This is a genomic window from Erwinia papayae, from assembly GCF_058241465.1.
Window position 1 is genome coordinate 1 of sequence record NZ_JBZCHT010000011.1, and the last position, 42514, is coordinate 42514.

General features: G+C 49.1%; 53 protein-coding genes. 14 read left to right on the forward strand and 39 right to left on the reverse strand.

Annotation, left to right across the window (positions count from 1 at the left end):
- Positions 1–113 precede the first annotated feature (113 nt).
- From AC3RPL_RS15735 to AC3RPL_RS15745, 3 genes are all read left to right on the forward strand, one after another.
- Positions 114–758 (forward strand): tyrosine-type recombinase/integrase, encoded by a 645-nt coding sequence (locus AC3RPL_RS15735; RefSeq protein WP_490740777.1) that lies wholly within the window; start codon positions 114–116, stop codon positions 756–758.
- 340 nt (positions 759–1098) lie between these two features.
- Positions 1099–1755 (forward strand): nucleotide-binding protein, encoded by a 657-nt coding sequence (locus AC3RPL_RS15740; protein WP_490740778.1) that lies wholly within the window; start codon positions 1099–1101, stop codon positions 1753–1755.
- Positions 1752–2015, forward strand: a complete 264-nt coding sequence (locus tag AC3RPL_RS15745) for a CopG family transcriptional regulator (protein ID WP_134898219.1) — start codon at positions 1752–1754, stop codon at positions 2013–2015. The genes AC3RPL_RS15740 and AC3RPL_RS15745 overlap by 4 nt, the downstream gene beginning before the upstream one ends.
- A 57-nt stretch (positions 2016–2072) precedes the next feature.
- Here AC3RPL_RS15745 and AC3RPL_RS15750 read toward each other — a convergent pair whose 3' ends face one another.
- The 19 genes from AC3RPL_RS15750 to AC3RPL_RS15840 all read right to left on the reverse strand — a co-directional run bounded on the left by AC3RPL_RS15750 (position 2073) and on the right by AC3RPL_RS15840 (position 19066).
- Entirely contained in the window at positions 2073–2273 is a 201-nt protein-coding gene (locus AC3RPL_RS15750) for a hypothetical protein (RefSeq protein ID WP_070133596.1), read from the reverse strand.
- A gap of 27 nt (positions 2274–2300) precedes the next feature.
- Positions 2301–2606: a CcdB family protein gene (locus tag AC3RPL_RS15755; protein ID WP_490740779.1), complete on the reverse strand. Its 306-nt coding sequence runs from the start codon at positions 2604–2606 to the stop codon at positions 2301–2303.
- A 1-nt stretch (position 2607) separates the two neighbouring features.
- Positions 2608–2826: a type II toxin-antitoxin system antitoxin CcdA gene (gene ccdA, locus AC3RPL_RS15760; RefSeq protein WP_490740780.1), complete on the reverse strand. Its 219-nt coding sequence runs from the start codon at positions 2824–2826 to the stop codon at positions 2608–2610.
- Positions 2827–3585: 759 nt separating this feature from the next.
- Complete coding sequence (repA, locus tag AC3RPL_RS15765; protein WP_490740781.1) at positions 3586–4485, reverse strand: plasmid replication initiator RepA; 900 nt, start codon at positions 4483–4485, stop codon at positions 3586–3588.
- A 293-nt stretch (positions 4486–4778) separates the two neighbouring features.
- Positions 4779–5024: a RepB family protein gene (locus AC3RPL_RS15770; RefSeq protein WP_367168669.1), complete on the reverse strand. Its 246-nt coding sequence runs from the start codon at positions 5022–5024 to the stop codon at positions 4779–4781.
- Positions 5025–5110: 86 nt separating this feature from the next.
- A complete protein-coding gene (locus AC3RPL_RS15775; RefSeq protein ID WP_490740782.1) occupies positions 5111–5452 on the reverse strand; it encodes a helix-turn-helix domain-containing protein in 342 nt (113 codons plus the stop codon).
- A gap of 323 nt (positions 5453–5775) precedes the next feature.
- Positions 5776–6354, reverse strand: a complete 579-nt coding sequence (locus tag AC3RPL_RS15780; RefSeq protein ID WP_490740783.1) for a hypothetical protein — start codon at positions 6352–6354, stop codon at positions 5776–5778.
- 9 nt (positions 6355–6363) lie between these two features.
- Complete coding sequence (locus AC3RPL_RS15785; RefSeq protein WP_490740784.1) at positions 6364–8544, reverse strand: DotA/TraY family protein; 2181 nt, start codon at positions 8542–8544, stop codon at positions 6364–6366.
- A complete protein-coding gene (locus AC3RPL_RS15790; RefSeq protein WP_490740785.1) occupies positions 8541–8783 on the reverse strand; it encodes a hypothetical protein in 243 nt (80 codons plus the stop codon). Before AC3RPL_RS15790 ends, AC3RPL_RS15785 begins: the two co-directional genes overlap by 4 nt.
- 119 nt (positions 8784–8902) lie before the next feature.
- Entirely contained in the window at positions 8903–9484 is a 582-nt protein-coding gene (locus AC3RPL_RS15795; protein ID WP_490740786.1) for a hypothetical protein, read from the reverse strand.
- A gap of 59 nt (positions 9485–9543) precedes the next feature.
- Positions 9544–10755 carry a conjugal transfer protein TraW gene (gene traW, locus AC3RPL_RS15800; protein WP_490740787.1) on the reverse strand — a complete coding sequence of 404 codons (1212 nt, stop codon included), beginning with the start codon at positions 10753–10755 and terminating at the stop codon, positions 9544–9546.
- On the reverse strand, positions 10755–13994 hold the full coding sequence (locus AC3RPL_RS15805) for a conjugal transfer protein (protein WP_490740788.1): 3240 nt from the start codon (positions 13992–13994) through the stop codon (positions 10755–10757). Before AC3RPL_RS15805 ends, traW begins: the two co-directional genes overlap by 1 nt.
- Positions 13991–14458 carry a hypothetical protein gene (locus AC3RPL_RS15810; RefSeq protein ID WP_490740789.1) on the reverse strand — a complete coding sequence of 156 codons (468 nt, stop codon included), beginning with the start codon at positions 14456–14458 and terminating at the stop codon, positions 13991–13993. Before AC3RPL_RS15810 ends, AC3RPL_RS15805 begins: the two co-directional genes overlap by 4 nt.
- A gap of 54 nt (positions 14459–14512) precedes the next feature.
- Complete coding sequence (locus tag AC3RPL_RS15815) at positions 14513–14893, reverse strand: DUF6750 family protein (protein WP_130975918.1); 381 nt, start codon at positions 14891–14893, stop codon at positions 14513–14515.
- Between the two features lie 16 nt (positions 14894–14909).
- Positions 14910–15434: a conjugal transfer protein TraQ gene (traQ, locus tag AC3RPL_RS15820; RefSeq protein WP_130975917.1), complete on the reverse strand. Its 525-nt coding sequence runs from the start codon at positions 15432–15434 to the stop codon at positions 14910–14912.
- Between the two features lie 4 nt (positions 15435–15438).
- Entirely contained in the window at positions 15439–16170 is a 732-nt protein-coding gene (locus AC3RPL_RS15825) for a hypothetical protein (protein WP_490740790.1), read from the reverse strand.
- A gap of 13 nt (positions 16171–16183) precedes the next feature.
- The gene (gene traO / locus AC3RPL_RS15830; protein WP_367168663.1) at positions 16184–17347 is read right to left on the reverse strand and encodes a conjugal transfer protein TraO; all 1164 of its coding nucleotides are present in this window, start codon (positions 17345–17347) and stop codon (positions 16184–16186) included.
- A 13-nt stretch (positions 17348–17360) separates the two neighbouring features.
- Positions 17361–18410, reverse strand: coding sequence for a DotH/IcmK family type IV secretion protein (locus tag AC3RPL_RS15835; protein ID WP_490740791.1), 1050 nt, complete (start codon positions 18408–18410; stop codon positions 17361–17363).
- 2 nt (positions 18411–18412) lie between these two features.
- Positions 18413–19066 carry a DotI/IcmL family type IV secretion protein gene (locus AC3RPL_RS15840; protein ID WP_242426117.1) on the reverse strand — a complete coding sequence of 218 codons (654 nt, stop codon included), beginning with the start codon at positions 19064–19066 and terminating at the stop codon, positions 18413–18415.
- A 27-nt stretch (positions 19067–19093) separates the two neighbouring features.
- Here AC3RPL_RS15840 and AC3RPL_RS15845 point away from each other — a divergent pair, with 27 nt between their 5' ends.
- The gene (locus tag AC3RPL_RS15845; protein ID WP_273583551.1) at positions 19094–19555 is read left to right on the forward strand and encodes an H-NS family histone-like protein; all 462 of its coding nucleotides are present in this window, start codon (positions 19094–19096) and stop codon (positions 19553–19555) included.
- Between the two features lie 65 nt (positions 19556–19620).
- Here AC3RPL_RS15845 and AC3RPL_RS15850 read toward each other — a convergent pair whose 3' ends face one another.
- Genes AC3RPL_RS15850 through mobA form a run of 10 tightly spaced genes read right to left on the reverse strand, consistent with a single transcriptional unit; the run spans position 19621 to position 27759 of the window.
- On the reverse strand, positions 19621–20142 hold the full coding sequence (locus tag AC3RPL_RS15850) for a hypothetical protein (protein WP_201884880.1): 522 nt from the start codon (positions 20140–20142) through the stop codon (positions 19621–19623).
- Positions 20096–20629, reverse strand: a complete 534-nt coding sequence (locus AC3RPL_RS15855; RefSeq protein WP_490740792.1) for a hypothetical protein — start codon at positions 20627–20629, stop codon at positions 20096–20098. Before AC3RPL_RS15855 ends, AC3RPL_RS15850 begins: the two co-directional genes overlap by 47 nt.
- Entirely contained in the window at positions 20590–22395 is a 1806-nt protein-coding gene (locus AC3RPL_RS15860) for a zeta toxin family protein (protein ID WP_490740793.1), read from the reverse strand. The genes AC3RPL_RS15855 and AC3RPL_RS15860 overlap by 40 nt, the downstream gene beginning before the upstream one ends.
- A gap of 17 nt (positions 22396–22412) precedes the next feature.
- Positions 22413–22733, reverse strand: a complete 321-nt coding sequence (locus AC3RPL_RS15865; protein WP_490740794.1) for a hypothetical protein — start codon at positions 22731–22733, stop codon at positions 22413–22415.
- 16 nt (positions 22734–22749) lie between these two features.
- Complete coding sequence (icmT, locus tag AC3RPL_RS15870) at positions 22750–23004, reverse strand: IcmT/TraK family protein (protein WP_130975950.1); 255 nt, start codon at positions 23002–23004, stop codon at positions 22750–22752.
- The gene (traJ, locus tag AC3RPL_RS15875) at positions 22994–24178 is read right to left on the reverse strand and encodes a plasmid transfer ATPase TraJ (RefSeq protein WP_490740795.1); all 1185 of its coding nucleotides are present in this window, start codon (positions 24176–24178) and stop codon (positions 22994–22996) included. Before traJ ends, icmT begins: the two co-directional genes overlap by 11 nt.
- A gap of 5 nt (positions 24179–24183) precedes the next feature.
- Positions 24184–24981: a type IV secretory system conjugative DNA transfer family protein gene (locus AC3RPL_RS15880; protein WP_490740796.1), complete on the reverse strand. Its 798-nt coding sequence runs from the start codon at positions 24979–24981 to the stop codon at positions 24184–24186.
- The gene (locus tag AC3RPL_RS15885) at positions 24981–25466 is read right to left on the reverse strand and encodes a DotD/TraH family lipoprotein (RefSeq protein ID WP_201884876.1); all 486 of its coding nucleotides are present in this window, start codon (positions 25464–25466) and stop codon (positions 24981–24983) included. The genes AC3RPL_RS15880 and AC3RPL_RS15885 overlap by 1 nt, the downstream gene beginning before the upstream one ends.
- 14 nt (positions 25467–25480) lie before the next feature.
- A complete protein-coding gene (gene traI, locus AC3RPL_RS15890; RefSeq protein ID WP_490740797.1) occupies positions 25481–27433 on the reverse strand; it encodes a TraI/MobA(P) family conjugative relaxase in 1953 nt (650 codons plus the stop codon).
- Positions 27430–27759, reverse strand: coding sequence for a plasmid mobilization protein MobA (gene mobA, locus AC3RPL_RS15895; protein WP_070133889.1), 330 nt, complete (start codon positions 27757–27759; stop codon positions 27430–27432). Before mobA ends, traI begins: the two co-directional genes overlap by 4 nt.
- Before the next feature lie 190 nt (positions 27760–27949).
- On the opposite strand from mobA, the gene AC3RPL_RS15900 reads away from it, so the two are divergent.
- From AC3RPL_RS15900 to AC3RPL_RS15910, 3 genes are all read left to right on the forward strand, one after another.
- The gene (locus AC3RPL_RS15900; RefSeq protein WP_490740798.1) at positions 27950–28291 is read left to right on the forward strand and encodes a hypothetical protein; all 342 of its coding nucleotides are present in this window, start codon (positions 27950–27952) and stop codon (positions 28289–28291) included.
- A gap of 203 nt (positions 28292–28494) precedes the next feature.
- Positions 28495–29022 carry a phospholipase D family nuclease gene (locus tag AC3RPL_RS15905; protein ID WP_490740799.1) on the forward strand — a complete coding sequence of 176 codons (528 nt, stop codon included), beginning with the start codon at positions 28495–28497 and terminating at the stop codon, positions 29020–29022.
- Positions 29023–29024: 2 nt separating this feature from the next.
- The gene (locus tag AC3RPL_RS15910; protein WP_490740800.1) at positions 29025–29645 is read left to right on the forward strand and encodes a DUF2913 family protein; all 621 of its coding nucleotides are present in this window, start codon (positions 29025–29027) and stop codon (positions 29643–29645) included.
- Between the two features lie 134 nt (positions 29646–29779).
- On the opposite strand, the gene AC3RPL_RS15915 is transcribed toward AC3RPL_RS15910, so the two are convergent.
- The 9 genes from AC3RPL_RS15915 to AC3RPL_RS15955 all read right to left on the reverse strand — a co-directional run bounded on the left by AC3RPL_RS15915 (position 29780) and on the right by AC3RPL_RS15955 (position 34505).
- Positions 29780–30058: an addiction module antidote protein gene (locus tag AC3RPL_RS15915; protein ID WP_490740801.1), complete on the reverse strand. Its 279-nt coding sequence runs from the start codon at positions 30056–30058 to the stop codon at positions 29780–29782.
- Between the two features lie 56 nt (positions 30059–30114).
- On the reverse strand, positions 30115–30384 hold the full coding sequence (locus AC3RPL_RS15920; RefSeq protein ID WP_490740802.1) for a CCDC90 family protein: 270 nt from the start codon (positions 30382–30384) through the stop codon (positions 30115–30117).
- Positions 30385–30706: 322 nt separating this feature from the next.
- The gene (locus AC3RPL_RS15925) at positions 30707–31066 is read right to left on the reverse strand and encodes a hypothetical protein (RefSeq protein ID WP_490740803.1); all 360 of its coding nucleotides are present in this window, start codon (positions 31064–31066) and stop codon (positions 30707–30709) included.
- 39 nt (positions 31067–31105) lie between these two features.
- On the reverse strand, positions 31106–31318 hold the full coding sequence (locus AC3RPL_RS15930) for a hypothetical protein (RefSeq protein WP_490740804.1): 213 nt from the start codon (positions 31316–31318) through the stop codon (positions 31106–31108).
- Between the two features lie 226 nt (positions 31319–31544).
- The gene (locus AC3RPL_RS15935; protein ID WP_490740805.1) at positions 31545–31721 is read right to left on the reverse strand and encodes a hypothetical protein; all 177 of its coding nucleotides are present in this window, start codon (positions 31719–31721) and stop codon (positions 31545–31547) included.
- A gap of 377 nt (positions 31722–32098) precedes the next feature.
- Complete coding sequence (locus AC3RPL_RS15940) at positions 32099–32329, reverse strand: helix-turn-helix domain-containing protein (protein WP_490740806.1); 231 nt, start codon at positions 32327–32329, stop codon at positions 32099–32101.
- Positions 32330–32603: 274 nt separating this feature from the next.
- Positions 32604–33146, reverse strand: a complete 543-nt coding sequence (locus AC3RPL_RS15945) for a hypothetical protein (protein ID WP_490740807.1) — start codon at positions 33144–33146, stop codon at positions 32604–32606.
- A gap of 131 nt (positions 33147–33277) precedes the next feature.
- On the reverse strand, positions 33278–33790 hold the full coding sequence (locus AC3RPL_RS15950; RefSeq protein WP_490740808.1) for a J domain-containing protein: 513 nt from the start codon (positions 33788–33790) through the stop codon (positions 33278–33280).
- 517 nt (positions 33791–34307) lie between these two features.
- On the reverse strand, positions 34308–34505 hold the full coding sequence (locus AC3RPL_RS15955; RefSeq protein WP_490740809.1) for an ANR family transcriptional regulator: 198 nt from the start codon (positions 34503–34505) through the stop codon (positions 34308–34310).
- Positions 34506–34606: 101 nt separating this feature from the next.
- On the opposite strand from AC3RPL_RS15955, the gene AC3RPL_RS15960 reads away from it, so the two are divergent.
- The 6 genes from AC3RPL_RS15960 (at position 34607) to AC3RPL_RS15985 (ending at position 40682) form a co-directional block, all read left to right on the forward strand.
- The gene (locus tag AC3RPL_RS15960; protein WP_228286494.1) at positions 34607–35005 is read left to right on the forward strand and encodes a lytic transglycosylase domain-containing protein; all 399 of its coding nucleotides are present in this window, start codon (positions 34607–34609) and stop codon (positions 35003–35005) included.
- A gap of 1 nt (position 35006) precedes the next feature.
- Positions 35007–36308 carry a secretion/conjugation apparatus DotM-related subunit gene (locus tag AC3RPL_RS15965; RefSeq protein ID WP_490740810.1) on the forward strand — a complete coding sequence of 434 codons (1302 nt, stop codon included), beginning with the start codon at positions 35007–35009 and terminating at the stop codon, positions 36306–36308.
- A gap of 11 nt (positions 36309–36319) precedes the next feature.
- Positions 36320–37231 carry a thioredoxin fold domain-containing protein gene (locus tag AC3RPL_RS15970; RefSeq protein WP_490740811.1) on the forward strand — a complete coding sequence of 304 codons (912 nt, stop codon included), beginning with the start codon at positions 36320–36322 and terminating at the stop codon, positions 37229–37231.
- Positions 37232–37258: 27 nt separating this feature from the next.
- Complete coding sequence (locus AC3RPL_RS15975; protein WP_490740812.1) at positions 37259–39307, forward strand: conjugal transfer protein TrbC; 2049 nt, start codon at positions 37259–37261, stop codon at positions 39305–39307.
- Positions 39308–39788: 481 nt separating this feature from the next.
- A complete protein-coding gene (locus tag AC3RPL_RS15980) occupies positions 39789–40268 on the forward strand; it encodes a hypothetical protein (RefSeq protein ID WP_490740813.1) in 480 nt (159 codons plus the stop codon).
- Between the two features lie 45 nt (positions 40269–40313).
- The gene (locus AC3RPL_RS15985; protein ID WP_130975931.1) at positions 40314–40682 is read left to right on the forward strand and encodes a hypothetical protein; all 369 of its coding nucleotides are present in this window, start codon (positions 40314–40316) and stop codon (positions 40680–40682) included.
- Between the two features lie 2 nt (positions 40683–40684).
- Here the strand turns inward: AC3RPL_RS15985 and AC3RPL_RS15990 are convergent, their stop codons facing one another.
- Positions 40685–41602: a FitA-like ribbon-helix-helix domain-containing protein gene (locus AC3RPL_RS15990; RefSeq protein WP_490740814.1), complete on the reverse strand. Its 918-nt coding sequence runs from the start codon at positions 41600–41602 to the stop codon at positions 40685–40687.
- Between the two features lie 332 nt (positions 41603–41934).
- Here AC3RPL_RS15990 and AC3RPL_RS15995 point away from each other — a divergent pair.
- Positions 41935–42514, forward strand: a 580-nt coding sequence (locus AC3RPL_RS15995; protein WP_490740815.1) for a hypothetical protein, incomplete at its 3' end; no start/stop codon positions are given.

Here is a 42514-nt window from a genome sequence, read left to right on the forward strand (position 1 = left end):
GAATAAGAAAAATAATGAAAATGATGAATAATTTTAAAAATTCAGGGCAAACACTGCCTCTTGCAGGCCAGAATTCACACAGCACCTCCGTCATTTCAGGCGGACAGACATATATGACGGCTGAAACGGCGGCAACCATGCGGGCGATGGCGGTTGCTGCCGATCTGGATCTGCCACGTTACCTGCTGGCCGGTGAAATTCAGTGTTTGCTGGATTATGTGCCGGATCTGCGCCAGCGCCTGTTACTTGAGACGCTGTGGAATACCGGTGGCCGTATTAATGAAGTGCTGTCCCTGACGCCGGGGGATTTTCATCTTCATGGACATCAGGCATTTGTCGTGCTGCGGACGCTCAAGCAGCGCCAGCGCGGAAGGGGAAGACCGGTGAGGGGTGAACGTATCAGCCGTGCGGTTGCCCTCCCCGATCCCCATTACCAGCGCCGGGTGAGGGAATATATTGCCACGTTCGGGCTGCGTCAGCATGAGCGTTTCTGGCCGTTGTCGAGCGACAATACCCCCCGTAACTGGATCAGTGCTGCCATTACCCGCGCAGCCGATGATAACGTGACGTTTCCGGTAGATCCCATTACCTGCCATACTTTCCGCCACAGTTTTGCCATGCACTTGCTGTTACATGGCGTCCCCCTGAAAGTAATACAGGCATATCTGGGTCACAGTCGTGTTTCCTCAACCGAAATATACACGCGGATATTTACGCTCGACCTGAACTGGCTGGGTAGCGTCAGATTCAGTCAATAAACCTGAAAAAATCAACATTTTAATATCTAATACGGCTATATTATAGCCATAAGATAGCAAATATATAGTAATATCAATGCTATCATTTAGAAGCTATGCAATAGCAGCCACATAGCTAAATTATAGTCACAAAAAGATAGCAAAACCATAGCACACATACAGTATTACATACGCATAACATAGCTATGTTTTTATAGCTTTAGTATTGCTATAGTAAAACTATTGAAGTATAGTTTATTTATAGATATGCCATCGCTATAAATATATAGCGTAGCCATACTGATATACAAGCTATGCACAAATAGCTAAACTATAGCGGCAGTATACAGAGGGTATGCAAATGTCAATCTTATTGATTGCTTCAGATAAAGGTGGTGTCGGAAAATCGACAACAGCGGTGAACCTTGCCGTTTACCTGTTGCAGAGTGGTAAACGAGTCATTCTGTTCAAAGCAGGCAAAGATAAAGCGCTGCTCAACTGGCAGGAAAAACGCCAGAAGCAGGGATTGCCCGTTATTCCCGTACAGGAAGCCTATGGGAACATTGCTGAACCGATAACTAAAGCTGCTCGGCTTGCTGACGTGGTGATCGTCGATTGTCCGGGTTTCGATAACGCAGAATACCGCAGCGCTCTTACCGTCGCGGATGTTTTCATTACGCCAATCAAACCGTCTTCCGACTTTGAAGCTGAAACGTTGACAGATGTAACCGCAACGGTCAGAAAAGCGCAGAAAATGGGTAATACCAAACTTCGTCCTTTCGTTCTATTCACCCGTGTCAAACATAACCGAACAGCCACTGCCGCTGAATTAGCCAAGGAGCTAAAGAGCGACGATGTATGGCTCAGGCCGCTGAATACCCGCATTGGTGAACTGACCGTTTATGAAGATTGCGCAAACATCGGCGCTGGCGTACATGACGTTGACCGCGCCTCCAGTCTGGGTAAGGCAAAAGCACAAATCGAATTACTGGCAAATGAATTGGGGCTTGTACCATGAGATTGAAAAAACCGCCTGTTGAGGCAGAGGTGACAACGCCAAGTGCTTTCGTGCGTGAGGCCAGACAAGTACCGGCCAAAGGAGCATCCAAGCCAACATCCTTTGTGTTGCAGCAGTTTTATCGTGACCTTATTGATGAAGAAAGTGATTTATCGGAACAGAACCGCACCACCGTGCTGAAAGCGGCGTTGCTGGCATTTAGTAATATGGCGCCAAATGAAAAAAATCATTGGTTGCTGGAAGCAAACAAAAAAAGATAGGAAACATCCAAAAAAGCGCAATTTACATCTTCCCCGTTCTTTAGGGCGGGGAGGATGTCAAAGTATCCTTGACCAGAACCAGATAGCAAATCCCAGCATACCTAACCCCAGCACCGCATTCTCAATGACTTTGTAGACGAACCATTTATCGCCTTTATAGTAGTACACGTAGGGAGCCATCTTCCGGTACTCTCTGAATACGCCTTTTTTAAAGGACGTATACGAATCAATTAACGTCCAGAATCCGAGAGCCACCATCAGAACCCCAACAAATATGTCGATTTTCTATACCCCCCAGAACATCAGGTTCAGTGCGTTCTTGATGGCTTCGGCATCAGGGCTGGCATCGCCTAAAACTTCACCGAAGAAACGGGTGTTTACGCTGGCGAGTTCGGTGGTCAGTAACCGGTAATCGATTCCCGATACCTGAATAACCGGAAACAATGCCGGGCTGACTTTTGCCGAAAAGTGACGGGCTTCAACCAGAGGGATCACCATCCGGCGTTCAGCCGTTTCAACAATATCACTCTGCACATCAACGAACATCGTATAGGCGCTTTCCCGCCGGTATTCATAGACAGTAAATTGCATCTCACCAGTTCCGGTTTTCGTCGGCAAAAGAGCCGTGTTGAGAAATGAACGCGGCGACTTCCTCCATTCCAGCCCGGTTTTCTGCTTTCCAGCGCTCGGCCTTGATTCGGCGGGCTTCGTTGCCGATGGCCTCGTTGACAAGGCCGGAAACATTCACCCCGGCAGCATTCAGTAACTGATAATTGTCTCTATCGACGGTCACACTCACTCTGTGTTTCATATTGCACCTCATTTTGAATACCCTGAGTATATATCGTAAGTAAGCATATGGCAAAATATGCCCGTCAGGGCATGGGAGGCGCAACGCGCCGGAAGCCCCGCAGCGCAGCGAGGACAAAAAAAGCGTTACGGCGTTAGCCGTGACAATTCCCCGTTCCTGCTAAGCCATAAGGAACCAACAGCGACGTGAACGCTGCTGTACGCGGTCGGAGTGGTCACGGCAAGGCAAAGCCGAAGCCGTGGCGTATCTCCGCCTTAGCGACCGTTTGCGGGCGCTTAGGCGCGTGTACTCATAGCGCAAAGCAACACCACTGGCAGCGGTACAATATTATAGTTACAACATCCATCTAAAAGCGGCTCTGTTCCCCGGCCTCTGGCCGGGGGCGGCGCGGCTTTTCAGGTGGGTGAGGTGTGCGCGGTTTTGTTGGGTGTCTCCGGGCGGGTTTTCTTCTGAGCGGCGCGGCGAATGCCGCTGCAAGCGAAGGCATTATCAACAGGTTTTTTTCTCGTTATTTATTCTTTTTCTGTTAAAGGAATTAAAAGAAGTAAAACAGTGAATTTGCGTCTATTCCTGATGATTGCATCTTTATATCACTCTGCGTTTGCATTTAAGTGGGGATAAATTACCGGAGCACCCGATTTTCGGGGGCACCATCATGTTCGGGGGGTAGGGCGGGGCGTTGATCGTATAGTTTTTAAGCGCCAATTTCGCACAGACGCGGCAAATCCTCCGGCTACGTATGGCCGGATAAAGGTGGGTTCACTGAGGGGTCAACGCGGGTGGCGCAGTGGCGAGCTTTCTCATGGCCGCATAGCGATGCTCGACCTGTCTTTTAAGTTCAACATGTCCCATCGCGGTCAGTTCTTCCTGCGTGTAGAGTTTAACGAGGTCATTAAGGATTTTGGCCTGTGCCTGCTGCTTTTCCATCGCGGCAAGTTTTCTGGCCTGACGTAGCTGCGTTTTGAACGCGCGTTTTTTGGCTCGTATTTCAAATGCCGTCTGGATATGCCTGACCTTTGCCCGTCTGCGGGCTTCGGTCAGTGAAATAGCCTGTTCGCCTTGTTCTTTCAGCCCTTTGTTTTCCCATGCCAGTTGCTGCTGTTGTGCTGCTTCATATTTCCCGTACTCGTAACCTATCAGGGTAAAAAATAGTTCAGATACCCATATCAGGTTCGGAATCCATGAGCCGGTTGTCTCGTCCCATACCCGGTCGCAATGGATTGCACCAATGGCTTCAAGGTGCTCGTTAATGGCACGGCTGGCGCGACTGTAGCAGGGGGTTCCATCCTTATTGTAGGTGGTCAGACCGCAACTGTCGGAGATTTGCGCCAGCGTCATATACACTTTGCCGGTAACAATATTGAGACGATCTGCAAAACACACACAAATCGCGTTTACCGCACGGGCGCGGTGCTTATTCATCGCACGTTCTTTCGGCAACCGCTGATGGGTGATGGCATGGAAGCGATCTGCTGTACGCCAGATAGGGTGTCTGGCCGGATTAGATGTTTCAGCCGCTTTACGTAAAGCTGTGATGATACGCGGCGGATTGGCGCATTCTTTAGGTGCAGAATAGACAGGATTGGGGTTCGTAACGTAACAGCTACGCCATCCTTTGCGGGGAGAATTATCTGGGGTAAGAATGTTAAAATCAGTCACAATATTCTGCGCGTATATTGCGCAGAAAGAGCACTGTTAGAGACTTGCAAAACGTTGTACATGTCACTATACTCCACCACATAGAGCAATAATTCTATGTAGTAACTTTGTGTAGCCCCGTATATCTGAATCCTTCTTGGCGGTTGGTGTCAGATTTCGGGGTTTTCCTTTTTGGGCTTCATCCTAACGAATCCACCCTTCCTTTAGCGCACTTCCGGCTGCGCCGTGCCAGTAATGTTGTTGAATCTAGCACTCGACTATTGATGCGTCAAGATTTTCTGGATAATCCAAAATTACTTTAGTTTTTTTACTTTTTCCAGATAATCTAGCATTGCCACAGAAATGGCTTCCTGCTGTGTCATTCCGACATCTTTACAAACCTTCTTAAAATCGTCGGCAATCGCATAGGGCACATAGACCCTGACTAATTTATGTGTCCGCGTTTTTATAGATTCATATCTTGTGTTGTATTCTGTTTTGGTTAAAGGATCGCCCTTACGATACTCGCGCTTAACTTTTTTTTCTGGCTGCTCAGACATTGTTCAACCCGCCTCAATAGCATTGACCAAACTCAACATTCTAGCACAGCCCATTAAATTTACCTTTATTTTTAGGTAGATAGAGTTCAATCGATCACCTTTCCCATATACGCATTTAGTTGCTCTATTTTGTCTTTCACGTCAACTAACACTGTGTAATAAGGATTAAAATCTGCTTTCGTCCGGTTCCTGTGGTACTCCAAAACGGCTTTTGCAAAGTTGTCATCTTCCGTATAAAAATAGTTTTCAGGATAATCTAGAATCTTTGCAATTTTCTTTACCAGACTAAAAGGGGCTTCTGTCCTACCTACCTCATAACTTGACAGGCGAGAGCGAGTGTTAACTCCTTCAACACCAAGCAGTTCCGATAGTTTTTCCTGGGATAAACCTGCGGCTATCCGAGCCTCTTTAAGTCTTTTTGGCACCATGTAAATAAACCCCCTTTGGGAGTTTCATCTTACAAGGCTCAAGACACTATCATGACGACAAAATGAATCGACCGGTTTTTTTTTGCATACATCCGTGTTATTATCTAGCCCTGCTCTCGCTTTTCTAAGACCACCAAAGCAGAACATCAGAAACCAAAATCTTGTGCCAACACCAGAAAACCACCTTTAAAAACAACAAAATAAAGTAGGCGTTTATGCAAATGAATCGCCTGCTTAATTAATTGCTCTTGTCATTAAACCGTCACCGCTCGCCGCAGCCGAACGACCGAGCGCAGCGAGTCAGTGAGCGAGGAAGCGGAATATCACCGACCTTGCATGTTGCTCGTTCCTTCCAGTTCTTCCAGAGGAACGATTTCCAGCACCTGCTCACCGCGCCGTTGCGCCATGATCTGATTGTCAACCTCGCGGTCAATCAGCCAGCCTTTACGTTTCATCTTCTCGCGCCATTGGGTATACCCTAGCTTGCGGGTGGCGTTGATAACTCCCTGATTACGAGCATTCAGCATAGTTACAAACTCTTCCGTAGGTTTGTAGTAAAACCTATCTCTTTTAGCCCTTAATAATGGGAGGCTTGCTAGGTGGAAAAACCATTCTAATACAAACGAGTGATTACCATCTGTAGCAACACGGAACCCACTATAAAACTCGTACTCGATCAGAGTTACCAGCCTCCCTGAGTACCTATTTGGTTCTGCCTGACAGTAAAGGAACACTCCATTAATTAGATCAAAGGCGTAGACTTCTTTTCCTGTCCCGAAGAGGTAATCTGCTTGGAAAAAACCATCGTTTATAATTTCTCTATATGCCTGAGCCGCCAAAGATTTGGAATATTTACTCCATAGAGAAAACTTACATTGCCGAATGATTAATGGATTCTTCATAAAGGCACCTCACTTAAAACCTTTATCGGTCGGTTTCTGATCATCCTTCGCTGATTGGCTCGGCTTACCACCATTTCCTCTCAGCCCCAACCCAGCCACGAAAGTGCGTCCTACATGATTCACAGCATCACCTAGAATCGAATCATAGCCCCGGTCGCCAATCCAGCTTATTACCCAATTTGGCAAGCGGATTGGCAGCATGAATATCCACATAATGATACCGCCCATCACGCGGGCATACACAACCAGCAACGCCAGCAGCGTGAGCAATCCGGTCACTGAGTCACCCTGCACATCGCGGAAAGCAGGAATAAACAACACATCAAATAGCGTACCGGTTGCTGTTAATACCAGCATCGCAAACACAAAACCACAAACCATCAGCAGGGGGCGCAGTAATACGTCAATGATAAAAATGTAACCTGTGGTAGAACGATCTCCCGCTTTATCGGCCACATTGACGTGCGCCACCGCCCACAGTGTTGACGCAGCTATGCCGGTAAGCACCACCACGAACCACTCCACCAGAGCCATTATCCAGTTAATGACTGGTATCAGCGGAAAAAACACTCCCATCATTGATCCCAGAACCATTATTAATATGAACAGAGTTAAAATCAGCGGAGCCACTGCTTCTACAGCCGCTTTCATCGCTGATACTGTCCCTTGAGTAAAGAAATCGCCAGCTTTAGCCGCTAACCCTACTAAACTAAAACTTTCCGATGCCGCAGCGGCTCCTTTAGCAGCGACATAAATTGCAAAGCCGGTTTCACCGACAATCATCGCCCTGTCACCAATTTCCTTCACTCGGATTATCGGATTCTGAATATCGGTTTCACCGTCTCCGCTACCTGCTTGCCAGCTAAAAACATTCTGCAAATCGAACATTTTACTCAGCAAGGAAAGCCCCCCTTCCGGCGTTTGTGATTTGGCAACATCCATTTCCGCAACGCTGCTGCCCTCTCGTGCACCGAGCGGTGCCACATATTCGGTATTTTGCAAACGCGCCTGATAAGCCTGATATAATCCCTTGTAGTAGTCCGTGGAACCCACGTCTCCTATACCGTTCGACGGGGTTACGGTAGCCACATTGTTTGCCACGGCCGCCAGATTGCTGTTAGCTGTGGACAGAGTGCGGTAGTAGGTTCCCAGCCCCATCCAACCCTGCTCTTTGATACTTTTCGCCACAGCATCAGTCGCCTCACCGCCAGAGGGTTTAGCCCTGAGCGCCTGCCCGATAGTTTTCTGGTAGCGCTCGGCTGCTGTCTGTATATCCTGAGCAATATCAGGCAGCGTACCTTCCCCGGAACTTAACTTCGCGTTGTAGGCTTCGTAAAAGTGATCGGCTGTCTTAGCAGCATTATTTGTCAGTTCAATCGTGGCCTGTTGCTGCGCTTTGTCCACCGCCTGCAAATAGGCCGCACTCCCCGGTAGCATGGACGCCATAAACCCGCTTTTTAGTTCAATCGAACGGTAACTGACTTCACCACAGCTTGCCGTGCCGTTGGAAATTTTCATCGCCACCGTGCCATCTTTCGGCGTTACCATGTGCATTTCAGCGCGGCTTTCGTAGGCTTCTCCGGCTGCTTTCATCTGCGCCAGTCCGTGATTAATACCAAGCATACACAGCCGCATTTCTACCAACGATTTAGCTGTGCTCGCCACGGCAGGAATAGCGGGCTGGCTGTACAGGGCTTCGCCTTTCCCTATCTGGTCGGCGATTTTGTCGGTGATAAGATTCGCGCCGCCAATCCCCAACGAGGCCATCCACAGGAATATCAGTTGCGAGAGCGCCCAACCTGATTTAGTCGGCACCAGCATGAATAAGCCGAACAGCGTTTTAACTATGCTGTTCCCACTGTTTGCGTTGCCCTGTAACACCGCGCCGGTCGTCGCCCCTTGTCCGATTTTGCGGAAGAAGGAATACCCCAGATAGACGCTCATGACGCACAACAGCGTCATATTAAGAACGAAAAATACCGGCCCCAGAAAACCGCCGTCCGAGGCGGACTGTAGCGGGTGATTCACCACATCGCCCAGCATCAGGGTAAGCGCACGGCGTGAAAGGTCAGTCGTTTCTTTTGACCGTTCCCACAGCGTCTGCGGCGTCACACTGTCGGCACCAAAAACCAGTCCCGGCGCGAGTGTCAGCAACAGTAATAATGTACGTCGCACAATGAAGTTCATCATTTTTCACCTCGCTTAAAGCCACACTGACGAAAGCGCAGCGTCTTTTTCAGGCCGTTGTCGGCGCGGAATGCTGCAAACGTCGCCCCTTCTGCTTTGGTACTGATACCGTTGACCAGTTTCCAGCCTTTGAATTCGACGTGTAGAGCAAACATGCTGTTGAATAATAGAAACGGTACGCTCAGCACAACCAGAGCCAACCACTGCACTATCCACTCTCTTTCGCCAACAATCAGAGCCATTAACGTCATCAAAAGGCTAGGGACGAAACAAAAGATAAAAATGGTCGCCCCCACAAGTGCAAAGCGTTTCTGTAGTAAAAGGGTTTTTCTGATTTGCGCAGGCGTTCTTATAAAGCTAATCATTTTTCACCTCGCTTAAAACCACACTGGCCGAAGCGCAGCGTTTTGTTCAGCCCGTTTTCGGCGCGGAACGCCGCAAACGTTGCCCCCTCTGCATGGGTATTGATGCGGTTAACCAGTTTCCAGCCACTGAATTCGATATGCAGTGCGGACATGAAGCAAACCAGCAAAAATGACGCAAATATCACAATCAGCGATGTTGCACGAATGATCCAGTACGGCTCGCCCGTAAACAGCGCCATGATGGTCAGTATCAACGCAAAAATGGCACCACTGCCGCATACCGTCACCCCGGCAAGCGCAAGGCGCTTCTGGCGGAGGAACGTCTCGCGTGCCTGCTCGATTTGGTGTTCGGTGGCACGAAAATCGGCAAAAGGGGTATTCCCGATTTTATCCAGTTTCTTGTTGGCCGCTTCCTTAGCTATCCGCAAGTCGTCAAGCGTTTGTTTCAGCGTCTGCGTGCGCGCGCCTAGCGTATTGCGTACCGTTTTTGTGTAGTTTTTTACCTGTGACCATCCGGTAATAAAGGAAATGACGCCCGCGACACGGCGCTTTTTTCCCGGCTCTGCGTTTTTATTCATCGTCACTTCCTCGTTGAATTACCTGCCTACATCATAACCTATTACGCCATTTATTACCTTTATTGTTTCGCCACTGACTGATTCATTTGGCTAACGACACTTTGCATTTTTGCTGCATATTCATTTTGCGCCATAAGTGCCAGCATCTGCCCTTGCAGAATATTGTTTTTCTCTACTTGCTGCTTGAGGCCATACAGCAGCCAGCTATTCAGGTTGGTCACATTCACCTGCTCACGCAGCAGGTCATCACTGTTTTTCATCATCAAATCAGTCTGGTAGGCCGGATTCGCGTAGCGACGGGAAACTTCGAACTGCTCGAATTCACGTAAAGACATCATCCCCTTACGCTTTGCTTCTTCGCTGGCGTTCTGGTCGTAGAACGTCGCCATACTAGGCACCTTCCGCGCGTCGTCCAGCGGCTGCTTGGTGGCCGCGTTAGGTTTACTGGCTGCAATCATCTCAAGCTGTGGCTGCGCCGCCGCGTCAATGTATGCCTGATATTGCTGGAACAAGCCCAGATATTGTCGCCCGGACGCACTTTTTACCTCAGCGCGACTTGGCGCACGACCGGCACTGCGCTGTGCAGTATTTTTGGTGTACAGTAAAGCGGCATCAGTTTGTTCTTCGGTGAACGTGAGCGTGGGCTTCTTACCCTCTTTGCCTGCTCCGTCCAACACGGACGACAACGAGGTGTCGCCGCGCGGCATATCGGAAACGGTCTGGCAGAATTCTGTCCCGCCATACGCCTGCTTATCATTCGTATCACAGTAGGCTTTGTGGGTTGTCGCGCTCGCCGTTGCTTCAATGCCCGGATCTTTAAACGCCAGATCGTAGGCTTGTCTGACCTGCGCATTATTGCTTGATGATGCCAGCGTGCGCTTACCCCCGCCTGCGGCACGGCTAGCCGCCCCCATGCCCCCGGATACCGCCGTAGCGCATACGTCGTTGGCGACACGATACCGAGCTTTAGCTTCACGAATCCGCTCCTGCCTGCGCTGCTCAATATCGAACTGGCGTTGATTGTCGGCGGTCTGGTTAATCAGTGCTGCCGACCGGTCGCCCTGCTGTGAAATGGCAGTGCCAATATTAATCAGCGTGGTCTGAATAGCCCCCAACGTGGTATTCGCTGCCGTCAGTTGTGGCATAACTTGCAATGAGATCGGTGCGGAAGATGTCACATTGCATACCACGGTATAGCCCAGCGCCGGATAAGATGCAGCGCCTGCGGTTAGCATCAGCAGGGCGAATCGGGTTTTCCTGATAGGTCGCATCAGACAGCCTCCAGTCGATGTTCTTTGATAAGTTTTGCGGCCAGTGTTTCGACCAGCGTTAAGCCAGCGTCTTCCTGCTCGGCGCGGGTTTTAAAATGGTTGCCGGTTTCCGCCAGCATCGCGTTCAGCGTTTTCTCTGCGCTGCCGGTCGGGAACCGCTCGGCCAGTACCGTTAACGTTTTGCCGACGCCCAGCGCCTCAATCAGCAGTTTGCGCAGCTTGCGATCACGAATGGACGAGTTAAGCGCCCACACCTGTTGTACCCCCATGACATTTTTCAGGATGTGGCAGATGTCACCGCGCTTGGTGCGGAAAATGGCAAGGAAGTAGCGCCCTCCGTCACTGGTTTCCTGCGTCGAGAGCCAGTCGAAGCGGTCGAGAATATCGTCAGAAATGTTGATGCCAATGCTACGGAGATACTCGCGGTCGCTCGGCGCAAGGCGCATCATCAGCAACGTATTGACCGACTTGGTGACGGACTCTGGCATGTGGGAAACGTACTGCGAAGAAAACATGGTGCGCACGCCGAGCTTACGATCTTCAAGGTCAGCGGTATTAAGCGCACTCTGGATAAATTTCACATCCTGAAAGTTGTGCGATTCGTCATAGAAGATGTGTTTGATTTCTTCCGACAACGCCGAAATACGCTCTTTATGGTAGGCGTGATACTGCGGGTCGAGTCCATCAAGGAATGAATCTGCACAGTACGGCAGGTAGTAATTCCGCGCAGCAAGGTGTCGTGCAAACAGATACATGATACCGGTCTGGAGTTGTCCTTCACCGGACGATTTTTCGCCCGTGACTTTCATCATGTCAATGACGATGATCCGCGTTTCGGCGTTCAGGTCATAACGGGTGTAGTCAGAGAATACCGGGTATTTGGCAGCGGCGGTTTTGAAGTTACGGGCGATATAGTTAAGCACGTTTTCACTACTGCCCGGAATATTGACCTTGTTGTAATCCTTTTTAAGTTCAGCAGAGCTTGTGATTAGTGCCTGAAAATCATCCAGTCGGGGCATCGCATAGCGGTGTGCCAGTGCAGCCGCACGGGTATTACCTGCCGCAAACAGCGCGTCGGTAATATCGAACCAAGAGGCTGTTTTAAGCCATTCCTGACCGACATAGCGCGTGATTTCTTCTTTGTGCTTTTCAATCAGAGCATTAAAAGATTCATCATCCCAGCCGTAGCTTTTTTCAGAGTCCAATTCCCTGTCTGGACTCAATTCACCCAGCATCACCAGATAACGGGTCAGTTCACGCAGGCTGATCGCTTTTAAATGCTGCGCACCCTTAATCATCAGTATACCGGCTGACGCCACCGCTTCCCGCACCTCGTCATTGATGGCCGGTTCGTAACGGTTGGCCTTGTTGGTAGCTTTCTCGATATACATAAAGTCAATGAGTTGCAGCACCACAGCAGAAATGGTGCCTGCACTCGGCGGTTCACCGGTCGTCGGGTCGATACAAAACGCGCACAGCATATCTTTGATAAAACCGCGCTCAAGCACGGTAGGAAAACGGCTCCCAAGCTGGGTTTCGAGGAAATTCACACGGAACCGGTCGCTGTTTTCCAGAATGATGTGCGACACCAAATGTTGTTTTTCCGGGGGCAGTGACAACTTGATCAAGTCCACATTGCCCTCAGCGCTCAGTCCCTTGTCAATCCATGTACAAAATGGCAGGTCTTTATTCGATGAAAAGATAGCGGAGAAATTCAGTCGGTTAGCGAGCATACTTTTCCCGCTGCCCGGCGTCCCGGTTATCATGTCTGTCCATTTCAGTTGAAGACTGCTGGCGATGCGGTAGGGATAGAGCTTGTCGTCTTCGGTAAGGAAAAAAGTCAGACCATCGTTTTGCCACAGGCTGGCCGGGCGCTCAAGCGGCAGCATTTCCGCCACCTCACTGAACGGCGCAAGCGCCAGTTCACCGTTGGTTCGTATCGACAGCCCCGGTACGCTGCCGACGAGCGGCATTACCGGATCGCCGTAGCTGGCTGACACTTCGGTAACGCCCCAGCCGCCAACAGCTTTAGCTATCAGCGCGGCGTTGCGTTTCACCTCTGTCTCGCTGTTCCCCCACGTTGTAACGTTGATTGAAAACAGCACGGATTTATCGGTTTCGTCCTTGTTGTTTACATAATCCATATCGCGGGCAATTTTACTCACCGCAGGAATAGCGCGGAGTATCGACAAGGCAACTCGTTTTGATGCAATTTTGAATTTCCCACCACTGATAATATCGTATTTAATTCGGTAGGGTATCTTAATACCTATGGCTTTAAATAACTCCTGAAATTTCTTTTTATATAACGGCATTTCGTCAATGAACATGCTGATATAATACTTCCCGTCACATTCCACGATTTCATGCTTTCGGTCGATGATTTTATGTATTTCACCAGATAAAAACTGAGCACTCAGGCGTGATGGAAGAATATTGTCAACCTCATTGACGCTGTTCCGTTCATACAACCAGCCCTTGTCATAAACCGTTCGCGGCTCCCATTTTTTCGGGGTACTGGTTCGCCACAGCATCGTTTTCATGATATTCCCGGCTTTCTTCACATCCAGAATATCGACAATCAGACCGTTCTCACGTCCCTTAAACGCTTCCAGCATTTTTCTCAGGGCGGCATAATGTGCCAGTTGCAATCCTTCCAGCGTCAGTTGTAATGGGTTTTGCCCCCGGTCTACACGCTCCATGCCGGACATTGCGGTATTGTTTTTTTCTGTTTCCTCTTTGATTTCGGCACTGTCCAGCAGGCAGGCGGCGGAATACAGCACGATATAGGCTTTTTCACAGGCGTAGTGCATGACAAATTTACCTGCCTCGTTCTCCAGCATATCGTCAAGGTGAATATTGAGGCGGCGCATGGCATTGACATGCGGCTTGTAGAGTTCGTGCAGTTCAGCAACGTTGCGCCCTCTGTCACGCTCGAAAATGTAGCTGATTTTCTGCCCCGGATCGGACACCAGATTGGTCAATAACAGCGTGAGGTTTTCGATATATTCAACAAAGCCTTTTTCACTGAATGCAGACTTGATGCCCGACACTTCGATGATGGACAGGTAATCGCTGTTCTCCGTCACCATAATGTACGGGTGGGTGATCTCCGGGTGTTTCTCCCGGTCTTCGTCAGTGAGTCCAACGACTGTCACCAGATCGGAATACCCCAGCAGGTTGCCACCAGTCACTGATTTCGATAATTTCACCAGCAGGTTTTCAATCATGCTCGTCATTTTTTCACTCTCCGTGAATAAATTTCCGCCCACTGCGAGGCATCGGGAAAATTGTCTTTTTCAACGAAAATTTCCTGCTGAATATCCTTTTCACTGTCCAGCAGGATCAGACGTCCGTGTCGTGCCAGAACGTCACGCAAATCATCGCTGCGATTGCTACCGTAAGTGTCTGCTATCAGTTCTGCCGATTCGGACAACTTCCTGAGCACCAGTTTTGCTTTGTTCTGTTGCACTTCATCCGGGCTGTTAAGTGCATGGATCATCGCCCGTTTTAACAAAGCAAAACTGGCGCGGGGATGCCGTTTTACGCCGTAATAGCCGACTGTACTGTCGGTGGCGAGTTCGTCGGTTTGTTGCTCAAAGCATAGAAGACAGTAAACCCGCTCAGGCTGATCATCTTCCTGAAAGCGATACAGTTTGTCGGTGACAATCCGGCAGGTATGACAACATTTGTTTTTTTCCATATTCCCCCCTGTCCCCTGTCCGTCTGGGGTAGCACGGACAGGGTTGCGGATGTATCAGATTTCAGTCTGAATATTCGCGGTGTCACCAGTACGTTTGATGATGACGGCCAGAGCAATCAGCGCTACGCCAACGCAGATGTAAATCACGCCGGAACCCACGCCGCGACCGTGATTCTGCTGCTGCTTTTTCGGATCATTGACGTTTTTGATGATGATAAGTCCCATCCCCGCCGCAACAACGCCCAGCGTGCCGAAAATGAGCATCGCGGGCTTTCTTGCCGCCTGCATCCCCTGTCCAATTTCATTGATGGTGTCGAACCAGCCCGCTGCGTGCGCACCCGGCAGGTGCCCCAGCATCAGCATCATGGCCGCCAGACAACGGTATTTCGCGTTGTCCGCCCAGATTTTCATTTTGTATAATGTATTCATCATCATATTGCCTTTTCCTTGTTTACCAGATTAAACCCAACGTTTGCTGTCCACCTTCCAGCACCTCCGGCAGGAAGGCCATCAGCACACCACAAATTACGCTGACAATGCCACTGCCACGCATTTCCACACTCGATATTTTGGTGTGGCCATCCAGATTCGAGTTGGCAATTTTCGCCAACCCGCTGTAGACGAAGTAAACCCCAAGAACCCGCACCAGCGCGATGATATTGTTGATAGTCTTCGCGCCCATACCCCAGACACCTTCCGATGCCACCTGCGTGACGCCGTAAGTCATTGAGCCATAACCAAGCGTAGCCCCGCTGATATTGAGAAAATTCGGCAGGGCAATGATGAACACGCAAAAGACTATTGCCACGACCGAACTGGTGAAGTTCGGGCTGCGTCCATGCTTGGCCTGATTCTTGACCTGTAACAGCACTTCGCCGACCTTTACCACACCGACCAGCCCGGCGATAGCGAAGATGAAATACATCATCGGCTTCATGCCATCAGCAAGGGCGGCGAGAACCTTCTCTAAATCCATAATCTCACCGTATCAGGCCATTAGTGGTAACAACGACGCGGTTGTGCAAATCAATTTGCACTACCTTCGTCCCTCCCAAAGAATCCCCCACCTGCAAGGCGTAAACCTTGCCCCCGTAGCGAACCCAGACCAGATCGGGCTGAATATCGTTGATTTTCATATTAGAAATCAGCGTGCTGTTCAAATACCCACGACGCTGTTCCGGGGCACCAGGTGCCGTTGTTCCGGCAACGGAAGACAATGCCAGCCGCTGTTCTAGCTGGCTGATCTGCCCCTGCTGCTGAGCGACCATATTTCCAACCTGCTGAACCTGCTGGGTGAGCGTTTCAATCTGATTGCGTTGCTGGAGCAGCACGCTGGAAAGCTGATTAACTGCGTCCGATGAAATCGCAGCAGAAGATGCAGGAGGGGGAGCGCTGCGTGAGCCGGAGGCGAAACCGCCCGCGTTTTTAGGCTGTTGAGGCGCATCATCACTCAGCAGATAGAAAAGAAACGCAGCCACCACAATACCGAGCACGCCATAGGTGGCAAGACGACCTTTATCGGCCAGCAGGCCACTCATGCCCGTTTTATTGTTTTTGATTACCCCTGCTGACGGCTGCGGCTTACTTTCCTGCGTGGGCTTGTGACTTTCCGCTGCCTGCCGGGAGGGTGCATCGGCTTCGCCATTTGTATTCACAACTACAGAGTCGGTGATACCTTCATCTTCACCGCCTGATAAGATTTTGCTCGCCATGTATTTTCCTCGCTTAACGGGTGACTTTATCGGCATCGGTGACGGCTTTAATAAACTGAATACCTATCACTTTTCCTTTGTTGACTGTGACTTGTTTCACCGGCAGTTTGCTGGCATCTTCCGCCATCACTTTGCCCGCCTGCTCCGCAATACCGCCCGCAATAGTGCCGGTAATGGCTTTCCCGCTGGGGTCGCCAGTGGTGCGGTATTCATTGCCTCCGGGGGTCAGGATCATCTGCGAATTCGCGTCCCGGTACAGTTGGCCGGTCTGCCCTATCCCGCTGGCAATAGCCGGTAACAGGATGCGTGTAAACCAGCGGTTATTCACTTCGCTGGCGATAGCAAATTCCCGCGTTTCCGCATTCACTGCGTAGGCTTCCACGTTATAGGTTTCTCCGTTCCACTCCATTGACGTAAACTTAACTTCCACACCGTCACCCTGTAAGGACATGTCAGCGGAAAACAGCCTTGCGCCCTGATATTTACCCGAAGCGATATGCGCCAGCAGCTTCATGCTGCGGCTGTCTGAATTAGTGGCCGAGTCCACCACAGCGGGAAAAGCGGACAATGCTTTGATGAGTGTTACAGCCGGGGTTGTCGCATTTTTGTCTGCTTTGTTCAGGCCGCTGGCATCGTCGGATTTAAAAATACTGGCTACCCACTGATTTTGTTTGTTCCCGTCCTTCTCAGTGGACGCAAACAGGGCGGTGCCGGTTTTTATTTCTTGAGCGGGTGTTCTGGCGTCTTCTATTTTTTCCAGCAGCTTAGCCAGCCGGTCATTTCGCCGTTTTTCCTGTTCGGATTCACCGGTATTGGCTTGTGCATTGTTGTTGGTTTTTGCAGGTTCTTTTTCCCCCTCCCAACTAAAATGCTGGCCTGTATTTCCCGGCTGTGGCACTTTCTCGTTATTCACGCCCATGCCGACAAAACTGGTGCCGTTATTCAGCGCCCGGTCGCCCTGCTGTTGGTTGTAGAGTTCAGTCAGTTTGCGGTAATCAGGGTCGAGGACATCCGTTGGCTTCTCACCCGATACGTTCCGCGCCGTCACCGCCGAGCTATCAGTGGACAGGGATTCGCTGCGAGAGGTCATGAAATAGACTGCAACCAGCACAGCAGCCAGTACGCCGCCCCCGATCAGCCCCAGCTTTTTGATGTCGCCACTTTTTTCACTTGCCATGATGCTGCCCCTGTCAGTTGAGGTTGACGTATACGCTGCGGGATTTACCCATTTCTGAAAGCGTCAGTTCTGGCGTAACGGGCAACACATAAACGTGCGTGCCGTCAATGGCCGAAAGCGTCCGCGTGAATTCGTCGCGCAACTCCAGATCGGTTCTTAACACCAGTTCGTCGCCCATCATCCATGCCCGCATGGCTGGGGGCGCATTTCGTAGCTTGACCACCGTAGCTTCTTCTGGCGGTACGCCGTCCAGAAACGCCTGCAAATCCTTGTCGTACAGCCCAATTTTATCGCTGGCGACGGCGCGGCGCACCGGCGTGTCCGGGCTGCGTTTCGGGATGCGCAAGTCAAGCCGGTAATCAACCTGCACCGTACTGCGGGTATCGGCGGGACTTTGTGAGGTCACATTGATGATAATTGGCGTCGGGAGTCCTTTAAGGAACACCGTCACATTGCCCGCCACGTAATCAACTATCGGCTGGATATACACCACCGGCGCACCGTCCACATAGCGAACATTCATCTGCTTATCATTGGAGTTCGCTGGCTCTGCGGCCAGCGCCCACGGCGCACCAGTAATATCTGAAAAGGTGACAGTCGTCGTCACATTAGGGAAAACACGCACCTGCGGAATGGCGGCACCGGCTGACAGACTGACCGTCTGGCTGCTGATGCGCGGCACCGGCGTGACCAGCGGGCTGCGGGTCGCCCTGCTCAGACCATCAACTTTTTTCTTGAGCGTCTGTACCTGTCCGGGTGTTACTGGCTCGGCCAGTTCCGCCAGCGGCGGCGGTAACGGCTCCATTTCTTCCGGTTTCATGCTGACGGTCGGGGGTGGTGTGGGTGTCGGGGCTGGGGGTAACGCCGTGGTCGGCGCGGGTCGGTCTGCGGGAGTATCAGTTGAAGCAACAGCGTCAGAGGGTGGCGTCTGCTGTGGTGTCGATTGCTGCATACTGACAGCGCTTTTCACCCCTTTCAGCGAGTCCGGTTGTTCGGCACTGGCCGCCGAAATACCCAGACCGCTCAGAAGCGCCAGTACCAGTACGTTTTTTCTGTTACGCATTTTTACGCCTCCGCCGGTTTGAGCACAACAGCCGCGATTGCGATGCCGTTAGGGTTGCTGTCCGTACTGACGCGGATAACCTGCACAAACAGGTCATAGCGTTCTTCCTTGTAGGTGTCAAAATGACCAACGCGCTGCATATTCACCGGATATTTAAATTGCCACGCATAGGTTTTCTGGTCGTTCAGTAACCCTTCCGTGACCAGAGAACCCGGCGATATTGACGTTCTGATGTTAAGCTTACCTTTTACGATGTTTTCTTTCTGGCCGCTGCTCTCCAGCGCCCGGTAAAAACTGTCATATCCGGTTGTGGTGAAATATTGTTTCTGGGATGAAATCGTTTGTTCATAATGGACAAAATCAAGTTGCAGTGCCCGGTTCATGACAGCCGAAGCAAATTCCATCACATCGGTGTCGGTATAACCCGGCACATTGGAGGGAACCACCGGCAATACGAAGCCATTTTTGGTGGCAAAATATTTGTTAGGTGTGTTAATTATATAGGCAAACATCGTTGTATTCAGGACAAGAGAGACGCACAATGCAGCGCCTAAACACAGATTGGCTTTCAGCCCGTAGCGAGAAAGAACATCCCGGATATTACGGCTATTTGCTTCCAGCAGGGCACTGGTAAGAGGGTTGTCTTTTTGGTTCATAACTCATTCCCGTTTCTGGAGTAAACAATGGCAGAGTTCAGCACGTCAGATTTCCTTTCTGTTTTGCGTCACAAGGGAAAATTAAAAAGTTACATAAGTGAGCAAAGCATAGCAGATCTAGAGTATATTTTACGAAAATTCACTGAGGTTGTCGATGATTTAATAAAAGAAAAGACCGATGCGCAAAACGCAAAATCAGAAATATTAAATGAAGCTAAGTCAATCCTGAGTAACAGCACACTATCAAAAACAGACCTTGAAGATTTGTTCACAGAACTGACAAAAAAAAGCGGGCTGGCGCTTGCCCGAAAAGACACAACACAGCGCCGCCGCAAATCGCGGCTGCCGGTTAAGTATCGTCATGATGAAATCAAACCCAACGGTAAGCAGGTGACATACTCATGGACGGGGACGGGAAGACGGCCAGTGTTCTTCATGGATATGAGCGACGAAGAACTGGAACAATACCGGGTCAAAGACGAGGAATGACAAAAAGCCCGCCAGTTGCGGCGGGCTTTTATTAATGTGTATTATTACACATCATTAATCCATTTTTACAGATGGAACGGGAATGCGGAGTTTTCCTTTGTGCTGCCAGCATTCGAGTTAACACCGTCTGCTCCGGCATTGATTTGGACGTTCTTACCCGACGAGTCGGGCAGATACTGTTGCACATTTTGAGGCAGATACTTGCGGGAAAGCTCTCCCCACGGATCAATCTGTGTGGGGATTTTACTGCTGATTTTTTCTGTGATTTTTTGACGTGCCGCCTGACAAACTTCCTGTTTAATGCGGTCGAGCACACCGCCAATCCCCGGAAATGAAGGAAGTGTAATACTGGTAGACAGTGAACCTAGGCATTTACCAATCGCATCACTGGAGACGAAACTGTCTTCCGCCTCCTTGTTGATTTGCTCAATTTCTGCATTCAGAGCCGCTTCTGCGGCCTTCTGTGCGGCTGTCCCGGCAGCACAATTCTGATCGGCTAAAACGCTAAATGCAGGCAAGAGCAAAACACCTGCAACCAGACTACATTTTAGGACTTGGCATCGGTTGTGCCGTGGCGTTTTGTTCATGTCTTTTTACCTGCTCTGGTTGGTTGGGGAGCGGCTTATGCGCTTTCGGTGCATTTTTGAATAGTTCAGCAAAACCCGGCATCGCCTTAATGTCTTTATTGGCAATCGTAAGTGGCTGCAACTGCTCACTGCGCTGGAGTTTGTATACCAGCGTTTCGCCATCCGGTGAAACATGACCATACCCCAGCATTTTTAGCCCATTCTCTTGTACGCTGGACAGCGTAAAATAACTTTTTTTCTGCCCGTCTTTTTCCTGTGTGACCTGCCGCGCTATCACATGGTCGTAAGTGTTAGTCTGTGGATCGCGGATCACGCCCTGCATGTACCCATCACGCGACGCGACAAATAGCGCATCACAGGCCGCACTTGGGTTCTGACTGTCCTGCACAAACACCACCTCCCCCGATAACCTGTTCTGGTCGCTGAATACCGCAATAGCGGGTTTTTCTACAGACTCAGGACGGGCTTGCCATTGGCAAAAAACCACAGGGTTTCGCCTGCCGGGTTGTTTGGGGAAAACCGCGCTGTCGGTTCCCGTTCCAGCACCATCGCCTGCACAACATCACGCAACTGCCTGTACGTCAACGCATCATAGGCGGTAAAGGTGTCCGGGCGGGCGGCAGTCGGATTTTCCGTGGTAGGCTTGGGATATTCCGCCGCCACCTTCCATTCATTGCGCTGCGTGATAATTTTTTCATACCGCACAATTTTACCGTTTTCATCCCGAACCGGGGCGTTTACCTCAACATCCTTATTACCAACGAATGCCGCTGTGATGATGTCGCCCCGTTTCACCCCGGCGTCCTTGAGCGCCCGCTGAAAGTCCACCCCCCAATGCTCTTTTTCGCCGTGCTCATTACGCAACTTGATGAAATATGACATCTTTTCATCATCCTTGTGCTCATATTTCGCCCGGCCAAAGTCAAGCAGTTCACCACGCAGTACCGGCTTGCGTTCTTCGGCGCTGATCGCTTCTGCTGCGGGTTCTACGCCGTTTTGCGCAACCTGTGCATCCGGGGCTACAGGCTGTGCCGTTTGCGGCGAAGCATCATGGTCGTTAGCAGAAAGAGGCTCTGCGGATGGGGAGTGAGCCTGTTCCTGCGCCAGATGCGCTTGCTGAACTGCGCTAAGGGCTTCCCGTTGCGCCGGGTCATTCAGTGACACCTTGAGGTTATACTCGGCTATCAGACCGTAAACTCGCTGTTTAAAGTCCTCTGAACCAGTCACAGTGAAGCTACCGCCGTAGTTGACGGCGGCGGTTTGCAGCGCAACCAGCACCATTTCTTTTGACATGGCAGCGTCTTCGCTTGCCATATAGATGCCGCTGCGGTGATCTTCAAAGGCAGGCACCCCGGCCAGCAGATACCGTACTGCATTACCGTGCCGCTCATGGGTTAGCTGGGTCATGAGTGCGGCGAGATCAAGCCGTTCTTCTGGCGCTACGTCGCTGTCTTCGGAGGAAGGGAAGGAAAAACCATTTTTCTCCGCCTGCGGGATCGAGGCTGCATTATCCTCTGATACCGGGCGCGGCTGCACAGGTGCAGATTGTTCCGGGGCTGGGGCATTCTGGATGGTGGAAATCAGAGAAGACAGCTTTTCAGGATCATTCTCAGGCACGGTCGAATCGAAAATCGTTTCGCTGACGGTGAACACCCTCATGCTGTCGGCCAGTCCGCTGCGGTATACGGTGTCCACGTTGTCCGGCATCTTCGCCACTACCGTGTCAAAATGTGCCCGGCTGACAGTGCGGCCAATTCCGTTCATCGCCCGTTCCGTCTCCGCCCGCACCAGCGTGTTGTTCCACGCCACCTCAGCGTTCTCCGCTTTGATATACACCTGTGTGGTGTACCCGTTTTCTTTGAGCAATTGCAGGGTGCTGATCGGTGTCTGTGCGGTTCTGAATGTCCCCTCAACAGCCAGATTCAGCCGTTTCTCTGTCCCCAGCGCAATCACCCTTTCAGCCACAGCACCGGAAAACGCCGCCGTATGAGTCGGGTAGTTCTCACCGTATTTATCGATAATTTCATTAAACTGTGGGTGGAAACGGCGAAATTCATCTGCGTTGACGACAAGCACATTGCCATTATGCTCCTCACGAAACACATTAAGCAGCGTCGATTTTCCCGCCCCCGGCAATCCTCCCAGCACAGTCGCCACCGGCGCATCGCTGGCAGTAAGGCCAGCCCCTTTCTGCTCAACGAAATGTCGGGCGATATTATCCACGACACTATCGGAAAAACTGAATTCATCCATTCTGCGGTTCCTCGTGTTTAATTTTCTGCGCTGACCGGTAACGTCTCCGCGCGTATAGCGTCACAGATATTTCTCACACGCCCGGCATCAATAAATTCAGCCACAGTGTCATACAGGAAATTCCGAAGCGTTGTCAGATTAGTAATCTGACGGTCAAGCGTTGCCTTTCGCTCCGGGTAAGTATTCTGGTCTGTACGTTCACGCGACCAGTACAAATCAGCGTCCAGTTGTGCCACATACTCAATCAGCACGTCTTTCATCATCAGGTGCGTACCGTGGTTTGTTTCTGGTGCGTTAACCAGAGCGTCGATCTGCTGCGCGAATACGTCTGTGTTCATTTTTCACCTCGCAATGCTAGTTTCGTCTGTACCACCACGGCCTGCCGGTAAGATGGTCGCCTTTCAGTTTTGCACGCCACGATCTGAGCAACAGGCTCGGAGGCTTGTTCTTCCAGCCCAGATAGCCCAGCAACGCCAGCGCACAGACAATCCCGACGAACGTCACCCATGACATATGTACAAACCAGATTAAAATCAGTGCATACCAGCCGACATGAATTTTCCCTATGCGTATCGGCTTACCGGCATTTCTCCAGCGGTTAGTCTCCATAATGGCCTTTCTCCAGTTTGTTGAAGTTCGAAATGGTGATCACTTCGATAACGTCCTCTCTGGACACTTTCCCTTCCTGATACAACTGGTAGGCTTTTTGCACCAGTGTGGTGCCCTGTGCTTTGAGTCTGTTATCCACAAATGCCCCCCACTGCTGGTACGGAAGTTCAGACAATTCGGCTTTGAGTTCTTCATCAAAAATCATGAATTCCCGTACCGCAATGCGTCTGCCGTCCGTACTACGCAACAGGCGTTGCACAATGGACACTCTGATAGTCTGGAGCAGGGTATGCGCGGCACTTTCCCGACTTTCCGTTGAAAACATTTCGATGAAACGAGGGAACACTTGCCCGCAAGTATCGTTGTGCATCGTGGTATACACCGCATGGCCTGATAGCGCTGCGGCTGATGCCCCTTGTGCGACTTTAATATTCAGCGTTTCCCCGACGCCGATCACTTTCGGCGAACGTCGCAGTGCTGATTCCGAAATACCAATATCAAAGGAGGCTACATCCGTGCCAACCTCGGATTGTGCTGGTTCCGGCGCAATCCATAATTCATCATCAACGCCGAGAAGGTATTCGACCGGCCATTCAAAGGTAATGATTTTACGGTTGGGATAGTGCCGCCCCAGATACTGGAAAATAGCGGCCATCATCATGCTTTTACCGGAGCCGGTTTCGCCGCCGATAAACACGATGCCTGAACCGGGAAAAAGCGCTTCAAATAATTCGCGCTCAAACCCCATCGTTTCAAGCGGGATAATTTTGTTGTTCAGCACACGTAACGTGACAGAAAACTGACCGGCGCGACCGGCGACCGTTGCCTGCGTGAAGTTGACGCGAAAACGTGCCTTACTGCCTTTTCGCAGTCCTAATGTAGCCTTTTCATCGCCCACCAGTTCCCACGCCAGATTGACGATTTCACCCTGATTAAGCGACGAGCGCACAGTCGCCCCGAATATCCCGTTAACGATTTCCTCCAGTCGGGATTGCTCGACACGAAATTTCGTTGCGGGCAACTGGCGACCGTGCCGATCCACCCAGATACGGGCATTACCCTGTATGGTAATATCGGAAACCTCATTCTGGGCGCAGTGTACAAAAAAGCGTTTCATCGACCGCGCATCCGGGTAGCCGCCAAAGTCGAAAATGAAATCGTCCGCCTGTTCCATCACCATCACCGTATTGTTGGCTTCCAGTTCTCTTTCTTAATATCGAGTCGCGCGGGCTGCTCAATACGTTTAACTTCATCGCCCAGCGTCATAGTGCGGCTGTCTCCCGTCACAGTAAGCGCCTTACGCGAGATTATCGGTTGCTTGATCATGCCGCTCTGCAACAGAGTCGAATAACGCAACATGCCGTTATAATCACGGGTAAGACGGTTAAAATTGGCTTCCAGTATCTGATCGGCTTTTTCACGTCCCTTACTCCAGCCAATTTTGATGCTGCGTTCCCAGATAGCCTTTTCTTTGCTGTTTTTAGGCAGCGTTTCAGCTTCCGGCATGTCGATTGGCGTGGCATACAGACCGGTTTTCAGATAGGTCTTCCACGTTGGGGGATTACTGACAAATCGGGCTGGTGAAAGAATTTCGTATACGCGGTTGCCGGTCCGAATTTGATTATCTGTGATATGCGCAACGTCTTTGGCCTCGACCACAACCGGGGGAACATAGCTGCCTTTCGCAACCAGTGGTTCAAAACGGTACATGTAATCGAGGTTAGTTTTCTGTTTATCCAGTGCGGCCATCAGTTCGGCGGCGCGTTCTGCTTTTCCGCCCCTGAACCCCAACGTTTCGGCTATTTCGGACAGCATGTTATTAGCGAGTTCATCACCTGCCCTGCTGTCGGGTTTCAGGTAGTAGTTTATCGGCTTAGGAGGGGCAATGTTTTCGTCAGTTTTTAGCTGTTCTGCACTCAGTGCCGATACACAAGGAAGTGAACACATCAATAACGTAAATATCGAAATCGGTTTCATCAATACCCCCGTAACAGCCGTTTATCTTTTTTCGGGGAAGCATAATTAAGGATCAGTTTACCGTTACGTTCCTCAATCGTGCCGCGATAGTCAATCTGCTGCTGGATAAGTCCAATCACACTGTAGTAAGGAGCGTTGCCAACATTGATGTTCAGCGGTAAAGGCAATGCAAGCCCGCGCGATTCAAAGGTGAGGTGACGTTGTTTTGCAAGCTGACGGAGTAACTCTTTTGCATCGCCCTGCCAGTCGATTCGCAGGTTTTGACTGTCCGTGTAAATCACAGTGGGAACATTGAACGTGGTACGGTTAATTGCCCCTGCCTGATAGAGTTCATCCTGCGCCAGTTTGATTTTGATTGCCTGCTGTCGTATTTGCTCGTTGACCAGTTGTGTTGCGTCAACTTCCTGCTGTTTTGAAGTGGTCGAACAACCCGTTATGGTGCCAGTAATGAGCAGAATACCGGCAAAACGCATTTTCCTTTTCATACACCCACCTGTTTTTAAAGAGTGAAATCATTATTACTTTTCTTATTCTGCATTTTTACACGTTCCTGTTCATCGCGCAACTTTTGAGCGTCGCGCATTTTTTGCGCATTTTTATGAGCCTGTTGATTTACGTCTTCAATATTCTTAATTTCGATAGAGTTATAGGCCGGATATGAACGTATATAGTCGTTCAATACAGTAACACCTTTTTGCTTAAACTCATTGCTACCGTACACTCCAGCCTCGGTGGGTTCACCACTCAGCACCAGCGTGGTTGCGGCTTTCTGGTGATGCTCGTTATCCCGACTGTTAACCCCAACAAAAACTGACCGACCACGGTCAACAACCGCAACATTTTTGGTCGTATTGTCCCGATAAATAACCGTTCCATCCCTCAGCAGTGACGGAGTAAAACTTTTGGTTTGGGTAACAGGAACATCATCACGATTGGAAGCAATGAAGTCCTTGATATTGTCGGCACCAACCCGCTCCTGAATAGCTTGTTGATACTTCTTATTGCGTGTTTCCCGGTACGCCCATGACCTGAGTTGAGATAACGCCGCCTTATCTCCAGAAAGTGCCTGTTGCGCTACCCAATCTTTGTAATTAAGGCGCGGGTGAGACTGTTTAAAGGATGCCTGAGCCTCACGTTCTGTCGCTTTGATATAAGCAATGGCTTTTCGCTTATCGAATTCCGCCGCATTAAATAAAATGCGACGTATCTGTGGATCGCGTTCGCTATCCCGGATAGAGGCTTTAACCATTTGAAGATGCGCGTTTACCTGCCGGTACTGTTGACTGAGCAGTGAACGGTCTGGGCGATATACAGGCAGAGACATCGTATAAGCTTTGTATCGACCTTTTAAATCCATCCGGGAAAGAGCGCGTTCATTGCGCTGTGTGTCACGGATATTAATGTCTCGAAGACTCAGAGAAGCACTATACCCCATACCAATTTCAGGGACAGAATACGGCTCTGCATCCCCCGGTTGAAACGTGCCAATCCTGGCGGTCAGTGCATCGTGCCGGAAACGGTATTCAGGAAATATTTTTCGCCAGCAAACAGAAACACGCTCGTCGCCGGTTCCATGTGAGATCAGCAAACCGCCCGCATGTGGACTCTCTGATACCGACAATCCGGCTCGTGCAAACAACGCATGAATATCACGCCAGTTTGCTGTCCTGAATTGCATTTCGTTTTTAAGTTCGTCGGCAACAGTACGGTTTTCATGCTGCGTCTGTAGAAGATAATGATAAAGCGAAGGACGACCTGATTTGTTCTCCATCAGAGCGACCTTATGCGCAGCATCCGAGGAAAGACCATTCTTGTGATGATTTTTCTGTCTCGTCACATAGCCATTATCGCTAATCGCATACAGACCATTATCATGATTAAATCCGTGCTTTATTTCGAGTAACCTACTCGCTTTGTGCAGCGTATCGATGGAGTAGGAAAGATGGTTAGCGCGGAACGTGACGGGGTGTACCCGGTTCACTGCAACATGCACATGCAGGTTGTCAGTGTCACGGTGAATAGCAGCGACGAACTGGTGCTCTTGCAACCCCATTGACTGCAACGTAAACCGCACGCTATCGAATACCTGAGCATCGCTGGGAGTCTCATTTTCCTGCCATGACAGAACGTAATGAAACACCGGATCTTTACAGGCCACGTTTACGTTACCTGTCGCTTCCATCTCACGCGCTGCTGTTTCGACGGACAAACAGTTGTGCAGAATACTGATACCGTTAATGTCCACGCGCGTATGGTCGAATTCGTCAATGTAGGCCGGACTAATCGTATCTTCATGCCGTTTAAGATACCCGGTCAGCGCTTCAAATCCTTCGGATGCAGTCGCCTGTTCAATAGGCTTATCCCATTGAACAGGCGACTTCTGTGCGATGTAAGAAACCAGACCACTAAATCCAGTTCCCTTTTTAGGCCGGGGAATAATTTTGGGGATCACGCTAAGGGTTCCTCACCATTACCATCATCACGGGCAAGGCGTAACGCTGCAGCTCTGATTGCAGATAACACTTCTGAATATTCTTTGTCACCAGTGCGTTTACCTTCAACAAACAAATGCTTTTGCATTGCCCCTAACTTGTTGAGCATTGCCAGCATCTGGGTATCGCTTTTATTGACCATGCGACGACCAAGCCCTGCCCTGATCAGATACTGACTCAAAGACAAACCCGCATTTTTGGCTTTCTCTTGTAGAGCTTCTTTTGTTGAAGCATCTGTTCGAATCTGAATGTTGCTGTTGAGCTTACGACTGCTGCTCTTACTCACAATATCTCTCCTTCACTGGGGTGTCGGGGCGCAGCCCTGACTTCATCGCATTGTCATTATCGCCGTGGCGGTAATGACAATGCACATCCTGTCCTACCTTTGACCTTGATTTAGTCTAGCACAGGTGCGTTTTACTTTAACATTTGCTAATCTTTAGCAAACTGAAAATTTTCACGTAAAGGAGACTGATATGGCTAAGCGTAAACCAAAGTTTTACACCGAATCAGACGTTGAAAGCCTTACGAACATCATGCAGGAACTACCTGACCTGACGCCCACACGGTTACTTAAAAATGATGTACTGGCAAAAGTAAGCAAAGTCATTCTTTCACTCAGTAAAGACAAGGGCTATTCCGTAAATGAGATCCATGAAGTTATTACGTCCAGCGGATTTACCGACGTGACTTTAGCGGATATAAAATCTATTACCGAACGAAAACGAACAGTGAGTAACAAATCAAGTTCTGACGCTAAGGAAAAAACATCGGTCAAACCGGAAGATGCTTCACAACCCGGTAATACTGAAACCTGATAGCTGTAGGGTTCTTTCGTCTTCGACCATCAGCCCTCAGTATCGCAGTGATGATCGGAGAACAAAAAACCGTCTGGCAGGAAGGTGGGGGAAGCGGGTTTATGCAAGCTCGCCATTTGTATCGGCGGATAAAACCGGAGATATATTTAGCATTCGCGTGCCGCCTCCCATGCCCTTTCAGGGCATCAAAAACGGAAAGTGCTATGAAGAAAATTTTTGGTCTGTTGGCAGGTGTCGTACTTGCTTTACCGCTTGTCAGCGTTGCCAGTAGCGATATTGATATAGGGTTTTCACCGGAAGGTTCAGCATTAACACTTGTACTTAAAACCATCGACGATTCTCAACGCAGCTTGCGATTGATAGGCTATGTTTTCACTTCGCCGGATGTGGTTAAAAGTCTGATTGATGCCAAAAAGCGCGGTGTTGATGTCCGGGTAATTGTTGACGAGAAAGCAAACCGCAACAACACCAGTCAGGCCGCGCTCAATCTTTTAGTGAATGCAGGTATTCCAACCCGCATCATTAGCGCATACAAAATCACTCATGATAAAATAATCGTGGCCGACGAACGGACAACCGAAACCGGAAGTTTTAACTACACGCGTGCAGCAGATAGATCCAATTCTGAAAATGTGATTGTCATTCGTAACAATCCTGAAGTGGCTAAAACTTATCTTTCACACTGGCAATCACGCTGGGAAAAGGGACAGGACTGGACATCGACTTACTGAACATGAAGGATAGCACAACACTAACCCAAAAGACGGGACATCTGGCATGGTGTGCCCTGATTGCCCTGCAATTGGCAAAGAGCGACGGACAGGCTCAATCAGAATCGCAGGAAAATCTTTTTCTGATTCGCTGGCTTTCCACGGCATTAAAACAGCACCGCTTCCCGCGTGAAGTTGCGCCGGATATTGGCTGGCTTTTAAAGCAGGGAAGGACGCTGGGAACGCGGGCAAAAATGCGTCAAAAAATTGATTATCTCTGGCGATCATGTTCCGGTGTATTAAAGGAGCAAAGTGACTTGTTCAGGCTGACCTATGCGCTGGAGACTGCAAAAGAGCATCACTGGTTATACCACGTTCTGATAGAGAAAGAGTGGACAGGCCGCCATGCAGTTACCATGACGAACGGCATCAATGCTATTTGTATTTCCCGTACATCACTGGACGCGGCATTTGATGAAAATGGCTGGCAGATTCAGCCCCTGATGGCAAAAATCACGGGCGAAACAAGCGCCCTGAATGCCTTGCTGGAGTCATGCGACTGGAAAGCCTTACCCTGTCCAATTGAAACCGGGTCAACGCTGTTTAATCTGACAGCGAGAACGTTCAGCGTCAGCAATGCGTAGCATGAGAAAAAAACGGTCTGGCAGGGTGGGGAATTGTCACGGCTAAAGCCGTAACGCTTTTTTCGTCCTCGCTTCGCTGCGGGGCTTCCGGCGCGTTGCGCCTCCCATGCCCTCACGGGCATAAAAAAGGGGCATCATGCCCCTGTAAAATGAAGTTTCAGTCCTAATGCCTTAGTGATTTTCATCATCGCACTGAATGTAGGATTACCTTTACCTGATAGCGCATGATATAGCCCTTCTCTGGACATTCCCACCTCTCTGGAAAGCTGGCTCATGTTTCTGGCTCTGGCAATATCACCTAATGCAGAAAGAACTAATGACGGCTCACCATCTTCCATAATTTCATTGAGGTACATTTGCATTTCTTCTTCACTGTTCAAATGTTCAGCAATATCGTATTCTTTCGTTTTCATCGTTTAACCTATAGCTAAATTTTTTGAAGGTGCGTCCATGCTCTTCTTACAAAAAATTATCCAATAAAAATATATTTCAAGGCAGCTATCACCACGGCAACCCCCATTGCAAGCAGCAGTTTTTTTATCCACTCAATATCGTTTTTAACTGTTCCTATATCAGATTTGATGCTTTCAGCCGCCAGTCTCACATCTTCTTTCGTCGCCGCACCGGAATTTTGCAGGTCTGCGACAACTTCGACAATTTTTTCCGCCTGTTCTTCTGTGATGCCGGATTCCGTCAGCGCCTTGATAGCTTTGTGGGTATTCAATGTTAATGTTGTCATTGTTCACTCCTTACCTGAAAATTTAAATTCACTCTATAACTACAGTATATACGTTATTTGTATATTGTCAAATATATCTGACAGCACAAAAGGGACAATTAAGCCCCTTTCATTTACGTTAGAACATTGCGTAACCTTGCAGATAATTTAACCACCAACGGAACTGGTTCCATTCCTCGCCTTTCATGGCTGGTATGCGTGTTTCCCAGCCTTTGACAAGGGAATCAGCAAGCTGTACGATCTGATGCGTTGACATTTTAAAACCTCGTGTAGTTTTGTTTGTCGATACGTGATCAGGTTGTTCTAGCAACCTGATCACAACTTAAAAAATCAGTTTTTCATCCTCCTTTTTTTCTAAAGATACCTTGAACCCGTAAAGTGTCAGAATGCGATATGCATCCAGTGCTTCACGTTCACTTTTAAACGTCCGTATTTCTTTCTGTCCATTACCTTTATCGAGAGACACAATAAATTTATATTTTTCTTCGCCTTCTATTTTTTTAATTAAATTATCAAGATCGTTTAACGTCCGTTTTGAATCAAGCAAAAATGTACAATGTACAATGGCGGTGATTGCTTCCCTGTCCAGCTCTAACAGAGCATCATTATAAGCAGCTTTAAAACAGCGATTATTACGCAGATCAGATGCAAACTGCATTGCGGCTTGTTTTAACGTTTTCATGTATTCCCCTTATTGGCGGGGTTCCCCCCGCCGTTTGTGTTAGCCGACGATTTCAAAATCAACATTGGAAGGATTTACGCTGCACTTTGTTGCGATAGTCTGGATCAAGTTTTCTAACTCAGCATGGCTTTTAACGGTAAAAGTCTGCTGAATCCTGTAGGTATTCATAAACGCTTTGCCGTTTTTGATTACCGCTTTGGTAAAAGAGAATTTAAATGTGGCTGGATAGGTGAGGTTTAGGATAGATTTCATTTTTAGCTCCCGCCCTGTATGGGCTATTGGTGATTGGGGCATTTCCCCTTTCGATATAAATATTATACCTCATATTGAGGTATTAACAACCCTTTTTTAAGGACAAACAGTTAATTCTCTGCTGGGAATCACACATATATGCTACAAACGGCATAAATTAACAGGGCGTTTCCGCCCTGCTTAAAATGTAACCTTCGTGAAAATATTCTGAAATTGAACCTATATATTATATAATGCCGAACTGTTTCTTTGTGTATTCAATGTCTTCGAAAGTTGTCCAATTTGCCTTATAAAATTCTATGGCGGCTTCTTTCAGTGTGATAGTACCGGCTTCAAAATCCATTTTTAATGACTCTGAAAATCCAGGCATGTCAAACGCTTTATTGTTATTCGTTGATTTCATTTTTATCTCCCGCCCTGTATGGGCTATTGGTGATCGAGGCATTTCCCCTTTCGATATAAATATTATACATCATATTGAGGTATTGGCAACTCTTTTTTGATGAAAAACAGTTTATTATCTGAGGGGGATCACGCTTTTTTATGCCCGTCAGGGCATGGGAGGCGCAACGCGCCGGAAGCCCCGCAGCGAAGCGAGGACGAAAAAAGCGTTACGGCTTTAGCCGTGACAATTCCCCGCACTGAAAAGCCCAAAAAGGACGACACGACTACACCAATGGTAATTTGCGCCGCAGAATGCCGCAGTTAGCGCGAGCGAAGCGAGTTTACGCCGTCAGCTTGCTGGCGGGGCGCTGTACTGCGCGTGTGAGCATCAGCGAGCTACGGGCGCAACGCCTCGCGCTTGCACAAAATATAATCAGGGTGTTCGTCAGCAAACAGCAATAATAGATTATATTCTGCACCAGAGATGGGGCTGTAGGATTTTAACGTTTCCGCCGTTTCTTTTTTTTGCCAGCTTGACAAGCCAATCCCTGCCAATTTAGCCATTTCTTTTTGCGTTAGCCCGGCTTTTAAACGAAGCCGTTTTACTTCTTCCGGTGAAATTATCATCTTGTCTATCTCCACATTTAATTAGTAGCATTGTTTTTTAAATCGCCAATCATATCAATAATCACATCCTTATCATTTAAAGATAACCCATCCTTTAAATAATCAATAGAATCCACTTCGCTTTCACGAAAATAGATTTCTGCAATTTTAGCTTTCGTTGCCTTTACCTTTCCCTAAGTTTTAGATTTTGACCTGACTTTAATATATTTAATCATGTGATATACGCCTTCATTGCTCGATTCCATAAAATAGGTGTAATTACCCTTATTTTTCCTCATAACTTTGTTATCGCTCCTGTTAATTTAATGAGTTGTTCCACATTTAACCCCTGTACAAACAAACCGTACCCGTTGTAATGGTCAGTAATTTTTCCGCTGAGGCCATTTCCCACTTTAAAACCCGTCAGCGCATTGTGCCAGTTATCCAGTTTTACAAGCTGAGATAACATGCCTTTGATGATTTTCTCCTGCTCCTGCGCGTCTCGCTGCTGCCGTTCTGCCTCCTGTGCTTTTTCCACATCCTCCTGCGCCTGTATCAGGATTTTACGGCGTATATCGTCGGCAATGCCCGTTGCTCCCCGCGACGGTGACACGGTACATCGTGCCCCATTCCCGCGCCACTGCCGGGATTCAGCAAAACCGTAAACGGTCAGCCGGCCTTTTTCTTCCCTGATCGTGATGGCGTAGCGTTTCAGTTCCGGCGTGGTGAGTTTAATGCGATACGGGCAGTCATCAAGCAGGTTCACGCGCCAGCCGTTCCCCAGCAGTCGGACGACGACTTCAAAAACGGGTTGCCATTTGTCGAAAAAATTTTGCATTTTGTTTTCCTTCCGTTGCTGCGCTGGCGAAGCCAGCCAATGCAGAGTGGCGGTTTTTACCCTGTTTTCGGGTTCGATGCCCGAAAAGCAGGGCTGGCAAAGTGTATCGGGGGCTTGCGCCCCCGTTCCCGTTATGCGTTCGCTACCCGTTTAAATCCGGTCGCGCTCCGCTGGCCTGTCGTGCCGTACATTTCGCGGATTTCGTCGATACTGTGCTCCTTGCGGTTCCGACTGGCTTTGTATTCTTCGGGACGATAGAACCACATCTTTTTTTTGCTCGCCCACTTGCAGCCCAGCGCCTTGATCGCGTCTTTGTGCGCTTTCGTGTCGCCGCTGATCCAGATCCAGTTACCTGCCACCTCAAAAATCACGCCAGCCATGCCCTGCAAGGTACTGAGGACGTTTTCCAGTTCTTCCCCGAAGTTGTAGCGGGCGCTATCGTCGCTGCTCTGGCTGTCATTGATGCGGTCGATGTTCTGCATCAGAAAATCAAATGCAGCGTTAACTGCTTTCATCATTTCCGCGCCCACAGGATTACGATCTGGGTGGAATTTTAGCGCCGCCTGCTTGTAGGCTTTTTTGATGTCCTGCTCGGTCAGTTCACCGGAAAGGCCGAAGATGTTAAGTGCTTGCTGGATGTTCATTTTTAGCTCCCGCCCTGTATGGGCTGTTGGTGATCGGGGCATTTCCCCTTTCGATATAAATATTATACCTCATATTGAGGTATTGGCAACTCTTTTTTGATGAAAAACAGTTTATTACCTGATGATGATCACGCTTTTTTATGCCCGTGAGGGCATGGGAGGCGCAACGCGCCGGAAGCCCCGCAGCGAAGCGAGGACGAAAAAAGCGTTACGGCTTTAGCCGTGACAATTCCCCGCCCTGAAAAGCCAAAAAAAGGATGATACGACTACACCAGTGCTGATTTGCGCCGCAGAATGCCGCAGTTAGCGCGAGCGAAGCGAGTTTACGCCGTCAGCTTGCTGGCGGGGCGCTGTACTGCGCGTGTGAGCGTCAGCGAGCTACGGGCGTAATCTCGCCGAAGAGAGACGGCAGGTTATTTTTTAACCAAACATGGATTTTGTAGCCACTTTGCTGCTTGCTGGAGGTTATCCCCTGCAAACAGTCGGCGTTATCCACAACAACGGGGGAAAGTTCATTTCACTTAAAATGGTAGTCACTTATCTGTTTTCTTGCGCTTTTCTTTTTGCAAATTTCAATCCTTTTATTCACCCATTCTTTGTGTAAAATCCCTACTTTTGTTTTTATGGCTTTTTGCCAGAATTGCAACGCCGTAAGATAACATTCATCACACTCTGCTTTTACTGCAATTCGCGCTAACTGATGATATTTATCCATATCAAAACCCCGTTGATATTTTGTACAAAAACTGCTATTTTTGTTATCATAAATTGTTGTTGTATGCAATAAGTTATTGGGTAACAAAAGGACGCACTATAATGACGGCAGATACCCCACCAACAATCGAAGTTCCGGCTTGTATGCAACAAGCCGCTGCCCGCTATCAAATACCCTTGCGAGGGCTGGTCAGTCTCTGGCTGACCGAGGGCGGGATGCCCGGCATGAAGAATAAGAACAAAAACGGCACCTATGATTTCGGTGCATTCCAGATTAATACGGTCTGGGCGAATCGCCTGTACCGTGATTTTGGCATAACCGAATATCAGTTAACCCACGATTTCTGCACCTCCGCTTACTCCGCAGCCTACATTGTTAAGTTCAATATCATCCGCGCAGGTGGTGATTTCTGGGAAGGTATAGGCCGCTACCACTCCGCCACCCCACACCTTAAAAACGGGTATATTCAACGGGTCTATAAAAAATCTTTGGGGTTCTGATATGCAAAAAGGGATGCCAACGGAATATCTGGTCGGGCTGATTATTATCGCGCTAATTGTCCTGCATGTTCTGCTCTGGTTCGGTGGTTCTGGCGATATTGTCTTTAGCTACAGTTATCTCATGTTCCACTTCTACGACTTCATCCTGCCGTCTTCCGGGTTCCGCGATACTACGCTTGCCATGCTTGCCAGTGCCGGGCACTATGCCGAAACGATGAGTTTTTCTAATTTCTGCACCCTGCTTAATGCCACGGCCTATCCTTTGGTGCTGATTTACCTCCTGCTTGCCGCATGGACTGTCCGAATCGTCTTGCGATCTAAGCGCTACCGGTTTAACCGCCAGTTCACCTTGTCCCAACTGGCGGCAATTCTGGTGAAGCGCTCGCCCGGAGTGGCGCACATTCTCTCGCGCTATCATGCCTTTCCCGATCAACTACTCAACCACACCGACGAAGAATCCGCCGCACCACTTTCACCACAGGAATTTGCAGAAAAACACCAGTTAATCACCCGTTCCAGATTGTTTCGCAAACGCCGGGCACAAAAAATTTTTCGCCAGCAGATTAATTTTGACAGTTTCAAAAATGGCAACCTTCACTTCAAACCTTATGAAGCTGCGCTGGCCGCCGCTTTCTACCGGGTTAGGGTTCACAGTGACCGTCCGTTCGCTCAACAGCTTTTCGATAAACTCAATCTGTCCTGTCTGGAGTCGAAAGACGGCTTTCCGGTATTTGCACCGGTGATGGATGAAGTGAAAGCAGTGCTGACCGGCGCTCAGGAAGACAATGAACGCCCTGCCTTTCAGGTGTGGGTTAAGGGCTATCGAAGCACCCGCACCTGCCTGTACGCCCTGCTTGATGCTGATTTGTCGCTACCGCCTGCACAATTTCGTTGGCTGAAAGGGCTGGACAGGCCGCTCTGGATGGCGCTATCCAGCGTCGGGCGAGGTAAAAAGTTCGTCGAAGGGGCAGGCATCATTGCATTCAGCCAGACCGAAACATGGCTTAAAACCGAGGCACACAAAACCCCGGCATATCAGGCTCTGGCCGCTACAGTGCGGGCAGCAGCTAACGGGCTTGAGCGTGAACTCGCCGCCACTGGAGAAACACAACGCCCTGTTTTCGAACGCCCTAAAGGGCAGGTTCTTCTGCATGACGCACTGGCACGACATCTGATATTACAACCTGAGCCGGTTAACTCCCCGGAGGTAACGGCTGACATAAACAACACAGAACCGAAAGCGCAGTCAGCACAGGCAACTCCGCCTGCTTCCGCTGAGCCAGCACCATTCGACGAATTCTAGGGGGTATTGAATTGAAAATTTCCATCACCAAATCCACCCTTTTGCTGCGTTTCGGCGGCAAGGCAACAGTCAGTAAAACGGTATTGCTGCCGTTGTCCGGTGTGGCGTTTACACTCAACCGGGACGACAATGGGATCTATTCCCTTGTAGCAGACAGCCCCATCGGGCATACGACACTGATGCATTTTGAAAACGAGTATGATGCAGTCCGGTCGCTGCGCCGCATTAATGGCGCGTTACGCCGTCACATCTGGACAGACAAGGGCACTTGCCTGTTCCGTCTCATATTCTGGCCGCTTGCGGCAGTGGCATTAATTGTGTCACTCAATGGGGCAATGATGAATTTGCATACCGCAGCAAGTACCCCGGCACTGACTCTGAACCAGCCACCAACCGTACCAACGCAACAATTTACCCAGCCAGCTTCGCAACCTCAGCCCCCCGCCCCTCAACTCATACAGGCACTGGCGCAGGCGGCAAACAGCGGCAAATTCACCGTCTCACTGTCGCAAGGGAAGCCACATACGCTGTATGTATTTTCTGATCCACTCTGCCCTCATTGTCGCGCTTTTGAGCCTACGCTGGAGCGTCTGACGGCTGATTACAACATTGAGGTATTCCCGGTATCTTTGGTCGGCGACGACGCCCAAATAGCGAAATCAGGAATAATTAACCAGTTTGTCCTGACGGCTGATAAAAACGAGCGCATACAGCGCTGGAAAAAAGTCATGATAGGAGAGGTATCAGCAGCAAACGACGCGCCGCAATCGCAGGAAATAGCAGAACGGGTTAACGCCAACAATCAGGCGTTTGGTCTGCTTGGCTTCACTGGCACACCGTCCGTCATAACGGAAGACGGCAAAGAAATATCGCTGGATGTGGTTAAAAATCCTGAGCAACTGGCTGGCTATTTCAACAATTAACGCAGGGTAACGAGTGGTATTTGACCTATGGCCTACGAAGATGAAATCGTTGTTGCCTCAAATCACGATCCGATAGCTGACTGGTTTATTACACCGCGTTGGCTGGTTTCGTACTGTGTGCTGTCTGCACTGTTGGCGCTGATATATCCGGCTTTTCTGCTGCTGCTGAGCGCTATTCTGGTGTTCTGGCTGGCTGCATACTCGACGCGACGCGATCCGCCTCCACTTCGTCTGCCTTTCGATGCAGAGATGATTGACGAATCGCTGACACGCGAAACAGCCGAAGAAAAGCGCCTCATGGGACTCCGGTGGACAAACAAAACCTATCGCGTCTCGCCCGCTGACGGCGTAATGTTTATGGGACATGAACGCGGAAAACCAAACGCACAGGAAATATGGCTGACGATGGCCGATTTGCTGCGTCATGCCGCTCTGGTCGGCACCACCGGCTCAGGTAAAACCGAAGTGTTGCTGTCGTGGTATGTCCATGCGGTGCTGCATTCCAGCGGCGATATTTACATGGACGGTAAGGCTGACGTGCGCCTGCCATTCATTTACTGGTGTCTGGCGCGGCGCTGGGGTCGTGAAGAAGACGTCTACTTTGTTAACCTGCTGACCGGTAGCGAAGACAAACACCAACAGATCATTGATAACACACACCGTAAAACGCGCTCCAACACCGTCAATCTGTTCGGCACCGCATCACCGACTTTCATCATCCAGCTTGTCGAGTCCATGCTGCCACAGGCAGGCTCCGAAGGGGCTATGTGGCAGGAGTCCGCCAAGAGCCTGATTGAAGGGCTGATTAACGCACTGTGCCACAAGCGTGCTCGCGGTGAATTGCTGCTCTCTCAGCAAAGCCTTAAAGAATACCTGCCGTTGCCAAATCTGGTTGCCCTGTACAACGAAGCGTTAAAAAATAACTGGCATAAAGAGGGCTATATGTCGCTGGAATCCTATCTGGCTAACCTGCCCGGCTTCCAGCTTGCGTTGCGTGAACAGCCTGAAAAATGGGATGCTGACGCTTTCAAGCAGCACGGTTTTCGCTCCATGCAATTCCTGAAAACGCTGGCTCTTTTTACCGAAACCTACGGTCACGTTTTCCCGGAAGACAGCGGCGATATAGTGATGCAGGATATTTTGCATAACCAGCGCCTGCTGTGCGTCATGATCCCTTCCACAGAGCTATCTCGCGGCGAGACAACAACACTCGGCAACCTGTTTATCAATATGCTGCGTATGAACGTCTCGCGCGATTTAGGCAGCGACATCGAGGGCATGGCCGAAGACGTGTTACTGGCTGAGGCCAAGAAAGCCCGCTTTCCTTTTCTGGTGCAGGCTGACGAACTCGGCCAGTATTTTGCACCGGGGCTGGACACGCTCATGGCACAAATGCGTTCACTGAAATACAGTGGCGAAATCAGTACGCAGGACATCCCCGGTCTTGAGCGCAGCGCCAAAAGTGAAACTGCCTCTGTGCTGGGTAATACCCGGCTTAAATACTGTCTGTCAATTGAAGATCCTGGCAAAACCTTTGAGGTATTCCGCGATGTGATGGGGCAAGGCGCAGTTGCAGAAGTTAGCCAGATTCAGGACAAAAGTGGCATGTTCTCCAGCGCCGGTCAGGTCTCTGACACCTACCATGTGAAAGATAAAGACCGCATTACGATGCGCGAACTGCGTGGCATGGCAGAGGGCGAAGGGGTGATGTCACTGGAAGACCGTCTTGTGCGCAGCCGTGCATTTTACATCCCGGACGATGAAAAAATATCGAAAACACTGTCAGTCAGAATCAACCGGTTTGTCGAAGTGCTACCGCCGACGACTAAAACAGTGATGGAAATCTACCCCGCTCTGATTGAGCGAAAACCCCTGCCCTTTGATTCGCGCATTTCCGGCATATCTACGTTGTGGGAAGGGCTGGAAAAAATCCATACGATGCGAAAATACGTGCCACCGGAAGAAATCGGGATCTGTCTCTTTGAATATGCAGCCGAGTTTTTTGCACAAATGGAAGCGATGGACGCCCCATGCTATGCGCAAGAACCGGAAGATGAATTCCATCCACTACTTTAATTAAGGATTCTTATGAACTGGACATTCTACAGAAACAGACTCTTATACATACTTCCGTTCTATCTAATTATATCAGTACTGGCTTACCTTTTAATTGCAGGGGTAATCAATCGAGCAGAATCAAAGAACACAGAAATGATAAATATATTTCGAAATATTATAGTATTTGAACTTATCATCTTATGGCTTATTACGCCATTTACCTTCCTCTTTCTTGAATCATTCAAAATAGTCAAGAGATTGTTTTCTTTTGAAATAAATCCGAATATAGACTTCCCTTCCGATACATCTGAATTTGCAAGAAAAATCATACGCATTATAGCGTTTGTACCACACTTTCTTTTGCTGTTTATTAAATATTCACTATCTTGTTATATGGTGATACTGCTTAATTTTATTGTTTCGCCTCTCGTCATCCTTGCTTTAATGGTAGAAAAGGTTATCAAATTTTTAGGGGTCAGGAAAATAGAGGGAATAAATCATGAGAAGAATTCCGATTATTGCGGTCATCGTTATGATGGCTTCTGGTTGCCATCAGCAAATGAAGGATTTCAATGATACTTTGTCAAATCTGGGTTCTTATCCAGCGAAGCAAAAAACACTTGATGAGTTTAAATGGAACAATTCCGTATCTTTATCAACGGTAACGGAAGATGAAGTCTGTAGTGCTTTTCGGAAAAATAAAGAGGCGGCAAGGGCAAAATATATAGGCCGTGATTTGATTAAAAATGGCGTAGTGCAGTGTGTAATAGAAAAACCCTATGCATGGAACGTTGGTAACGTTATCAGTTTACCAAGAAAAAAAGCGATTGAAGAACATGCAAGACTGGTTATAGAACACGGAGTATACGTTTCACAGAAAGGAAAGATAATTACAATTGAAAACTACAGCAATCTTCCTAACGGTTCAGACTGCAACATATCCATTGACTTATCAAGTTTCAATGGGAGCATGAATTAATTGCATCACAATTATCCACTGCATAGTGTGGTATTAGGAGGCCAGATGCTTAACCGGAATAAGATTGTAATTATCAAACGGCTTGCAGTAGAAACTCTATTCTGGCCTGCCTGCCCTCTTGATGATGATCATTGCTTTGACCGCATCATGCAGGCAGAAGTTATAGATAAGGCGTTTCAGGATAGACACGCCCTGTATCTACACAGGTCGGATCGAAATGCTTCTGATACTCAACGCATAAAAAATTCTCTTAGAAAAACTGCTATCCAACTAGTGATTTTGGTCGCCGATGTGACTCCAGAAGTCGCGGAAACCATACTAAACGAGTGGGACACCTCTGAGCCTGTGAACGGGGAATATGCTCAAGGCACATACGATTATCTTCTGCGGAAAAAGAAAATAAATAATGTGTAATATTACACATCATTTGCTCGCTTAGTGCTCTCAAATGGCAGCTTTTCCAGTTCTTCCAGTTCAGCACTGAAAGACATTGACCATTTGAAAGGGGCTTGCCCTGTGAGCATCCTGAAAAGCCAGTCGTTTCTGTCTGAATATTTGCCGTTTTGAATATAGTATTCAGGGTGATGAAGACCAAGTTCAGGATCTTCATTTTCCTTGTTTTTGTATGTCCATGATGTTTTTGGAACATGCGAAAGTTCAGTTTTTAGATATTTGAAAAATCGCAATAAATCACCCCTGCCTCCCGTCCCCATTTGGCTGTTAAGTCTGAATCTTGTGCATTCATATTTACACTGCCATGTTTGCCCGCTACGCACTATCACCAACAGTGTGCCGTCATGATGGTGATCATCAGCACAGATACGTACAAAATGCAGAGCCGTATCAGGTTTTAAGTTACCATCGACATCCAGTAAGGTATCAAAAAAACATTTGTAATCATTCGATAACCGTTCAATCTGAAACGGATTTCCTGCCCCACTCATGAGCCAGTCAGCCCGACAACTGAGGACGGCCTGCATACGGGCGGCCATGTCAAAGGTAGGAGCCTGCCGACCTTCCAGACAGTCAAGCAGTAATGCCGGACTGCTTTCACCAATCCTCGCAGCCAGCAAAACAGGATCGGAACTTTCCCCATAGCGAAACCATCCATCATGACGTAATTGCTCCAGCAACCACGACATGCGTTTTCCCGTTTCCACTTGCCACGACTGGCGCAGGGACAGTGGCAGTTCTTCCGATTTTGCTTTTTTACCGTAAACATCTGACAGGACATAACGCAGTTCTCCCTCAATGGAGCGTTCAGATTTGGCTGCGGATGCCACTATTTGTTCGTAAATATCGTCGGGAAAATTTCTTACCTGCAACTTTGCCATAATGACGTCCTCTTGAGGTCAATCCAACTAAATTGACCTCAATTTAGACTCAAAATGATGACAAAGGCAAGACGTTGCTGAAAATTTATTCTTTCTTTGCTACCGTTGCGGTTTACCGTCATTCTCCGCAATGCCCTTCCCTGTCGCGCCGGTTCTGATAAACCGGTTAAATATCAGTAAGCTGTAAGGGTACTGAGGCCATATTGCCCGCTTTCCGGGGCGTCGTGGGCGGGTGGTTCGGGGACATCTTCTGCGGTTTTTTGGCTTAGTGCTGAAAATCCGCAATCCTGCCCTGCCCGCACAGGGAATTAAATATCAGGAGTGTCTCACCTGTGGAATGGTTAGCAGCGTTATTATCACTCATTAATCAGAATCCGTGGGCGGGGACGATACTCGCCACGTTCGCTACGGCGCTGGCAGGAATGTTTACCTTTCACCTGAAAGAGCGCGGACGCAGGCGAATGAAACGTTATGAACTGACGCTGGAACATTACAACGCATACAGTTGCCTGATGTTCACAGCGATGGATGCGTTATGTACCGATAAAGGGTTTGAAAAATTTCAGACCCGGATCATTAAGCCGGATCTGCCCGAACTGGTGCTGGAAGAGTCTACCTATGATGCGCTCAATGACCTTCTGTGTGCTTCGGGGCGGGCAACGCTGGTTGCCGATCCTCTGGCGCGTGAACGGATAGCCGCCTGCACGAATTGCATCATCCATAAAGTGAATGGAAATCAACAAACATCTGACGACTGCCACGACAAAATACTGGAGGCGCTCAGGGCAATGAACCAGCATCTGCGGCGTTTTGAATACTGGTGGCTGCTGCGCTGGGGAGCTGCGGGTAGAGCAAGTTGGCAGGCGAGAGCGGTAAAGCGCACAAACAATAAATGCGGTAACAGCATGAAGA

What these genes read in the sequence shown, in the direction of transcription:
- AC3RPL_RS15735 (WP_490740777.1), top strand. Translation starts at nt 114, where the DNA reads ATGACGGCTGAAACGGCGGCAACCATGCGGGCGATGGCGGTTGCTGCC.
- AC3RPL_RS15740 (WP_490740778.1), top strand. Translation starts at nt 1,099, where the DNA reads ATGTCAATCTTATTGATTGCTTCAGATAAAGGTGGTGTCGGAAAATCG.
- AC3RPL_RS15745 (WP_134898219.1), top strand. Translation starts at nt 1,752, where the DNA reads ATGAGATTGAAAAAACCGCCTGTTGAGGCAGAGGTGACAACGCCAAGT.
- AC3RPL_RS15750 (WP_070133596.1), bottom strand. Translation starts at nt 2,273, where the DNA reads ATGGTGGCTCTCGGATTCTGGACGTTAATTGATTCGTATACGTCCTTT.
- AC3RPL_RS15755 (WP_490740779.1), bottom strand. Translation starts at nt 2,606, where the DNA reads ATGCAATTTACTGTCTATGAATACCGGCGGGAAAGCGCCTATACGATG.
- ccdA (WP_490740780.1), bottom strand. Translation starts at nt 2,826, where the DNA reads ATGAAACACAGAGTGAGTGTGACCGTCGATAGAGACAATTATCAGTTA.
- AC3RPL_RS15770 (WP_367168669.1), bottom strand. Translation starts at nt 5,024, where the DNA reads ATGTCTGAGCAGCCAGAAAAAAAAGTTAAGCGCGAGTATCGTAAGGGC.
- AC3RPL_RS15775 (WP_490740782.1), bottom strand. Translation starts at nt 5,452, where the DNA reads ATGGTGCCAAAAAGACTTAAAGAGGCTCGGATAGCCGCAGGTTTATCC.
- AC3RPL_RS15780 (WP_490740783.1), bottom strand. Translation starts at nt 6,354, where the DNA reads ATGAAGAATCCATTAATCATTCGGCAATGTAAGTTTTCTCTATGGAGT.
- AC3RPL_RS15785 (WP_490740784.1), bottom strand. Translation starts at nt 8,544, where the DNA reads ATGATGAACTTCATTGTGCGACGTACATTATTACTGTTGCTGACACTC.
- AC3RPL_RS15790 (WP_490740785.1), bottom strand. Translation starts at nt 8,783, where the DNA reads ATGGCTCTGATTGTTGGCGAAAGAGAGTGGATAGTGCAGTGGTTGGCT.
- AC3RPL_RS15795 (WP_490740786.1), bottom strand. Translation starts at nt 9,484, where the DNA reads ATGAATAAAAACGCAGAGCCGGGAAAAAAGCGCCGTGTCGCGGGCGTC.
- traW (WP_490740787.1), bottom strand. Translation starts at nt 10,755, where the DNA reads ATGCGACCTATCAGGAAAACCCGATTCGCCCTGCTGATGCTAACCGCA.
- AC3RPL_RS15805 (WP_490740788.1), bottom strand. Translation starts at nt 13,994, where the DNA reads ATGACGAGCATGATTGAAAACCTGCTGGTGAAATTATCGAAATCAGTG.
- AC3RPL_RS15810 (WP_490740789.1), bottom strand. Translation starts at nt 14,458, where the DNA reads ATGGAAAAAAACAAATGTTGTCATACCTGCCGGATTGTCACCGACAAA.
- AC3RPL_RS15815 (WP_130975918.1), bottom strand. Translation starts at nt 14,893, where the DNA reads ATGATGATGAATACATTATACAAAATGAAAATCTGGGCGGACAACGCG.
- traQ (WP_130975917.1), bottom strand. Translation starts at nt 15,434, where the DNA reads ATGGATTTAGAGAAGGTTCTCGCCGCCCTTGCTGATGGCATGAAGCCG.
- AC3RPL_RS15825 (WP_490740790.1), bottom strand. Translation starts at nt 16,170, where the DNA reads ATGGCGAGCAAAATCTTATCAGGCGGTGAAGATGAAGGTATCACCGAC.
- traO (WP_367168663.1), bottom strand. Translation starts at nt 17,347, where the DNA reads ATGGCAAGTGAAAAAAGTGGCGACATCAAAAAGCTGGGGCTGATCGGG.
- AC3RPL_RS15835 (WP_490740791.1), bottom strand. Translation starts at nt 18,410, where the DNA reads ATGCGTAACAGAAAAAACGTACTGGTACTGGCGCTTCTGAGCGGTCTG.
- AC3RPL_RS15840 (WP_242426117.1), bottom strand. Translation starts at nt 19,066, where the DNA reads ATGAACCAAAAAGACAACCCTCTTACCAGTGCCCTGCTGGAAGCAAAT.
- AC3RPL_RS15845 (WP_273583551.1), top strand. Translation starts at nt 19,094, where the DNA reads ATGGCAGAGTTCAGCACGTCAGATTTCCTTTCTGTTTTGCGTCACAAG.
- AC3RPL_RS15850 (WP_201884880.1), bottom strand. Translation starts at nt 20,142, where the DNA reads ATGAACAAAACGCCACGGCACAACCGATGCCAAGTCCTAAAATGTAGT.
- AC3RPL_RS15860 (WP_490740793.1), bottom strand. Translation starts at nt 22,395, where the DNA reads ATGGATGAATTCAGTTTTTCCGATAGTGTCGTGGATAATATCGCCCGA.
- AC3RPL_RS15865 (WP_490740794.1), bottom strand. Translation starts at nt 22,733, where the DNA reads ATGAACACAGACGTATTCGCGCAGCAGATCGACGCTCTGGTTAACGCA.
- icmT (WP_130975950.1), bottom strand. Translation starts at nt 23,004, where the DNA reads ATGGAGACTAACCGCTGGAGAAATGCCGGTAAGCCGATACGCATAGGG.
- traJ (WP_490740795.1), bottom strand. Translation starts at nt 24,178, where the DNA reads ATGGAACAGGCGGACGATTTCATTTTCGACTTTGGCGGCTACCCGGAT.
- AC3RPL_RS15880 (WP_490740796.1), bottom strand. Translation starts at nt 24,981, where the DNA reads ATGAAACCGATTTCGATATTTACGTTATTGATGTGTTCACTTCCTTGT.
- AC3RPL_RS15885 (WP_201884876.1), bottom strand. Translation starts at nt 25,466, where the DNA reads ATGAAAAGGAAAATGCGTTTTGCCGGTATTCTGCTCATTACTGGCACC.
- AC3RPL_RS15900 (WP_490740798.1), top strand. Translation starts at nt 27,950, where the DNA reads ATGGCTAAGCGTAAACCAAAGTTTTACACCGAATCAGACGTTGAAAGC.
- AC3RPL_RS15905 (WP_490740799.1), top strand. Translation starts at nt 28,495, where the DNA reads ATGAAGAAAATTTTTGGTCTGTTGGCAGGTGTCGTACTTGCTTTACCG.
- AC3RPL_RS15910 (WP_490740800.1), top strand. Translation starts at nt 29,025, where the DNA reads ATGAAGGATAGCACAACACTAACCCAAAAGACGGGACATCTGGCATGG.
- AC3RPL_RS15915 (WP_490740801.1), bottom strand. Translation starts at nt 30,058, where the DNA reads ATGAAAACGAAAGAATACGATATTGCTGAACATTTGAACAGTGAAGAA.
- AC3RPL_RS15920 (WP_490740802.1), bottom strand. Translation starts at nt 30,384, where the DNA reads ATGACAACATTAACATTGAATACCCACAAAGCTATCAAGGCGCTGACG.
- AC3RPL_RS15925 (WP_490740803.1), bottom strand. Translation starts at nt 31,066, where the DNA reads ATGAAAACGTTAAAACAAGCCGCAATGCAGTTTGCATCTGATCTGCGT.
- AC3RPL_RS15930 (WP_490740804.1), bottom strand. Translation starts at nt 31,318, where the DNA reads ATGAAATCTATCCTAAACCTCACCTATCCAGCCACATTTAAATTCTCT.
- AC3RPL_RS15935 (WP_490740805.1), bottom strand. Translation starts at nt 31,721, where the DNA reads ATGAAATCAACGAATAACAATAAAGCGTTTGACATGCCTGGATTTTCA.
- AC3RPL_RS15940 (WP_490740806.1), bottom strand. Translation starts at nt 32,329, where the DNA reads ATGATAATTTCACCGGAAGAAGTAAAACGGCTTCGTTTAAAAGCCGGG.
- AC3RPL_RS15945 (WP_490740807.1), bottom strand. Translation starts at nt 33,146, where the DNA reads ATGCAAAATTTTTTCGACAAATGGCAACCCGTTTTTGAAGTCGTCGTC.
- AC3RPL_RS15950 (WP_490740808.1), bottom strand. Translation starts at nt 33,790, where the DNA reads ATGAACATCCAGCAAGCACTTAACATCTTCGGCCTTTCCGGTGAACTG.
- AC3RPL_RS15955 (WP_490740809.1), bottom strand. Translation starts at nt 34,505, where the DNA reads ATGGATAAATATCATCAGTTAGCGCGAATTGCAGTAAAAGCAGAGTGT.
- AC3RPL_RS15960 (WP_228286494.1), top strand. Translation starts at nt 34,607, where the DNA reads ATGACGGCAGATACCCCACCAACAATCGAAGTTCCGGCTTGTATGCAA.
- AC3RPL_RS15965 (WP_490740810.1), top strand. Translation starts at nt 35,007, where the DNA reads ATGCAAAAAGGGATGCCAACGGAATATCTGGTCGGGCTGATTATTATC.
- AC3RPL_RS15975 (WP_490740812.1), top strand. Translation starts at nt 37,259, where the DNA reads ATGGCCTACGAAGATGAAATCGTTGTTGCCTCAAATCACGATCCGATA.
- AC3RPL_RS15980 (WP_490740813.1), top strand. Translation starts at nt 39,789, where the DNA reads ATGAGAAGAATTCCGATTATTGCGGTCATCGTTATGATGGCTTCTGGT.
- AC3RPL_RS15985 (WP_130975931.1), top strand. Translation starts at nt 40,314, where the DNA reads ATGCTTAACCGGAATAAGATTGTAATTATCAAACGGCTTGCAGTAGAA.
- AC3RPL_RS15990 (WP_490740814.1), bottom strand. Translation starts at nt 41,602, where the DNA reads ATGGCAAAGTTGCAGGTAAGAAATTTTCCCGACGATATTTACGAACAA.